The sequence below is a fragment of the Pseudomonas sp. GW821-FHT11D10 genome (genome assembly GCF_058808435.1).
In genome coordinates, this window is sequence record NZ_JBXARR010000003.1 from 491,620 (window position 1) to 546,859 (window position 55,240).

The window sequence follows — 55,240 nt, forward strand, 5'->3', positions numbered from 1 at the left end:
TCAAATCCGGCTCCCGCAACCAAACATCAAAAAAGGCTACTCGAAAGAGTGGCCTTTTTTGTATCTGTGGAAAAAGTCCTTTCGCAACAATGATCTGTCACTGTGCAGTGAACCGTTCAGGATCTTCAGACCCGCCAAGTTGCGACTATGCTTGAGTCGCGGGCAGGGCTTCTGCAATCCAGGAGCTGCCCTCGCCGATACCCGGTGAGAGGCGTAGTATTTTGTGATTATTTTTTTCTACAGGGATTGGTAACTTGGCTGGATACCTCCATCCTGTCGCGCACAATCCAAGAGGTGATTGATGCGCGCCAACTCGTCTGATTCACAAGACACCGTCACAGCGAACCCACCGATCAAGCCTGAGCGTCTGCGCCTGCTGGATCGGATCAGCAAATACCGGCAACCGATCGGTCTGGCGGTCACTTTGCTGCTGTTCGCCATCGCACTGATTGCCTGTCGCCATCTGCTTAGCGAACTCGATCTCGACGCCCTGCACGACTCGATTCTCGACGTGCCGAAACCGGCCCTGCTCGGCGCTCTCGGTGCGACGGTCGTCGGCTTCATCATTCTGCTCGGCTATGAATGGTCGGCCAGTCGTTATGCCCGTGTGACGCTGGCACCGAAAACTCTGGCGCTGGGTGGCTTCACCGCATTTGCCATCGGCAACGCCATCGGCCTGTCGATGCTGTCCGGCGGCTCGGTGCGTTACCGTTTATATGCACGACATGGCCTGGGCGCCTCCGAAGTCGCGCACATGACCCTTTTCGCCAGCCTGTCGCTGGGCTGCGCCCTGCCGCCACTGGCTGCGCTTGCGACCTTGAGCAACCTGCCTGCTGCGTCGCAGGCACTGGGGCTGTCCGAAACCTTGTTAGGGACGATTGCCGGCGTGGTGCTGCTGCTCGGCGCGATCCTGGCCATTGGCATCTATCACCGTCGCCTGCCGGAACAACCTTATCCGGACAACCTGCTGGTTCGGGCCGGTCGTCGCACCCTGCGCCTGCCGGGTCGCCGCCTGACGTTCCTGCAACTGGTCATCACCGCCCTCGACGTGGCTGCCGCTGCGACCGTCCTTTATCTGCTGCTGCCGGAAGCGCCGCCCTTCGGTGCATTCCTGCTGGTGTATCTGCTGGCGCTGGCTGCTGGCGTACTCAGTCATGTTCCGGGTGGTGTGGGTGTCTTCGAAGCGATTCTGCTCGCGGCGTTCGCCGACAAGCTCGGCGCCGCTCCATTGGCTGCCGCCCTGCTTCTTTATCGCCTGATCTATGTAGTGCTGCCGTTGCTGGTGGCCTGCGTGCTGTTGCTGCTCAACGAAGGCCAGCGCCTGTTTCAGTCGCAGACCATGCGTGCGGCTTCCGGTCTGGCGGCGCCGATTCTCGCGGTGCTGGTGTTCCTGTCCGGCGTGGTGCTGCTGTTTTCCGGCGCGACGCCAGAGATCGACACCCGGCTGGAACACATCGGTTTTCTGATTCCTCACCGTCTGGTCGACGCCTCGCACTTTGGCGCCAGCCTGATCGGTGTGCTGTGTCTGATGCTCGCTCAGGGCCTGCGTCGCCGGTTGTCGGCGGCGTGGATGCTGACCACCATTCTGCTGCTGGTGGGCGCCCTGCTCTCGCTGCTCAAGGGTTTCGACTGGGAAGAAGCGACCCTGATGACCCTCACCGCCGCGCTGCTGGGGGTGTTCCGTCGTTCGTTCTACCGCCCGAGCCGCCTGACCGAACTGCCGTTCTCGCCGCTGTATCTGGTGGCCAGCCTGTGCGTACTCGGTGCATCGACCTGGCTTTTGCTGTTCGCGTATCAGGACGTTCCGTACAGCCATCAACTGTGGTGGCAGTTCACCCTCGACGCCGACGCCCCGCGCGGTCTGCGCTCGCTGCTCGGCGCCGCCGTGTTGCTGCTGGTGATCGCCCTGACCTGGCTGCTGCGCACCGCTCGCCCGGTGATCCATCTGCCAACACCCGATGAGCTGGAACGCGCCTCGAAGATTCTGATGGCTTCGTCACAACCGGACGGCGGCCTGGCCCTGACCGGCGACAAGGCGCTGCTGTTTCATCCCAACGACGAAGCCTTCCTGATGTACGCCCGCCGTGGCCGCAGTCTGGTGGCCCTGTACGACCCGATCGGCCCCGGCCAGCAACGGGCCGAGATGATCTGGCAGTTCCGCGACCTGTGCGACATCCATCACGCCCGCCCCGTGTTCTATCAGGTGCGCGCCGAGAACCTGCCGTATTACATGGACATCGGCCTGACCGCGATCAAGCTGGGCGAGGAAGCCCGGGTCGATCTGCATCGCTTTGACCTGGAAGCCAAGGGCAAGGAGATGAAGGACCTGCGCTACACCTGGAACCGTGGCACCCGTGACGGCCTGTCGCTGGAGATCCATGAGCCGGGCCAGGCGCCGATGGATGAGCTCAAGGTGATTTCCGATGCCTGGCTGACCGGCAAGAACGTGCGCGAGAAAGGCTTCTCCCTCGGCCGTTTCAGCGACGATTACCTGAAGCATTTCCGCATCGCGGTGATTCGCTTCGAAGGTCGCCCGGTGGCGTTCGCCAACCTGCTCGAGACCTACAGCCATGACCTGGCCAGTCTCGACCTGATGCGCGCGCACCCGGACGCCCCCAAGCTGACCATGGAATTCATGATGGTCGGTCTGATTCAACACTATAAGAGTCACGGATACGCGCGCTTCAGCCTGGGCATGGTGCCGCTGTCGGGGTTGCAACCCCGGCGCGGGGCACCGCTGACCCAGCGTCTGGGCTCGATGGTTTTCCGCCGTGGTGAGCAGCTGTACAACTTCCAAGGCTTGCGCCGCTTCAAAGACAAGTTCCAGCCTGACTGGGAACCCCGTTATATGGCCGTGCCAGCCGGACTCGATCCGCTGGTGGCGCTGGCCGACACTGCTGCCCTGATCGCGGGCGGCTTGACTGGATTGGTGAAACGCTGATGATTCAACGCTCCCTGAAGTACATCCTGGTCGCACTGCTGGTGCTGGCCGCGATTGCCGGTGGCGGTTTCTGGTACCTCAAACGCCCGGCACCGGAACCGACCCTCGAACAGCTCACTCCGGCCGATGGCGCCGCCATGACCCGGGTCATCCCCGGCACCAAGCCCAAGGCTCAGGTGCTGGTGGCGGTCAACGACGACCAGAAACTCAGCGACAAGCAACTGAGCACCCTGAGCCGCAGCGCCTCGGCGCAGATCGTTCAGGTGATTCTGCCCAAGGACTGCCTGCTGCAAAGCCGCGCCCTGCAAGCCGGCCTGCGCGAACTGAACGGCCCCGCGACGCTGGTCAGCGGCATCGGCCCCGGCGCCGTGCTGGCATGGCGCTGGCTGTCCGAGCAGAAAGACGACAAGGCTCAAGCCGTATCGGTGGATCTGGCCCTGGAAAAACCCGGCTGCACCCACCTGCTGCCGAAATCCGCCGCCCACGGCCACTGGCTGGTGGCGTGGAACGACAACCCGGACGACACCAGCGCCGGTTTCGTGCGCGATCAACCGAACGCCGAAACCAGCATCAGCGACTACGACATCAACCTGCCGCAAGTGCTGAACAACGAACTGCGCAAGATCCTCGTCGGCGGCGACAAGGCCAACGGCGGCCTGCAGATTCCAGTGGTGGAAGTCCCGGCCGGCCAGGCCAAGGACACCGTTACCCTGTTCCTGTCCGGTGACGGCGGCTGGCGCGACCTCGACCGCGACGTGGCCGGTGAAATGGCCAAGATCGGCTACCCGGTCGTCGGCATCGACACCCTGCGCTACTACTGGCAGCACAAGAGCCCGGAACAGAGCGCCCTCGACCTGACCGAACTGATGCAGCACTACCGCCAGAAATGGGGCACCAAACGCTTCATCCTGACCGGCTACTCGTTCGGCGCCGACGTCCTCCCGGCCATCTACAACCGCCTGCCGGAAACCGAGCAGCAACGCGTCGACGCAATCATCCTGCTGGCCTTCGCCCGCACCGGCAGCTTCGAAATCGAAGTCGAAGGCTGGCTCGGCAACGCCGGCAAAGAAGCCGCCACCGGCCCGGAAATGGCCAAGCTGCCACCGGCCAAGGTCGTGTGCATCTACGGTGAAGAAGAGACGGATGAAAGCGGCTGCACCGACAAGACCGCGGTGGGCGAAGCGGTGAAACTGCCTGGCGGCCACCACTTCGACGAGAACTACCCGGCGCTGGCCAAGCGCTTGGTGGACTTGATCGAGAAACGTCAGAGCAAGGATCAGCAGACAGAGTGATCTGAAGCGCCATACAAAAAAGCCCCCGCGACTTCGCAGTTGCGGGGGCTTTTTTGTGGTGATTGTCTTGCTATACAGAGGAAGAACCTGCTGATCTTGAATGAGACATCGCGAAAAACGCCATTATCTCGCCATCATCAATTTCTCCAAGTAAACTCCCTTTATTTTTCAGGAAGGGATACCGCCGATGAGCCAGCCGCCACTAATCATCAACCTCTCAAGCAGTGGGACTGGAAAGTTCGACGAACGTAACGACATTCTGCAACGTGACGCTCTCAAGCGACTCGATTCATTGATCGTCGAACAGGTAAACGGCATTTCCGACTATAGCGAAGACAATTACGCGAAAGTTAAAGAAACCTCACTGAGCTACTCACGCACACACAATGCGATGCTCATTCAGGGTGGACGCGGTAGTGGCAAGACCACTTTTCTTCTGAATGCACTACACCGACTTAACACCCCCCAAAAACTGGACAAACCAGACGAAGCAGATATTGCAAAGGTAGCGAATCAGCTTCACGTTCTTCCGATGATTGACCCAACACTGGTAGAAACGAAAGAAAACATCATCATTGTCATTCTCTCGATGATTGAGGCCGCCATTGCGGATGTAAAAGACGAAAGAGGCAAGTTGGAGGAGGCACGCCAAGCTTTGGCAGAGGGTTTGGGTCTACTGGATGGAATCGGTCCCAATTCAGCGTACGGTAATGAATGGGAAGAAGCCACTTGGGTCATGAGCCGTGGCTTGCACAAAGCGAAGAAAGGTCGTTCGTTCGAGCTAAAATTTGGCGTTTACCTTGAAACTGCATTGAGTCTGCTCAACCACAAAAAAGCATTTGTGCTTGCCTTTGATGACGTCGACACCAACTTCAACCACGGTCACACGATTCTCGAGACCATCCGAAAATACCTCACATCCCCACGCCTTGTTCTGTTGCTTTCCGGTGACTTGGATCTCTATGGCAGACTACTGCGACGAAACATCTACAGCACATTCGGCGAGCAAGTCCTGAAATACGACCCCAATATTATTGGAAAAGATAAACACAATCTCAGTCATGCGGTGCTAGAGCTGGAAGAACAGTATCTTCTGAAAATAGTTCCACCGCAGAACCGAATTCCAATGTTGCCACTGGGCGGCATCATGCAACGTTCAGGAGTCTCGGTTAAGACCAGCGTGAAGGAGGAGAGCGGACAAGACCTGGCTCAGTGGGCTAACGAACAGATCCGAAAGCTATTGCTCGATAAAGAAGGGCAGTCACAGTCGTTCTTCGATTTCGTATCCATGGAACACCTGCGCCTAGTCATTGGCTATTTGCAAGCACTCAATCAGGATGACAAGAAATCCTGTCGTCAAATGATATTGAAAGTATTCGAGACCCGGTTAAGAACTAGCCAAGTTCCGACCGATCTCATTGAACGAGGCAACTTCGATTACGCTTTGAGATCTGCTTTTGATTGGCTCATTAATCAGGATGATGCTCCCGATTTGCTGGAGTTCGGTGTACCGGTTGATCCGGTCAGAGCTGTCGTACTGCACTGTCTGGCGCTGTCACTTGCCCAGGGGATTGAGTCGCACAATGGAGGTCCTCTCAGAGCACTCTTCGCTTTGGCACTGCCCATTACGATGATGCGACGTCCGGAAAACGTGGAAAGAGATATCCGATCATCCGTATTCCGCTTTCTCTGGACAAACTCATCTCCCTCACTGCCCGAAATAGCTGCACGCATTGGCACTATAGACAGATCTCGTCGTCAAGAAATCGGCAAAATACCCGGCAGCTCTTTTGGCTCAGTTGGCTTAACCCACAAGTTGACTCAAAAAGAAAGTCTACTTCGTGTGTATGGTCTAACCGATCCAGTAAAAAGTGGCGAGCGTCCGACTATGTCGGACCTCAATGAACTTAACGGCTCAGATCTAGACATTACTACCGCAAATTGGGTTTATCACCTGAACAATGCCGAATATGGTGATCTGCAAATCCGACAAAGTGTAAGCTGGTTTTCCATCGACGATCTAATTCAGGAGCGAAGTGGAAAATTTAGCGAAGTTCTCAGACTGATCGTCTACAAGCGGTTCAGCGCGCGTGGTGAAATGTTCAGGTCGTTGTCAGCACTATCACTTTTCGCCGTGATTGGTGATCTGTTGATGTCCAACGAAATTGGTGACCTGACTTCCCACGCAGTATCCGCCACCATTCCTCCATTCAAACGCGAAAAAACACAGGATGAACTCAGCCTCTCCACCGAAGCAGTCGACGAACAGGGCGATGAGGAACCAAAGGAAGAGGAGAGCGCTACAGCCATTCAAGACGATAAACATTTCGACAAATTCATGAAGAATCTTGAAGAGTGGCACGTCTTTGCATGTGACGAACGCCTGAACGCTGCAGTTTCTCCAGCGCTGCTGGGTAGCATTGCTTCACGTATCCATGATGACCTGATGGACCTGGATGAAAAGGTCACATCGTCCTGGAAAAGTGGACAGATTCTGCATCGGCAAATCACCAACATCCTGCACGGCATCCTCGTACTGACTTCGGGCTTGCCGGGACGTAAGGAAAGCCCGAAAGTTTCAGATCGACCGCTGCGCGAGGCACTCGGCCGTATCCAAGGAACTAGAACGGACGTCTCCCTTCATCCTTTGGCAATCATTGTCCTTTCTTGCCCGTTGGTATGGGCTTTCCTGAACCCTTACGATGATGACAATCATGAATTCTGGGCTACAAACCCACTGAGAACTACCGCACTCGAAGCATTGAAAAACTGGAGAGACGGTCAGACAGCGAAGAACATCAAAGCTTCTTCTAACTTCGATAACTGGCTGAAACCGCCAACCATCCGGATCAAAATAGGCCCCATTGTTCAGTCCGCCAATCAGCGTTCAGTTGAGCTGGACGGCTTCTACGATGTCCTCAACGTCGTGCCACGCAATGTCACTAAATAAATCCGAGCAGTCCTCGCCCCTCGCCAACGAGCTGTTTGAGGCTCGCGAGTTGGTGGACTACGCCAAATGCGTGCTGGGCAACCTCGATTTGTTGCGCGCCTTCGAGCGCATGGCGCAATCAGCGCCCGCCAAGGTCGAGGTAGCCAGGCATTTCACTCCGCAGCAACAGGCCATCCTCAACGATGCGCACAGCACCGGACGTTTCCTGGAAATGCGCCGACTGCATCCTGGGCTGACGGATGAAGGGGTAGAAAACCGGATTGCGCGGATCTTGAAGCGGATCAACGGCCGCGCCGTAGTGCCCGATCAGTATCCAGGCAGCTTGTGCCTGGGCCGCCCGCAAAAACCGCAGAAAGGCACGGACGATGATCTGAATGGCAATCTGCCGGAACTGTTGGGGTGCCTCGGCGACATGTTCCTGTGCGAGGGAAACGACGGCTCAATCCGGGTGCGTACCCGGCTTTTGGAGGCGTGGCAGGATCTCGTATTGGTGGTTCCGCCGCTGCTGATCACATCAGCCTGGATGGCGCAGCGCCTGGACTTGTCCGACGTCACGCCGTCAGCTGATGAGTTGCAGCGCGCGGTGGTCCGGATTAATGCGTGGCTGTGCGATTCCACTTTGCCGGTAGACGATGATCCGTTTCTCGATCACCTGTGCCGGACTGAGGGGCTGGACGAAACGCATATGCACCTCAACGGCACCACCGAGGCGGAAAAGGTCTGGTTCGATGCGCTGGAGCGGCCGGACCAGGTGGTCGGCGGCCTGACGGCCAAGACCATCAAACAAGACATCGGCATCAGGGTCGCGATCGGCAACGGTGTGAAACGCCTGCTGCAACAAGAAGACCCGGATCTTTCGCCGGAACGACTGATGCTGCGGACCCAAGCAGCCGCCGCGCTCAAGGCACGCCTGTTGAACCGCGCGACGTCCAGGGCCGAGCCGACGTTTGCCGAGCCGCCAGTCGCCGCCTATCGCCGCGCCCAGGAACACTGTATGCAACGGCTTTCTTCGCGCACGCCCAAAGTGGTCAAGGAAGCCTGGCAACTGATCGCGCTGTTCAAAGGTTTCGATCAGAACCGCATGGATCACACCAGCGGCCTGCTCTTCTGGCACTACGCCCTGCTACGCGCGCAGTTCTGTCGCTTGCTGATTCAGCAAGCAGATCAGAAAGGCTTCGATCAGTTTCAAAGCATCACCCTCAACGAGTTGCGCGAAGCGACAGAAAAGGACTACGCCGAGCGGTTCCGCCAGATCGAGCGCGGACAGCAAAAAGGCGTGGACTTCCTGGAAGGTCGGTTCACCCCGAAAATGACACCCGATGACAGTGCAAAATTGCTCGGTTTGATCTTGCGCGGTTATCTGGAGTTTCTTGGCGAAGGGGTGGCGCGACCAGCCGGGGTGATGCGCGAAGCACGCGAGTATCGCTCTCTGTCGGACTTGCTGAGCCGGGTCCGTCGGCTGGAAAAAGGCGATGATCAATGGCCTGGCATTTCGCCAGAGCAACCCGGTACCAGCCACATTCCCAGCTCGTCCCGACGCTTACGCCTGGGACTGGTGCCGCACTTCGTCAAGCAGAGTGACAAGAAAGAGCGCGAAAGCTTCTTCACCGGGGACAAACTGCGCGCGATTTGCCGGGACGCGAAAGTCCGTCGCGAATCCGATCAACGTGCACGAGCACTGGTCGCGCTGATCCAGCGCACCCCCGGACTCGAAACGCTGATTCGCGGCATCGATGCCGCCAGCAATGAACGGCACGCCGGCCCCGAAGTGTTCGCCCCGGTATTTCGGCGCATGCGTCACGCCGGGATCCGCCGTTTTACCTATCACGCTGGTGAAGACTTCGGGCACATTGTCTCCGGAATACGCGCAATCCATGAGGCGGTGGTCTTTCTCGACTTCGATGCGGGCTGCCGGATTGGCCATGGCACAGCTTCCGGACTGGATCCTAAAGCGTGGTGGCAGGCAGTCAGCGGCTACGTGGTCATGCCGGCCGAAGAGCGTCTGGACGACCTGGTATTCGCCAGAGAAATGCTGCTGTCGACCCGCACCCATATTGACAGCCTGCCGTTGATTGAAGCGGAAATCCAGCGCCTGTCGATGAAGATCTGGAACGATCCGCGCATCACCTCTGACCTCCTTGCCGAGTCGTGGAAACTGCGCTCCCTCGATCCGTTGGCGCAAAACGTGAGCGTGGACGATGTGGACCCAAATCGCCGCTTCGAAGCCCGCTGCTTTGCCAACGCCCGTCAAGGCAAGGCCAGAGCACTCACGCACTTCCTGCGCCGGCACGGCATCGACGCGAGCAGCGAAGAGTTGAAGGCCGCACGCGAGGACGTGGTCGTTTCACGGGAAAACGATGTATTGCGCCCCAAAGTCATCCGGGCCATTCAAAACGCGGTGTTGCGCTTGCTGCGTGAGCGTTCGATCGCTATTGAAACCCTGCCGAGCAGCAACCTGCGGATCAGCATTCACAAGCGCTACAACGATCACCACGCTCGCAATTGGCTGGGTTTGGGCAAACATCCAGCAGACGGCCCCGTGAGCGTGGTTATCGGCTCGGACGATCCGGGGATTTTTGCCACGGGTTTGCGTCTGGAGTACGCGCACCTTTCGCGCATGCTGCACGCACACGTGATGTCGCCCGAAAGCGCCAAGGAATTGCTGCGGCGGATGTGCGCGGAAGCCAAGCAATTCCGCTTCTGAAATTACAGGTCGAAACGCAAAAAACAAAGCCCCCGCCAGCCACAAGGCTGACGGGGGCTTATTGTTCAGAGGCGCCTTTCAGCAGCGCCATACACCTCTTCGTCACGTCGAGCACCCACCGCAACGATCAACACCTGGATGGCCCGGCCATCGACTCGATAAACGATTCGCGTGTCGCCCGTTCGTATTCGTCTGCAACCCGCAAGACTGGCTCTCAGTGGCTTGCCACTTTTGTCCGGCTCGCCATGGATGATCCGTTCCTCGATTACATCCAGAATCCGGTTGGCAGCTGCTGATCCCAATTGATCAAGATCTCCTTGGACTTCCGGATGATAAATCACTCCCCAAACCATCCAGCGCTCCCTTAATCCTTCCGGGTGTACCTTGCCCGCATATCCTCATGGCTGACAGCCTTGGTCTGATCAAAATTGCTCAGACGCTCACGCGCTGCCGCTTCGATGCGAAGGTTCTCAAGTTCATCCAGCATTTCCTGATAGGCCTGCACGTTGATGATGACCGCTGCCGGTTGATTGTCCTTGAAGATGACCAGACGCTCAGTGGCACGACTGGAAATCTCCTTGAGCTTCGCGCTGAAGCTCCTGACCATGGCAGTCACGGAAATAGCCTGGTCAGCACGCTCTAATAATGCCGTCATAATCACCTCTCACTCACATGCTGATGCGTACGTTAATGCACAGAGTATTGTGCTGAATTAAACATAGTGCAACTTGCTGTTTCCACTATCCGACCAAGCACTGACAAATCGGTCGCGCACAAAAAAGCCCCCGCCAGCCTTTAAGGCCGACGGGGGCTTTTCATTAGAAGCGGGGCTTACATCTCCACCTGCGTCCCCAACTCAATCACCCGGTTCAGCGGCAGATTGAAGAACCGCAGGTTCCCGTTGGCATTCTTCAACATGAACGCAAACAGCGCTTCACGCCAACGGGCCATGCCTTCGAGTTTCGAAGCGATGACCGTTTCGCGGCTGAGGAAGTAGGTGGTGCGCATCGGGCTGAAGTCGAGGTCATCCAGATGGCACAGCTTCAGTGCCTGCGGCACGTCCGGCTCGTCGGTGAAGCCGAAGTGCAGGATCACCCGGAAGAAGCCTTCGCCGTGGGCTTCGACTTCGAAGCGGCGCGATGGCGGGACGCGCGGGATGTCTTCGTAGACCACGGTCAGCAGCACCACTTGCTCATGCAAGACCTGGTTGTGCAGCAGGTTGTGCAACAGCGCGTGCGGCACCGCATCGGAACGGGCGGTGAGGAACACGGCGGTGCCCTGCACGCGGTGCGGTGGTTGTACGCGGATGCTGCTGATGAAGATCGGCAGCGGCAGCGCGCCTTCGTCGAGGCGCTCGACCAGCAGTTGCTTGCCGCGCTTCCAGGTGGTCATCAGCACGAACAGCGCGATACCGGCGATCACCGGGAAGGCACCGCCCTGGACGATCTTCGGCACGTTGGCGGCGAAGTACAGGCCGTCCACCAGCAGGAAGCCGAGCAGCACCGGCACCGCCAGAATCGGTGGCCATTTCCACAGCAGCAGCATCACTGCCGAGACCAGAATCGTGGTCATCAGCATGGTGCCGGTCACGGCCACGCCGTAGGCCGAAGCCAGGGCGCCGGAGGATTCGAAACCGATCACCAGCAACACCACGCCGACCATCAGCGACCAGTTCACGGCGCCGATGTAGATCTGGCCCTGCTCGTCGCTGGAGGTGTGCTGGATGTACATGCGCGGGATGTAACCGAGCTGGATCGCCTGACGGGTCAGGGAGAACGCACCGGAAATCACCGCCTGGGACGCGATCACCGTGGCCAGGGTCGACAGACCGACCAGCGGAATCAGCGCCCAGCTCGGCGCCAGCAGGTAGAACGGGTTGCGCGCCGCTTCCGGGTTGTCCAGCAGCAAGGCGCCCTGACCGAAGTAGTTGAGCACCAACGCCGGCAGCACCAGCAGGAACCACGCACGGGCAATCGGCTTGCGGCCGAAGTGGCCCATGTCGGCGTACAGCGCTTCGGCACCGGTCAGCGCCAGCACCACCGCGCCGAGGATCGCCACGCCCATGCCCGGATGAACGGTAAAGAACCGCACCGCCCACGCCGGGTTCATCGCGTGCAGCACTTCCGGGGTGTGGCTGATGCCGTACACGCCGAGGGCGCCGAGGACCAGGAACCAGGTGACCATGATCGGCCCGAACAGAATGCCGATCCGCGCCGTGCCGTGTTTCTGGATCAGAAACAGCGCCACCAGCACCACCAGCGACAGCGGCACGACCCAGTGGTCGATGCCGTCGAAGGCCAGGCCCAGACCTTCAATGGCCGAGAGCACGGAAATCGCCGGGGTGATCATGCTGTCGCCATAGAACAGCGCCGCGCCGATCAGTCCACAGACCACCAGCAGCGTGCGCAACCGCTTGCGCCCCGCCGCCGCCCGACGGGCCAGCGCGGTGAGTGCCATGATCCCGCCTTCGCCCTGGTTGTCGGCGCGCAGGACGAACATCATGTACTTGATTGAAACGACCCAGATCAGCGACCAGAAAATCAGCGACAGAATGCCGAGCACTCCGTCGTGATTGACGGGCACACCGTAAGCGCCGGAAAACACTTCTTTGAGGGTGTACAACGGGCTCGTGCCGATGTCGCCGTAAACTACCCCGACCGCCGCGACCAGCATGCTCAGCGGCTTGGTGGCCGAACCTTCGGCGCCCGCCGCGTGACTACTTGCCTGACCCATCCAACACTCCTGATTCCCAGACCGGCTTCTTATATGAAGCACTATGCTTTGTGTGCAGCATGCGCGTTTTTACGCCCTGTAACAGACGTTTTCTTGACTGTAAAAATTCAGTAAAGCGCAACGGCGCGAAGCATAGCGCAGCACTCGTCGTATTTCCCTGCATAAAGCTGGTCAAGTGCGCTGCTCGTCGCTAGAATTGCGCACTTTTTGATCAGAGGCGCAGTTCAAGCGCCCGTCCGTCGATTCCTGAATCAGGTAATCGATGTCACAAAACACCGAGGTTAGACATGTCCACCACTCCTGCGCCGGCCAATCCAAAGGTTGGCTTCGTTTCTCTGGGTTGCCCGAAAGCACTGGTCGACTCCGAGCGCATCCTGACCCAGCTGCGCATGGAAGGCTATGACGTGGTGTCCACCTATCAGGACGCCGACGTGGTCGTGGTCAACACCTGCGGCTTCATCGACTCGGCCAAGGCCGAATCGCTGGAAGTCATCGGCGAAGCGATCAAGGAAAACGGCAAGGTCATCGTGACCGGCTGCATGGGCGTGGAAGAAGGCAACATCCGTGACGTGCACCCGAGCGTGCTGGCCGTCACCGGTCCGCAGCAGTACGAGCAAGTGGTCAACGCGGTGCACGAAGTCGTGCCGCCGAAGCAGGATCACAACCCGCTGATCGACCTGGTGCCGCCGCAAGGCATCAAGCTGACCCCGCGTCACTACGCGTACCTGAAGATTTCCGAAGGCTGCAACCACAGCTGCAGCTTCTGCATCATCCCGTCGATGCGCGGCAAACTGGTCAGCCGTCCGGTGGGCGATGTGCTCGACGAAGCCCAGCGTCTGGTCAAATCCGGCGTGAAAGAACTGCTGGTGATTTCCCAGGACACCAGCGCCTACGGCGTTGACGTCAAGTACCGCACCGGTTTCTGGAACGGCGCGCCGGTGAAGACCCGCATGACCGAACTGTGCGAAGCGCTGAGCACCCTCGGCGTCTGGGTCCGTCTGCACTACGTTTACCCGTACCCGCACGTCGACGAACTTATCCCGCTGATGGCCGCCGGCAAGATCCTGCCGTACCTGGACATCCCGTTCCAGCACGCCAGCCCGAAAGTCCTGAAGTCGATGAAGCGCCCGGCGTTCGAAGACAAGACCCTGGCGCGGATCAAGAACTGGCGCGAAATCTGCCCGGACCTGATCATCCGTTCGACCTTCATCGTCGGCTTCCCTGGCGAAACTGAAGAAGACTTCCAGTACCTGCTGGACTGGCTGACCGAAGCCCAGCTCGACCGCGTCGGCTGCTTCCAGTACTCGCCGGTCGAAGGCGCACCGGCCAATGACCTGAACCTCGACATCGTTCCGGACGACGTCAAGCAGGATCGTTGGGAGCGCTTCATGGCGCACCAGCAGGCCATCAGCTCGGCGCGCCTGCAAATGCGCATCGGCCGTGAAATCGAAGTGCTGGTGGACGAAGTCGACGAGCAAGGCGCGGTCGGCCGCTGCTTCTTCGATGCCCCGGAAATCGACGGCAACGTGTTCATCGACAACGGCAGCAACCTCAAGCCGGGCGACAAGGTCTGGTGCAAGGTGACCGACGCCGACGAATACGACCTCTGGGCCGAACAGATCTAAGCGCGAAAAATACAGAAAGCCCCGCTCTCTTTTACGAGATGCGGGGCTTTTTTACGGCTAGAGTTTGGGGTGGGAAGGACTCCCTCATCCATGACAAAGAGGCTATCGGGCATGCGTCACCACTCGGTCATCCACACGCCGAAACTCAGCGATTATCAGGAACTGACCCGGGTCTGGGAGGCCTCGGTCCGCGCGACTCATGATTTCCTGCCGGAATCCTACATCGAGCTGCTGAAGAATCTGGTGCTGACCCGCTACCTCGATGCGGTGATGCTGATCTGCACCCGGGACAGCCACCAGCGCATCACCGGGTTTGCCGGGGTGGCGGCGGGCAAGATCGAAATGCTGTTCATCGACCCGGCCCATCGCGGCCAGGGCCTTGGCAAGAAACTGCTGAAGTACGCCATGGAACACCTGAACGCCGACGAACTGGACGTCAACGAACAGAACCCGCAGGCCCTGGGGTTTTACTTCAAGCAAGGGTTCGAGGTGATCGGCCGCTCGGAAGTCGATGGCATGGGCCAGCCGTATCCGCTGTTGCACATGCGTCTGAAACAACCGGAGCAGCGCGCGGTACGCGGCTAAAAGCCACACGGCGCAAATGCAATCGGGCTTAACCGGCCCCAGGCAGGTACAATGCCCACCCCTTTTTTGTTACGGCCCCTGTCATGACTGACCCGATTCGCCTCTCCAAACGCCTCATCGAGCTGGTCGGTTGCTCCCGCCGGGAGGCCGAGCTGTTCATCGAGGGCGGCTGGGTCACCGTGGACGGCGAAGTCATCGACGAGCCGCAGTTCAAGGTCGGCGACCAGAAAGTCGAGCTCGACAAGGACGCCAAGGCCACCGCGCCGGAGCCGGTGACCATCCTGCTCAACGTGCCGGCGGGCATGGATGTCGACAGCGCCATGCAGTCGCTCAACGCCGACACCCTCAGCGAAGAACACCGCTACGGCAAGCGTCCGCTGCGCGGGCATTTCCTGCGCCTGACCGCCAGCGCCGACCTGCAACCCAAGGCCAGCGGCCTGCTGGTGTTCACCCAGGACTGGAAGGTGTTGCGCAAGCTCACCGCCGACGCGGCCAAGATCGAGCAGGAATACGTGGTCGAAGTCGAAGGCGACATGGTTGCCCACGGCCTCAACCGCCTGCAGCACGGCCTCACCCACAAGGGCAAGGAGCTGCCGCCGGTCAAGGCCAGCTGGCAGAACGAAAACCGCCTGCGCTTCGCAATGAAGAACCCGCAGCCGGGGATCATCGCCCAGTTCTGCGAAGCGGTCGGCCTGAAGGTCATCGGCATCCGCCGCATCCGCATCGGCGGCGTGTCCATCGGCAAGGTGCCGGTCGGCCAATGGCGCTACCTGTCCGGCAAAGAGAAATTCTAAGGCTCGCAAGCCACCCTACATTTCCGGCATCGCGCCCGCGCGATGCCCACAGCGAACAATCAGGATTGCACACATGGTTCACAACGACGTTCTGCGCAGCGTGCGCTACATGCTCGACATCAGCGACAAGAAAGTGGTCGAGATCATCAAACTCGGCGGCCTGGACGTCACGCTTGCCGATGTCGTGACGTACCTCGACAAGAAAGAAGAAGACGAAGAAGGTTTCGTGCGCTGCCCGGACGAAGTCATCGCGCACTTCCTCGACGGTCTGGTGATCTTCAAGCGCGGCAAGGACGAAAGCCGTCCGCCGCTGCCGATCGAACTGCCGGTGACCAACAACATCATCCTGAAAAAGCTGCGCGTGGCTTTCGAACTGAAGGAAGACGACATGCACGCGATCCTCAAGGCCGCCGAGTTCCCGGTGTCCAAGCCTGAGCTGAGCGCGCTGTTCCGCAAGGTCGGCCACACCAACTACCGCCCGTGTGGCGACCAGTTGCTGCGCAACTTCCTCAAGGGCCTGACCCTGCGCGTTCGCGGCTGACCCATTCGATCACGGCGACTTCGGTCGCCGTTTTCATGCATGCCCCTCCATTCCTTCCAAAAATAGTGGCTCCGCTTTTCGCGGCCGGCGACTAGGGTGTACTGAACCCTAGCCCTCAGGATTCGCCATGCACCCGTATTTCTCCCTGCAAGGCCGCACCGCCCTGGTGACCGGCGGCACCCGTGGTATCGGCAAAATGATCGCCAAGGCCTTTGTCGAGGCCGGCGCCCGCGTGTACGTCTGTTCCCGCGACGCGGAAGCCTGTCATCAAACCGCTGAAGAACTCAGTGCCCTGGGCACGTGTCATGGCGTGGCGGCGAATCTGGCGACCGAAGAAGGCGTGAAAGAGCTGGCCGCGCGGCTGGGCGAGCAAATCACTCATCTGGACATTCTGGTGAACAACGCCGGCACCACCTGGGGCGCGCCGCTGGAGAGCTACCCGGTCAAAGGCTGGGAGAAAGTCATGCAGCTCAACGTGACCTCGGTGTTCAGTTGCATCCAGCAATTTCTGCCGTTGCTGCGCCAATCCGGGTCGGCGGCCAATCCGGCGCGGATCATCAACATCGGTTCAGTGGCGGGGATTTCCTCTTTCGGTGAACAGGCCTACGCCTACGGACCGAGCAAGGCTGCCCTGCATCAACTGTCGCGGATTCTGGCCCGGGAACTGGTGAGCCAGCACATCAACGTCAACGTCATCGCGCCGGGGCGTTTCCCGAGCAAGATGACCCAGCACATCGGCAGTGACCAGCAGGCGCTGGCCGAAGACACCGCGCTGATCCCGATGAAACGTTGGGGCCGCGAGGAAGAAATGGCAGCGCTGGCGATCAGCCTGGCGAGTACTGCCGGGGCGTACATGACCGGGAATATCATTCCGCTGGATGGCGGGTTCAGTCTTTAGGTCGGCGACGCGGCCGGACGGGTTATCATGCCCGCCCTGCTCCGCTTCGAATGCACACCATGACTTACAGCGTCTCCCCCATCGGCTTCGTCCGCTCCTGCTTCAAGGAGAAGTTCGCCATCCCGCGCCAGCCGCAACTGGCCCCCGCCGCCCGTGGCGTGCTGGAACTGGTGGCGCCGTTCGATCAGGGCGATGCGGTGCAGGGGCTGGAGCAGGTCAGCCATGTCTGGCTGCTGTTCCTGTTCCATCAGGCGCTGGAAGACAAGCCGCGCCTCAAAGTCCGCCCTCCGCGCCTCGGAGGCAACAAGTCGATGGGCGTGTTCGCCACCCGCGCCACGCACCGGCCGAACGGCATCGGCCAGTCGGTGGTGAAGCTGGACAAGGTCGAGGCCAATCGCCTGTTCATCTCCGGCATCGACCTGCTGGACGGCACGCCGATTCTCGACATCAAACCCTACGTGCCTTACGCCGACATCATTGCTGACGCCTCCAACAGCATCGCCAGTACCGCGCCGCAACTGATCGACGTGCAGTGGACGGACACGGCGCTGCAACAGGCGCACACGCACGCTCAGCGCCTGGCCGAGCCGCTGGTCGAGCTGATCGAGCAATGCCTGGCCCAGGATCCGCGCCCGGCGTATCAGACGCCTGCTCCAGAGCGCGAATACGGCGCGCAATTCTGGGATCTGGATGTGCGCTGGCATTACCCTGTGCCTGAGCAGATCCGCGTCCTGGAAGTCATCCCCGCCGAGGCGTGAACCCCGGAAACGAAAAAGCCCGCGCTGCCTTCTCAGGCAACGCGGGCTTTTCTGTTTGCATCGTCGGGATTATTTCTCGACGAACGCACGCTCGATCAGGTAGTCACCCGGCTCGCGCATACGCGCCGAGATCTTCAGGCCGAAGCTGTCGAGCACTTCGCTGGTCTCGTCGAGCATGCTCGGGCTGCCGCAGATCATTGCGCGGTCGTCCTGCGGGTTGATCGGCGGCAGGCCGATGTCGCTGAACAGCTTGCCGCTGCGCATCAGGTCGGTCAGACGGCCCTGATTCTCGAACGGTTCGCGAGTCACGGTCGGGTAGTAGATCAGCTTGTCACGCAGCGCTTCGCCGAAGAACTCGTTCTGCGGCAGGTGCTCGGTGATGAACTCGCGGTAGGCGACTTCGTTGACGTAACGGACACCGTGAACCAGGATCACTTTTTCGAAGCGCTCGTAGGTTTCCGGGTCCTGGATCACGCTCATGAACGGCGCCAGACCGGTGCCGGTGCTCAGCAGGTACAGGTGCTTGCCCGGGTTCAGGTCGTCCAGCACCAGGGTGCCGGTCGGTTTTTTCGAGATGATGATCTCGTCGCCTTCCTTCAGGTGCTGCAGCTGGGAGGTCAGCGGACCGTCCTGCACCTTGATGCTGAAGAACTCGAGATGCTCTTCCCAGTTCGGGCTGGCGATCGAGTAAGCGCGCATAAGCGGGCGGCCGTTTGGCTGTTGCAGGCCGATCATCACGAACTGACCGTTCTCGAAGCGCAGGCCCGGATCGCGGGTGCACTTGAAGCTGAACAGAGTGTCGTTCCAGTGATGAACACTGAGGACACGCTCGTGGTTCATGTTGCTCATGTACGTGGGACTCCTGGAGATTGATCTGCGCCTGCCCGGCTCGTGTTGAAGAATGCCGACGGTGCGCAATTGCATCGCATTCTAATAGCGCCGACAATATCTGTTAACTGGATTATTAAGATAAGGGTTATCGGTTATATCGATATGCGATTTACTCTTCGTCAACTGCAAGTCTTCGTCGCTGTCGCCCAGCAGGAGAGCGTGTCCCGTGCAGCGGGTCTGCTCAACCTGTCGCAATCGGCCGCCAGCACTTCCATCACCGAACTGGAGCGCCAGTCCAGCTGCCAGCTGTTCGATCGCGCCGGCAAACGCCTGAGCCTCAACGCCCTCGGCAAACAGTTGTTGCCGCAAGCGGTGGCCATGCTCGATCAGGCCAAGGAAATCGAAGACCTGCTCAACGGCAAATCCGGTTTCGGCTCGCTGTCGGTGGGCGCGACCCTGACCATCGGCAATTACCTGGCGACCCTGCTGATCGGCGGTTTCATGCAGCGCCACCCGGAAAGCCAGGTGAAGCTGCATGTGCAGAACACTGCCAATATCGTGCAACAAGTGGCTCACTACGAAATTGATCTGGGTCTAATCGAAGGCGATTGCAGCCACCCGGACATCGAAGTACAGAGCTGGGTCGAGGATGAACTGGTGGTGTTCTGCGCTCCGCAGCATCCGTTGGCCAAGCGCGGCAGCGCGACCATGGAGGAACTGACCCATGAAGCGTGGATTCTGCGGGAACAGGGTTCGGGGACGCGCCTGACCTTCGATCAGGCGATGCGGCATCACCGCAGCGCGCTGAACATCCGGCTGGAGCTGGAACACACCGAAGCGATCAAACGCGCGGTGGAATCAGGTTTGGGGATTGGCTGCATCTCGCGTCTGGCGCTGCGAGACGCCTTCCGTCGCGGCAGTCTGGTGCCGGTGGAGACGCCGGATCTGGATCTGGCGCGGCAGTTCTACTTCATCTGGCACAAACAGAAGTACCAGACCTCCGCCATGCGCGAATTCCTCGATCTGTGCCGCGCCTTCACCGCCGGGGTGCAGCGCAGCGACGAGATCGTCCTGCCGAGCATCGCTTAAAGCAGAATCACCGCCCACACCAGGGCGATCATGCTCAGTGCCACGAATTGCGCGGCACTGCCCATGTCCTTGGCGTTCTTGGACAGCGGGTGCAACTCCAGCGAGATGCGGTCAATGGCCGCCTCCACCGCCGAATTCAACAGCTCGACGATCAGCGCCAGCAGGCACACGGCGATCAGCAGCGCCTGCTCGACCCGGCTGACATTGAGGAAAAACGTCAGCGGAATCAGTACCACGTTAAGCAGCACCAATTGGCGGAATGCGGCTTCGCCAGTGAAGGCGGCGCGCAAGCCGTCCAGCGAGTAACCGGAAGCGTTGAGGATGCGTTTCAGGCCCGTCTGGCCCTTGAAAGGTGACATAAAGTAGATAACCGACCGAAAGGAAGTGGGGAAGCTAGATCAACGAAAGTCAAAAAAGCGTGAAGACGCCAGTGCTTACTGGCTCGGAATTGACTCAAGTTGTTGCAGCAGTAAAGCTGCCTGGGTCCGGGTCCGCACGTTCAACTTGCGAAAAATCGCCGTGACGTGGGCCTTGATGGTCGCTTCGGACACACTCAGCTCGTAGGCGATCTGCTTGTTCAACAAGCCTTCGCAGACCATGGTCAACACCCGGAACTGCTGCGGCGTCAGGCTCGCAAGGCCATCGCTGGCGGCTTTGGCTTCATCCGAAACGCTGACCGCTTCGAACGCCTGAGGCGGCCAGAACACGTCGCCATCCAGCACTTTGCGCACCGCTTCCTGAATCACGCTCAGGTCGCTGGACTTGGGAATGAAGCCACTGGCGCCGAATTCCCGGGACTTGACCATCACCGAGGCTTCTTCCTGGGCCGAAACCATCACCACCGGGATCTGCGGGTACTGACCGCGCAGCATCACCAGCCCGGAAAACCCGAAAGCGCCCGGCATGTTCAGGTCCAGCAGCACCAGATCCCAGTCAGCCTTTTCGGTCAGGCGGGCTTCCAGTTCGGCGATGCTCGCCACCTCCACCATGCGTACGTCCGGGCCAAGGCCCATCGTCACCGCGTGATGCAGTGCGCTACGAAAAAGAGGGTGATCATCGGCAATCAGGATGTCGTATGTGGCCATTTTTCAAATGATCCTGTTTTTGATGGCAGGCCCGCGCATTCGGGCCTTGCCAAAGCAAATCCAGATACCGCCCGGCAGCGGCATCCACAGGGGCACGTTCAACGCCAATCACGAACAAAAACGGCGTTTCAAACCTTGGCCGCACCCCAATCGGCGCCAAGCATGACCAGCGAAGCCTAGGTGGTCAAGCCGCACGGCCACTGCTTTAGCAGTATGGGCCAGGATCAGGCCGGTACTGGCGCCGCGTTTCGGATATAGGGCAGCAATTCGGCGTGGGCCGGCGTCGACACATTGACGTCCAGTTGCTGCTTGGCCCCCAGGTAATGCTGGCTGAACACATCAAAATAGGCATCCAGCGCCGACGCCGCGTCCGAATCGCCGGCCAGTTCCAGGCACAACGCCGCCACTTCGGCGGTGCACAGGTGCTCGCTGCGGGTCGAGCGGCGCAGGCGATAGCGCGACAGCTTGTCGGGCAACAGGCTGAGGATTGGCAAGCGGTCGAAATACGGGCTCTTGCGGAAAATCTTCCGGGCTTCGGTCCAGGTCGCGTCCAGCAGGATGAACAGCGGACGCTTGCGGCTATCGAGGTCCACGGTGTTGGTCACTCGCGAAGGTTCGACGTACTCGCCGGGGAACACCAGATACGGCTGCCATTGCGGGTCGTTCAGCAGCGCCAGCAGTTGCTCGTCGGGCTCGGTCCGCGACCAGATGAAGGCATGGTTGTCGCGTACGATGTCGGCGATCAGCCAGCCGGTATTGCTTGGCTTGAACACTTCCTTGCCGGTCATGATCAGGCAAACGCCCGAGCGCGTATCGACGGTTGGCCGCCAGGCGCACAGGCAATGGCTGATGATCACCCGGCAATCACGGCAGCGCGGGGAGCGAAAACCACGGGCCTGGATCGGCTTGATGCCTTCGTCCTCGCGCTGATCGCGCAGGCGGGCCACGGCGTTGGGGGCATGATTCATCGCAGGGGGCACCGGCAGACAGGGAAACTCGACACGAACGACACTCGGCAGGGCAATAAAGGCCGGCAGTTTACCAGAGCGACGGGCACAAGCCTGTACCCTCCCGACCGGCTCCCCTATAATTCGCCGCCACTGAACGCACAGTCACGTGGCTGGTCGAACCACCAGTCACTGAACCAGGAGAGTTTCATGCTGCGCCTTATCGTTCCCACCGCTGCCATTCTGCTGGCCTCGTCCTTCAGCGCTCAGGCTGCATCCCTGAGTGAGCAGAATCTGAACCGAGAGCTGCGCAATGTCGCCGCACAAAGCAGCGTCGGCACGCCACGGGCGATCAACGAAGACATTCTTGATCAGGGCTACACCGTCGAAGGCACCACGCTGGTCAACCACCTGAGCGTGCAAAAGAGCCACGCCGACAAAATGCGCGCCGATCCCAAAGCCGTGTATTTCCAGCTGGGCGCTTCGGTCTGCAACAACCCGTCGTACCGCAAGCTGATGGCCAAGGGCGCGATCATGCGTTACGACTTCACCGAAGTGAAAAGCAACAAGGCGATCGGCTCCGCCAGCTACCAGGAATCGGATTGCCCGAAAGCGGCTCCAGCGAAGAAGAAGTAATCATCGCGACGTAGCGCGCCGCTGTTCATCCTCGGCGCGCAGTTCGGCCAGCAAGGCCTGCAAGTAACGCGAGCGGCGATCCCCTCCCGCCAGGCGTCGGCAGCACTCCTCTTCGAGACTCACATGGTTGGTCTCGGCCGATGCTTTCAACAACCGATACAGCTGCGTATCGATCTCCAGAATGACTCTGGTCATGTGTCCCGCCTCCTTGCCACCCGCAAATCCTTGAATAGCGTGCACCTTGCGTACGGTCGTTGACGCAAAGTTGTCGTACGGCGCCTTTAACTTAGTAAATCAGAGCATTCAGCCCTCGACGCGCCATCGGACGAGCGGCGAAAACACTTCGCAAAACGGCAATAAGCAGTTGCCAGGAAAGACTTTGCGGCGCAATGCTCAATGAGCGAAAAATGCTTTGAGGGTCTAGATTCAACGTATTCCCGATCATTTCATTAACGGCAGGAAAGGAGCTGCCGGCTGTTTGTTTTTTGCAGCGCGGCACTGACGCCGCACGTCAGGGCCGAAAGCTCTGTGCAGAAGGAGAAGTTGCATGCCTTACCAACCGAATGACCTGCTCAGCCGTCATTTTCAGGAAAGCGGCCACGACCTCATCAGCAAGGTCGAAGAACAACTCAACCTGGTATCACCCAACAGCCCGAATTCCCCCATCTACCGCGACATGATCCTGACCGTGCTGCGCATGGCCCAGGAAGACCATAACCGCTGGAACGCCAAGATCACCCTGCAAGCCCTGCGCGAACTGGAGCAGGCGTTTCGCACCCTTGAACAGTTCAAGGGGCGACGCAAGGTCACGGTGTTCGGTTCGGCTCGCACCCCGGTCGAACATCCCCTTTACGCCATGGCTCGGGAACTCGGAGCCTCGCTGGCCCGCTCGAACATGATGGTCATCACCGGTGCCGGCGGCGGAATCATGGCCGCCGCCCATGAAGGTGCCGGCCGCGATCACAGCCTGGGGTTCAACATCACCCTGCCCTTCGAACAACATGCCAACCCCACCGTGGACGGCACCAACAACCTGCTGCCGTTCCATTTCTTCTTCACCCGCAAGCTGTTCTTCGTCAAGGAAGCCGATGCGCTGGTGTTGTGCCCCGGCGGGTTTGGCACCCTGGACGAAGCACTCGAGGTGCTCACGTTGATCCAGACCGGCAAAAGCCCGCTGGTGCCGGTGGTTCTGCTGGACGCACCGGGCGGGACGTTCTGGCAAGGTGCGCTGGACTTCATCCGCCAGCAACTGGAGGAAAACCGCTACATCCTGCCGACCGACCTGAAGCTGATCCGCCTGGTCTACAACGTTGAAGAGGCGGTGGAGCAGATCAACCAGTTCTACGGCAACTTCCACTCCAGCCGCTGGCTCAAGCGCCAGTTTGTCATTCGCATGAACCACAAACTGAGCGATCAGGCCCTCGACCATATGCAGGAAGCGTTTGCCGATCTGTGCCTCAGCGACCAGTTCCATCAACACGCCTACGCCGGCGAAGAGCACGACGAAGCTCAATTCAGCCACCTGACGCGCCTGGCATTCGCCTTCAACGCCCGGGATCATGGGCGTCTGCGGGAGCTGGTGGACTACATCAACCTGCCGGAAAACTGGGCCCATTCAAAACCCCAGACCGCGCAACGCACACGCGAACCGTCAAAGGTAACGTGAAGGCAAAAAAAAACGGCCCGCTATCGAAATAGCGGGCCGTTTTTTATTTTTTGATTGAAGCTGAAGCGACTTAATCGTCCATCCCTCTGCCGCTGAACAAGCGGTTGATCATCTCCATCGAGAATCCCCGGTACGCCAGGAATCGACCTTGTCTGGCGCGCTCCTTGGCATCGGCGGGAAGCTGTCCGGAGAACTTCCGTTGCCACGTGTCCGTCAGCTGCTCCTGCCAGTTGATGCCGCTCTCACGCAAGGCGAGTTCGATATCGGCGCGTTGCAAACCGCGCTGGCTCAGTTCTTCGCGAATCCGCAGTGGGCCGTAACCGGAGCGGGCGCGATAGGAAACAAAGCTTTCAAGATAACGGGCTTCGGAAAGCAGTCCTTCTTCCGTCAAACGGTCGAGGGCTGTTTCGATCATCTCGGGGGGAGCGCCACGCTGACGCAGTTTGCGCGTCAGCTCGACTCGACCATGCTCGCGACGTGCGAGCAGGTCCATGGCGGTTCGCCGCACCGCGACGAGGGTATCGAGTACGGCGGTTGTCATCGGTGCAATCAGATGTCAGCGTCAGCCAGGTCGTCTTCGGTCTCTTTGACCGCAGAAGCCTTGGAGTCGGCGATCACGGCTGGCGACAGCAGTTTGTCACGCAGTTGCTTCTCGAGCTTGGCCGCGACTTCCGGGTTGTCCGCCAGGAACTTGGCCGAGTTGGCCTTGCCCTGACCGATCTTGGTGCCTTCGTAGGCATACCAGGCGCCGGACTTCTCGACGAAACCGTGCAGCACGCCGAGGTCGATCATCTCGCCGTTCAGGTAGATACCCTTGCCGTAGAGAATCTGGAACTCGGCCTGACGGAACGGCGAAGCGACCTTGTTCTTCACAACCTTGACGCGGGTTTCGCTACCAACCACTTCGTCGCCTTCCTTCACCGCGCCAGTACGGCGGATGTCGAGACGAACCGAGGCGTAGAACTTCAGCGCGTTACCACCGGTGGTGGTTTCCGGGCTGCCGAACATCACGCCGATCTTCATGCGGATCTGGTTGATGAAGATCACCAGGCAGTTGGCGTTTTTGATGTTACCGGTGATTTTACGCAGCGCCTGGGACATCAGACGGGCTTGCAGGCCCACGTGCATGTCACCCATTTCGCCTTCGATTTCAGCCTTCGGTACCAGGGCGGCCACGGAGTCGACGATGATCACGTCAACGGCGTTCGAGCGCACCAGCATGTCGGTGATTTCCAGGGCCTGTTCGCCGGTGTCCGGCTGGGAAACCAGGAGGTCGTCGACATTGACGCCCAGCTTGCCGGCGTACTCAGGGTCGAGGGCGTGCTCGGCGTCGACGAAGGCGCAGGTCGCACCGGCTTTTTGAGCCTGGGCGATCACGGACAGCGTCAGTGTGGTTTTACCGGAAGATTCAGGACCGTAGATTTCAACGATTCGGCCTTTTGGCAGGCCGCCGATGCCGAGTGCGATGTCCAGACCCAGAGAGCCGGTGGAAATGGCCGGGATCGCCTGACGGTCCTGATCGCCCATACGCATTACGGCACCCTTGCCGAATTGACGTTCGATCTGACCCAGGGCCGCAGCCAAGGCTTTCTTCTTGTTGTCGTCCATTAAAGTCCTCACGTAATCAATAAGGCCTGACGGCCAACACCTGTATAAGTAGCCAGTATTATTCCACAGCGTTCACGGATCGCCTACCCCTGATTTTCGATTTCTCGTGCCGCTAGTCGCAGCAAGCCCTCTAGCGCGGCCTTCACCGTTTGTCGGCGGACTTCGTCGCGGTTGCCGGGGAAGTGCTGGACCTCGCTGGAAACCGTATCGCCCACGCCCCAGGCCAGCCAGACGGTGCCCACCGGTTTGTTCGGCGAACCACCGTCCGGCCCGGCCACACCGCTGACCGCCACGGCAAACCGCGCCAGGCTTTTGTCCTGGGCGCCGCGCACCATGGCCTCGACCACCTCGCGACTGACCGCACCCACGGTGCCGAACAGTTCTGCCGGTACGTTCAACTGCTGGGTTTTCTGGCGGTTGGAGTAGGTCACGTATCCCGCTTCGAACCACGCCGAACTTCCCGGAATGCGGGTAATGGCTTCAGCAATCCCGCCACCGGTACAGGACTCGGCCGTCGTGACGTGGGCATTGAGCAATTGCAGACGTCGGCCAAGCTCGGCCGCCAGTTGGGTGATTTCTTTCACGGCGCGCTCCGGATCGGATGGAATGGGTACCACCGTACACGAGCCGGTTGCGCTTTCAATACACAAGCTTATTCAAAATGTGCGGGCGCCAGCGCTCTGATATAGGCCTGACAGGCCTGCAAGGCGATCAGTCCGCGGTCGCCTTCGCCGGTGATGGCGACAATTCGTCGAGCATGCGCCGGGTCAAGTCGGGCGCGTACGGCTGCATGATCCACGCCGCCGGCGCCGGAGGCGGCTGGCACACCGCAGCCTTGGGCAGCGTCACCTGCGTCGATGAGGACTGACAGGCGCAGATCAGCAGTGGCAAGACGATCGCGCAGGCGATCCTGATCACGTTGGGCATCGTTCAGTGCTCGGTAGTGGGTTTGTTCACTGGCCGTGAGCCGTTGCTCCAGGGCCAGACGCTTGTCCTGCTCGGCCTGTAGCGCGGTGGCGGCGGCCGAAGTCAGTTGATTGAGGGCTTCGGCGTGCAACCGCGCCTGCTCGGCCAGTTGGCGGCCGTAGCGCCAGTCCTGAAACTGCCAGGCCAGCGCCGCCGAACCTGCGGCCAGCAGCACCACGCCGATCAGCCGCCAGACGCTCAGACCGAAGGCAGGCATAGCACCGCCCTCGCCCGCCCCCAGAGCTCCAGGCGATCCTGCAAGCCGTTCAACCCGCCGTTGATCCGCCGGGTGATGGTGTTGAACTGATCCTGATCCGCCAGCGCGTTCAAACCGTTCTTCTCCCAGAACCACGCCGCGGACTCGGCCGCCCATTGCGGTTGTTCCAGCAGTTCCGGCAGCGCCAGCAAGCGCTCGTCACCGAACAGCCCGAGGCTGCACTGGCGATAGTTGGCGCGGCCGGTGATCTGGATCAGCCCGCGCCCGCGATACTTCTGCCCGTCGCCATCGGCCTCGGGCGTGTTGCCCAGACGCAAGGCCAGCGTACCGGTGTCGTATTTGCTCAGGTATTGGTTGTTGCCCAGTTCACGCACGTACTGCAACTGCCCCGATTCGTGTCCGATCTGGGCGAGAAACGCGGCCACGCGTTTGGGTGTGTCGATGCGATGGCGCGCCATGGCATCGTTGAGTGCAGAAACAAAAACGCCCGCTTGGCGGCGGGCGTTGGGCATGATGTTGAGTAGGTTGTCTTCAGTGATTTGCATAATGCTCGGTCCTCCCTGGATGCTCCGATTGAACCACGGTTGGCGACCAAAGCTGATCAGCCATTGTTTACCTCAGTTTTCAGAGTGCTGTCCGGGGAAACCTGGATCATTCGCTTGAACAAACCCAGCATGCCTTGATTGGCCGTCGCACTCTCGAGCGGCGGATCCAGTGGCAGTACCTGTCCCCCGGACACCAGCCACTCCTGGTACTCCACCCAGTCACGGTTGGTCGGATCCTGTGGAATAAACGCTGAATCACTCAGGCGCAGAACGCCGGACGATGTGAGCTGATAACTCATGGATTTGCCTCCTAGATTTCCGCGTCCGCGGTCCATTCGATCTGCAACATTTGCCCGGGGACGCTGCCTACAGGAGTCACGGTGGCAATGGCAAAGCTTCGCTCGGTAACGCTTTGCACATTGGTTCCAGTACACGCCTTCATGAGGCCCTGGTTCCAGACCTGACTGCTCGTATCTCCCGGGCAATAAAGCACGACGGTAGGTTGCACGCGCTTGAGCACCTGCATATCGACACTCATGCCGTACTGACCTGCATTGGGTGCCGCTGCCTGGGTGAAGGTGCCGATACAGGTTGCGGCACCATTGTTCGAACGGATCGGCAGACGATTCGCAAAAGACTTCTCGAAGTAACGCTGACAAAGGCTCAGCTCTTCTGCCGCTGGACGGTATTCGAACGGTGTCACAACCGGCCCCTCTTCCAGCTGCATCTGTGCCAGATCGACGGTCTGCAATACGTTGAGCGGCAGATCGAACGACAAGGTCAGGCAGTCATTCACACCGAGCATTTTCCCGGCGATGTTTGGCACCTGAAACGTTGCGCTGTATTTCTTCCAGGAAGTACTCAGTTGAAAAGCGTCGATAACCTTCACCACACCTTCCGAGCCCCCCGTCCCGAACTGCTGGGCAATCGTGACGCGCAAAGGACGCGTCGCATCGGAGCGCGCCCAGAAGCTGACCGTCGCCGTTCGCCCGGCCAGGGTCCTGACCGATTCGACGCTCTGGGAGACCTTATGCACCGTTGCCCCGGTGCCTGCGGAGGCCTGCTGCCAACGCAGGAAATAAGCGGGTTCGCCAGTGACCTCGGTTTGACCGAGGGCAAAATCCTGACGCGAAATACTGACACTCGCATTGCCGTTCCAGTCGCACCGGAAGCGATCCGCCACATACCCACCGATGTTCGGCGCCTGATTGGTCGTGCCGCGTTGCCAGATATTGAATCCGCCATTGATCAACAGATTCTTGCGATACACCTGCACAGGAAACTGCTGCAGCGGATCCGGTTTCGCCAGTTGCCGAATGGCCTGTGCCAATTGATCGGTCTGCTCCTCATCCGGCGTCAGGCCGGCGGCCGTGATCGCGTTGAGAATTTCCTGGGTCACACTGTTGCCCCAACTGGCCGGGATCAACGATCCCGGTTTTCCGGCAATCGGGTCTTCATCGACGAACTTGCCATTCTCCAGGCCTGAGCCGGGAACGCTTCTCGGATAATCCACGTTAATTCCTCATTGATCGGGTCAACGGTTCAGCCGTTCGACCGCAGCAAGCCTTCAAGCCAGTCGGGCTCTACAGGGCGAGCCTGGGCATCCGGAAATTCCGGATCATTGGGCCAGTCGCGCAGTGCCTGCCGATAGGCAAGAAGCTGTTTGAATTCTTCGGTACGCAGCGTCGTGCCCTCGCCGACTTCCAGCTCTTCAGCGTCACGCCACACCAGCCATTGAGTGTCTTGCAGGACGTTGTCGCGCCACGCGCGCTCCCGGGAAGCCAGTGCCTGCGGGGAGATGACCGGGTCGATCAATACGGGCTGACCGCTGGCACTGGCGCTGATGACCTTGCCGCTTGCCTGCCCGGCAAACAGTTCGGCGTATTGGGCGCGGGTGATTTCCACGGCGCCTTCAGGCGGCTCCGGATAGGGGCTGTCGACCAGATCGAATCCGCGACTCTGTGCGTAAAAGTAAATAGTCGTCATGGTTATCGCCCCCAAACCAATATGCGTCCCGAGATTCCAGGTTCAGCCTTCACACTCGACGCCAGGACATTGCGAACCCTGGCAACAACCGTCGATGTCGTGGAGTTGGCCCCGTCGAATGCCCAGACAGTGACGTTGGAACTGCCCCAGCCTGCCGGATAACCCTCATTGGCGATCCCGCCGAGGACAGCATTGGGAAACATCATCGGCAATGACACCGTCATGATTCCATTCGCATCGGAGCCCCCGGTCACCCACTGCACGATCAAGCCGCTGGGAAGTTTCTGATATCCGGCCGTGGCGAACTGCGACGCATAGAGCGCCGAATACTTCAACGCAGCGGTGCCGTAAACGACCCAGACACCCGACTCCCGGACAAAGGTCGCACTCTCGCCACCGTTCATCGTGATCGACCCCAGATAGGCCCCCTGGGGGCTGATCTGCGTACCGGTTTTACTGGCAACCGTGACCGCTGCGCTGTTTCGGCAATGCAGGCTGATCGTCGCGCCGCTGGGCACTGCAGTGGCGTCCGGCAAGGTCACGGTGTACGCAGCGTTGCCGCCCATCCCGATCGAACAGCCGATATCGGCCAGGGTCAGTTGGACCGAGCCGGAGATGCCGCGCGCGCTGGCGTAGTTGCCAAGCGCTCGCTGGACAAACTCGGCCGTTGCAGCCGATCGGCTGACATCAAATTGCGCAGCCGTCGTGAACAACGCCGGACTGCGCAGTGCGTCGAGCAGTTGATGAGTGTTCGCCTCGTTGGGCGTCATGCCGGCGGCCTGTACGACGCTGAGAATTTCCTGCGTGACACCGTTGCCCCAAGCGGCAGGAATCAGCGAGCCGGGTTTTCCGGCGACGGGATCCTCATCGACAAATTGCCCGTTCACCAGCCCGACGCTGGGTACGCTTTTGGGATAGTCCAAGATTCATCTCCTTATCAATCGGTGGTGCGGGGGCCTGGCAGCGAAGGCCAGGTGATTTCCCGGGGGAAGTCTGTCTGCTTGTCGATGCGATTGAGCTCCACGCTGTAGAGCTTCCATTCGAGCAACTGCATCTGTTCTTCGTGAGTGGCATCGCCGATGTCTTCGGCGTATTGCAGGGGAGCGATGCGCAGAACGGCGTCGCGAAGCAGTGTGTCGCGTTGATTGAGGGCTTTGGAGGTGAGATCCGTCAGGTGTCGTTGCTCATTGAGCACCCACGCGTTGTCCTGCCAGACATGAAACTCGTCGGGGCAAGGTTGGTTGGTGAACTCATCCGTCAGCGCACCCAATTCGCTCCAGGTCTGCTGGGCGCCGTTGTCCTTGCGGTAGACGATGCCGCGCAGATCAATCAGTTCGCGAGGAACACCGTTGGCCATCGCCCACGTGCGTCCCTGCTCCGGGGCCGGCAACTCGTAAGCCAGTTGAACGGCGTTGGCAGGCAATTGAACACCGATGCCGGGCGTCACGAAAAACTCCACTGGCCCCACCAAAGCGCCAGCGTCATCGATCAGATAATTGAACATGGAAAAACCTCAGATGACTTTCATGCGGCCGGGATAGGCAACGTTGCGGGGACGGGACGAGAAGGAATAGAGAAGCGTGTTGGCCGTATCCATCTGATAAATGGTGCCGGCGGGGTAGATCGGTCCACCGTTGGAAGGCGTGGAATAGGTTTTCGTTTCGTGAGTCTGCGCGCCGACCGCAGCCAGGCTGTCAGACCAGCGCGAGCCGATGGCTCCCGCACCCTGCGCGCCCATGACATACGAATGCACTGTGCCCGCCTGATTGGTGCCCATGATCCGGCCCGAGTCGACGTTGCGACCTTCGTCCAGTACGCGCAGGAACTCGCCACGCAACTCAGGGCCTCGAAACGTCAGGGCACCGTCACCTGGCGTCCAGTTGCCCTCGTTGCCCGCGCGGGTGGCTTCGGTATTGAGCATTCCGGAGCGCTGCGCGTGATCCCACAGCCACGGCCATTCGGCACGATTCATCAGCGTGCCGTTCAGCGCGCCGTAACCTCCGGGGCTGAGCACCATGGTGGTTTCAAAAAACGGCCGTCCCAGTGGTGTGTTGTCGAAGCGACCGACTGGCCACCAACTGCCAGCGCCGTCGCTGCGCAAATGCCACCAGTCACCGCCGCCCATCAACACCAGAAACGGGTAACCGCTCGCAGACAAATGCGTGTGAAAACGGATCCGGTCGGTTCCGGAAGCCTGAACCACCATTCGATTGCCGCTGTTGTCGACACGACGAACAATCACGTCGCGCACACCCAGTCCGACATTGGCGCCGGGCAAGGTGATCGTCGTGGCACCGGGGCTGCCATCGATCAATACCAGACCCAGCTCCTGATCGCTCAGAGCCTTCGAAGCGGCAAGCCGCGTCACCACCGAACGCATCGGACTGGCTGCACCGATGATCGATTGAATGGCTTTGAACAACTGACCGGTATCCGCCTCGGCAGCCGTCATTCCGGCCCCCGTGATCACGTTCAGGATTTCCTGGGTCACGCTGTTGCCCCACACCGCCGGTATCAACGAACCCGGCGTTCCCGCCACCGGATTTTCATCGACGAACCGGCCATCGACCAGGCCGACGCTGGGGACGCTTTTTGGGTAGTCCATTGGTGCTCGTTCCTCTGTAATGACAAATCAAACGCAGCAGCGTGCAAGCTTTCGCGACAGTGCCGACGTTTCTGTTCCTGAAAATAAAAAGCCCACAATGAAGTGGGCCTGGATAACACTGACTGCGGCTACGAGGCCGGATTGGCTATCAGTTCACGAATGGCCTGCAACGCCTCATCGGTGGCAGCGCGGGCCTGATCCATCTGACGGTTGGTGGCGAAGGTGCGGATCCGGGTCTTGGCTTTCAGGCGCAAGGTTCGCAGGGTCAGCAGGCTGTCGCCGAGCCGGGTCGCCTTGTCCAGAATCTGATCGGCGGCCTGCCTGGCACTGCGCCCTCTGGCGACCCAGGCTGCGACGGAAAGAGGCACATCGTTTCTCGGGTAGCCCGCGTCCTGAAAGGACTGCGCGTCGACGGCAGCCTGAGCGTACTCCAGCGCCTTGAGCGGATCGCCGGCCAGCACGGCACGGGCGCTGTCGGCGGCTGCATCGATCCGGACGCAAAGCTCTTCGGCTTCCTGCTGATCCAGCTGACTGCCTCGTGCGTTGTCCAGCACCCAGGTTTTTCCATCCCAGTCATGGGCGGCGGACGGCTGGAGTGGACGCAACCCCTCTTCGAATTGATGCAGTTCCTGAATGATGTTCATCGGATCAACTCCCATGAAAAATTGACGTTGACCGCAGCGCTGAAATTGATGGCGATCCCGTTGGAGTAGTCGCCGGGAGACAGGTTTTTCAGGCCCATGCTGAACAGCAGTTCATCGCTGGCAGCATTGCTGGCTCCCAACGTGTGCTCGGCCTGATAGACCTGCCAGAGCGAGCGCAATTCGTTGTGGTCGAAGCTGGCGGTCAGGGTTGACACCGTTGTGTCGTTGAGCACGTTGCTGGTGAAGATGCACGCCGTCGCACCGGCAGTAGACCAACCGTCCCAGTTGCCCGAAGTCCCCACCGTCGGATTCAGGAAGCAATAGTTGCCGCCCAGCCAACCGCCCGGTGCAAAGGACACGCCGGTGATACCAGTCGGATGCGGTGTCGGGTTGCCCACCACCAGCCGCGCCGCCCGGGCGTGGGGATCGAGCGGCAGATAGACCACGCCATTGCCGTTGACCGTCTGGCTCCATGTCAGGTGTTTGCGGTTGTACATCGGTCTCACGATCGGAACCGATCCAGGTCCTGCGGTCACCACCCAGGCCAGGCACATATCCAGCGGCGTGGATTGAAAACCACCGCCCGCTGCGCTGTTGACGGTGCCCTTCAATCCTTCAGGTGCCGGGTCATAGATCGTTCCGCGCTGCATGTAGAACGTCAGTGCACCGCCAATGACCTGTGCCCTCAGGAAGTAGCCGGTGGTCGGCAACAGATCCGCACTGCTCCAGGCCTGAGTGGTGAACGTGCGAGACCTGCCCAGCTGACCTGCAACCACCTCCTGGCCAATGCTCACAAACACGCCCGCAGGAATCGACAAACGTCCGCCGCTGGTCAACACCGCCGTTGGCGTAATCGGCAGGCGCCCGTCAGGTGTCGCGACGGTCGGCATCGGCAAAGACCCGACAGGCAATGCCGAATCCAGGCTCCAGCCCTTGGCCGCCACACTCTGAATCGCTTGCAGCAGTTGATCGTATTTCTTCTCGTCCGGGGTCAGATCCCCGGCCTTGATCACGTTGAGAATTTCCTGCGTGACGCTGTTACCCCAATCCGCCGGGATCAACGATCCCGGCGTTCCGGTCAGCGGGTTTTCATCGACAAATTTCCCATTCACCAGTCCGGCGCTGGGGACACTCTTTGGATAGTCCACTGTTCAATTCCTGTAGGTATTCGCTGTGGCTCCAGCGATCGGCGGTCAGTTGGCGCACCGATGAAAAACGCCCGCACAGGGCGGGCGTCGGGCCAGAGGTGCAAGCGCTTGTTCACTGTGTCCGAAGGGGCAACCGCGCCAGCCACTTGGGCGGTTCGGGGCGCGACGGGTTATCCGGCGTGTCGCTGGAGGCCGGCCAGTTGCGCAGCGCCTGACGCCAGGCCTGCAATTTCGAGAACTGTTTGTTGCTCAGGGTCGGTTGCGCCCCGACGTCCAGTTCGTCGCGATGACGGGTCACCAGCCAGTCAGTGGCCGTGAGCTCAGCCATGCGCCATTGACGCTCTGCCTCGATTTGCGCATCCGGCGAAACATCGACCTGCGGCGGCGCACTGAAGCGCTCGTTGTCGAACAGCCAACCGGTGGAAACCGGGAGGCCGACCGGCACCGGAATGCCGCAATCGACGTCCCCCGTCATCAACGCCGTCACCACTCCATTTTCGATAATGGCTTTCATCCTCATACCTCCCATCTGACGCGAGCGTTGATCCGACCTGAAGTGCTGAGGTTCTGTGACCACGCCGTTATCGCCACACGCGCCGTGTAACGGTCGGTGAAGCCCCCTTCAGGCGTGATCTGGACACCGCCGAAGTTGACCCCGATTTCCTCACTGATCACGCCATAGTCGGTTTTGACGTTGTCATCAAAATCGCTGATCCCGGCCATGTACGCACGAGGTTTGCGTGCCCAGTTCAACGGGACCGAGTAGTTGCCATTGGCACCGGACCAAACGCCGATCGCCTCCAGTCGGGCCTTGTTCGCCAGCAGCGTGACCTTGGGCAAAGTCCCGGCGCCTGCGGTCACCACTCTGGCCACTAGCATGTCGATGCAGGTGGAGTCGAAACCACCGCCACTGCTCCCGGTTCCCGCCTTCATCCCTGCCGGGACCACATCGGTATCGAGACCTTTTTGCGTGTAGCAGACCAGTGCCCCGTTGCGCACCTGCATCCGCAGAAAATAGGTGCTGTTGATATCCAGTCCGGACGAGGTCCAGGCGGAGGTCAGCAACGTGCGCGGACGGGCCGTCATGCCGGCGGCAACTTCTTCGCCGAGGCAGACCAGCACACCGCCCGGCACCGACACGGCGCCGCCAGCGGAAGCGCTCGCAGCGCTGACCGAAATGCGCCCGTCAGGGGTGGCCACTGTTGGAAATGCCAATGCTGCGAATGGCATCGCGTCCTGGGACAACACACTCTTCAGCGCCTTGAGCAACTGGTCCGACTCGCTTTCGGAGGGCACCATCCCCGCCGCACGGATCACGTTCAGCAGCTCTTCCGTTACACCGTTACCCCAGGTCGCGGGAATCAACGAGCCCGGTGTTCCGGTCAGCGGGTTTTCATCGGCAAACCGTCCATCCACCAGCCCGGAGCTGGGCACACTTCTCGGGTAATCCATCCCGTCACTCCTTCCTAGTCATAGTTGATGTGCACCTTGGTATGCGCCGGTGCCGCCCGGTGGATCAGGCATTCCAGCGCCGAGCCCGGATTGACGCCGAAGCGCTCGCCCCAGTAGCTCGCGCCATAACGCCGCCCGAGCAGCAGCCGGCCGCCGGTGTTGAGCGTCCACATGAACTGCGCTTCCCAAGTGCCCCAGTGCGCCGCGCCGAAACGCGAACGGCCCATGCGCGGGGCTTCGAGTTCGGTGATGGTGGCGTTGGGGTAACCCTGGCTTTTGGCGATTTCCAGGTAGTAGCCGACAGCCTGGCTGCCGACCGCCAGCAAGCGGCGGCGCACAGCGAGGCGACGGTCGTCGAACAGCGGCGTGGCGCCGAGGCACGGGTCGGGCAGGTTCATCACCTGCTCCCAGTCCGGCACCAGTTCGCTGACGCCGGCCGGGTCCATCTCGTTGAGCAGGTCGGCGGCGCGAGCATCAAGGCGCGCCAGTTCGACGGCGACGCCTTGCAGCACTTCCTCAAGCTCCGGCACGCGCTCCGGATCCCATGCCGGACCGCTCGGCAGCAAGGCGCGCAGTTGCGCCTGGTATTGCGCGGCGGTTCTTATGGCAGCCATACGCAACCCCCGAAGGTGAGCAGTTCGCTGTCACCGGCGGCCACGTTCGCCACCGGGGCCGACAGCACGTGATCGGTTTCACCCGCCGCGCTGCTGATCGCTTCGCGGATATGGCTGATCAACAGATCCTCGCCCAGGTCGGCTTCTCGGTTATGCAGATCGCGCAGCTGGGTTTCGACGGCGGCGCGCACGGCGGTGGTGTCGGGGGTCAGCTTCAGTTGATAGGTCACCGGTTTTTGCACCGGCGGGCGTACATGCACTTCGGCGGTCACCGGACGCAACGGCTCGATGTAGGCCTGCACTTCGGCCAGTTGATCGGCATTCGGCACCGGTTGCGGATCGTCGTCGCGCATGATGTACACACCGACGGTGCCCGGCCCGAGGAAGCCGCCACGGCACCACGCGCGGGTCACGCCAGGCACTTCCAGCGCCCAGGTCTCGTAGTCGCTGGCCGAACCGCCGTGGGGGATCACGCGATAGGAGCGGATCACCCGCGAGCGCAACGACTCCAGGCTTTCACGTGCCACGCCACCGTTCAGTCCGGGCGCCAGCACCACAAAACTGTTGCCGACCACGCCGGCGATCGGCTGCACCGGCGTCAACGCCAGCCCGGCGTCGGCATTGCCCAGACTGCCGGCATCCAGCGCGGCGATGCTGGTGCTGTTGACGCCATTCACTGTGGTGCGAGTAGCGGTGACTTTGAAGGTGCGGCCATCACTCGCCTGCAGCAGCGTATCGGCGTCCAGCACCGCACCCGCCGTCGCGTTGAAGCTGACGTTGCCGGTGGCGACCTGCGCCGGTTTGCGCGGCTGGTTCAGGCGCAGCGCGGCGATGCGTTCCAGGGTCGACTCGTCGGCGGTGTCGGGCAGGATCTGCTCGGCAATCCAGTCGAGGTAGCCGTACAGACCATAAGCGGCGCCGCCGAGTGTGCGGGCCAGGACTTGCGCATCGGACTGGCGCAGCGAATCGCCGGCCAGGTCGCTTTGGGTGCGCTTGATCAGCACCGGCAGCGAAGGGGTTTCAAACGGCATAGATCACCTGCCAACTGTTATCGGGGTTGATGTCCAGGCGTTCGCCGTCGGCCAGGGTCAGGACCGTGCGCAGGTTCAGGCGCTGGGCGTCGAGGCGTTCGCTGATGATGTCGATGGCGCTGCAATGGCCGTCGTCGATCAGCCATTGCAAGGCTTCGCGGGCATAGAACTCGGCGTCCATCTGGGTCTGTCGGGTCAGCTTGACCCGGCGCAACAGCCACAGTCGCGAGCCGATACGATCGTCGGCCACGGTGGGAAAGGTGTCGCCCCACCAGCCGAAACGCTCCTCGTCGTCGAGAGCATCGTCGTCGGCCGCGCGGCGCCAGGTGAACAGGCTGATCAGCACCGCACGGGTCAGCGCGGCGTGAAGGTTCTGACTGAAAAGCATCACTGACCTCCCGCCGGCGCGCCGGTCTGGCCACTGCCCGCCTGCACGCCAACGTGCACGTGCTTGATCTGGCTGATGCCGCCGGCCACCTGATCGCCTTTGGAAACGATCTTGCCGGTCTGGTTGATCACCGGCGTCTCGAAGTTCACGGCGGTGCTGGCGCGGATGTTGAGCGTGGCGGTTTCGATGTCGATGATCCGCCCGCGCTTGAAGTGAATTTTGTCGCCCTCGTCGGTGTAGATCGCCACCTCGCCGGCCGCCAGCGATTGCAGGCGGTAACGGCGGTCGGCGACCACCAGAGCGATGGCGTGAGAACGGTCGCCGCCGAGAAACGTGACGACGCCTTCGGCACCGGCCAGCGGGTGGCTGGTGAAACCGTAGGGTTCGAAGTGCTCCATGTCGTCGTTCACTTCACCGGCGGTGAGGCGCATTTGCAGCGATTGCAGTTTGGAGGCCGAATTGGCGAGCACGACAGTGCCGCGCGCCAGCAGGCGTGTCAGTAGGCTCATAGGGTTTCCTTGGAGGGAGGTGCCGGCTCAGGCTTTTTTCGGTGGGGTCGGATTGGCGTCGAAGGTATGCGGCGGCGCCACTTGCAACGTGGTGACCGAGCCTTGCGCCGACAGCGAATACGTCACCTTGGAGATCAGCATGTCGCCATCGAAACCGAGTACCGGATCCTTGACCTTCACCAGCGTGTTGTGGCGCCACAGATCGCCGTTGGACTGGCGCCAGCCCTGCACCTGATAAGTGGTGGTCAGCGCCCGGCCCATGCGCGTGGCGCTTTCCCACTGGGCCCGTTGCTGGGCCAGTTCGAACGTCAGTTGCGAACCTTCATTGATGATCGTGGTGCGCCGACGCTTGAAGCTCAGGTCGGTCGCGCTGGATTCAACCTCGCTGACCGCCGCCCCGCTCTTCTTGTCGTTGCCCTTTTGCTGGCCGATCACCCGGTATTCGGAGAACACCTGGCTGTAATCCATCGGCGCATTTGCCGAGAGAATGTTCTTGCCCAGCTCCAGCGCATCACTGGCGCGGCCGCCGCTGCCCGGTTTGGCCAGCACCAGCCGACCTTCGGCGTCATCGGTGGAAAACACCCGGTACAGCGAGAGCAGACGGTCGATCGACTGAAACACCGTTTCACCCGGAACGATCGTGTGTTTGCTCAGGCGTGCGGTCTCGGGAATTTCGTTGACCACAAACTGCGTGTATTCCCCGGCCAGGGCCTGGACGATGTTCAACAGCGGCTGCTCCTGCCATTGGCCGGGGATGTTTCGCGCCGCACAATCGACCAGATCCTGGGTCTTGGAACTGCCTTCGATGCTCAGGCTGATCTGCCGCCCGTCATAGCTGATCGGGGCCTTGAACACATAACCGGTGAGCACCAGATCCTTGCCGATCCGTACTTCGCACGGGTCGCCGGCCTTGATCCGCTGATCCACGGTCTGCCCCGGCCATTGCCAGGTGATATCGAGTTTGAAGGTGCGGAACTGACGCTCCAGGTCCGCGGTGATCTGCACGCTTTTCCAGCCGCCGTACTCCATGTTGTTGACGGTCAGCGTGACGCGGTTGTCAGTCTCGTTCATGGCTCACTCCCGGGAAACTTTGACTTCGTTGGGTGAGTACCCCGGATGAGACAGACCGTTGCGCTGAATGACTTCGGTCACTCGGGTGGCATCGCCAAACTGCTTGTAGGCCACGACCACCGCCGGAAAGGTTTCCTGGAAGGTTTTGCTGACCAGTCGTACACCGGACGAAGCCACGGCCTTGAGGTGCGCAATCAGCGCTTCCTTCACATCGGCGATGGCTTGATAGTGCGCGGGGTCGGCCTTGTCCTGGGCCTTTTGCAGCGCTTCGTTCAACTCTTTTTGCAGCGTTTGCAGATCATCCGTGACCGGCACTTCCTGACGGCTGACCGGCTGCTTCGACTGCTGGTCCAGCGAGGGCGTCGAGCTGAGCTTCACCGGCGTCGACGCCACCGGCATCGAGGCCACCCATTGCGCCACTTTGACGATCAGGGTGTCCTGCACAAGGTTGGCCATCGCTTGCGCGGCGGCGTTGGTGTCCTTGCCGGTGGTGATTTTCGGCGCATCGGCCTTGCGGATGGCTTCGATCTGTTGGGACACGTCGGCAATCACGCCACGGTAGCCCTCCTTCGCGAATGCCTTCAGCTCTTTGATATCGCCGAGCAACCCCTTGAACTCCGCCGCCACTTCCTTGGGCAGTTCCTTGACGGCCCTGACCAGCTCGGTGATCTGCTTGTACTGCGCGATCAGCGGTTTGAGCTGTTCCTTGATCACGTCGTACACACCGGTAAGGCTGTTGCGCAGATTGGCGATGCCGATCCGCGCCGCCTTGATCAGGGTCATCGCCTGTTCGAAGCGCGCCACCGCCGAGCCGAGCAAACCGTCGGCCTTGGCCAGCAGCACTTTCTGGGTGCTGACCGTCGCCGTCGGAAACGGCAGTGGTCGGTCCGGGTAGAACTTCAGGCTGAACGTCACCATCCCGCCGTCCTGGCGGGTGTGGGTCATGTCGCACTCGCCGACCTTGACCTGCAGGCGCCCCGCCCACGGATGCACCAGTTCACCGCTGCCCTGCTCCAGGGCCTGGAGCAGCTTGTCGCGCTGCTCCAGGCAATCGGCACCGATGATGAACGCCGTCAGGTCGTGGGTCTTGGCTTGCTGGCCGAGGTCCTCGAAAAACGGCAGGTCGCGTTGCGGGTATTCGTGCAACTGCCCCTTGCGACCGACCGGGGTTTTCGCCTGGTCAATCCAGAAGCCGACACCGCGAAAGGATGCCGGCAACAAACGGTCACGCCAGTTCATTGGAACCTCCCATGGAAAGCGAGCGATAGCCGATGCGCGAACTGAGCGCCAGCCCCGGTTGATTGGTTTGCGGTTGATCGGTGCGCAGCCCCGCCGGCGCGTTTTCGAAGCGCACCGTCAGGCCGCCTTCGAGTTGCGTGCGGTTGTTGGCAGCGCTTTGCTGGATCAGGGCGCCAGAGGATTGCGGCAAAGAACCGCCCTGCAACGCACTGCCACCCTCGGATTTCGGGCTGGCACCGAAGAAGGCCGGCGCCAGTTCACCCTTGCCTTCGGCATTGGTCTGGCGTTGCGCTTCGGTCAGGGTTTCGACCTTGCCGGTGACCTTGGCGATCAGCCCGGCGAAGCCACCGTCGAACAGTTCCTTGATCGGTGCGATGACGGTCTGCAGCTTTTGCCACAGCTCGCCAAACCACTCGGTGATCGGTCCCCAGTTCTTGATGATCTGCCCCAACGGTGTCCATTCGAACATGTTGTGCAGGAACTCCAGCACCGGTGCGGCCAGCGCTTGCACCACGCCCCACAGCGCCGAAAACACTTCGCTGATCGGCTGCCAGTACTGCGCGATCTGCTCCAGCGGCGACCATTCGAACAGACTCTGGAAGAAGCTTTTGATCGTTTGTGCCGACGTTTGCAGCGCGGCCCAGACCGGTTCGAAAAAGGTCACGACGCTGCCCCAGTTGTTGACCAGCATCCCCAGCGGGGAAGAGTCGAACAGGGTGCCGAAGAAGTCCTTGATGGCTTGCGCCGCCGGTTGCAACGCCGCCCAGATCGAGGCGAAGAAACCAGTGATAGCGCCCCAGTTGTTGATGATCATGCCCAGCGGCGTCCAGTCGAACAGCCCCTTTAGAAACGACATCACCGGCACACTCAAGGCCTTGAGCAATTCCCAGATCGCCGAAAACAGACCGGTCAACGGCCCCCAGTTTTCCAGGATCAGGCCTGCGGGCGACCACGAGAAAACCGACTTGAAGAAGTCGATCACCGGTGCGGTCACGGCCTTGACCTTGTCCCAGATTCCGGAGAAGAACCCCGTGACCGGTTCCCACAGCGCCGCCATTGCCTGCAGCGGCCGCCAGTCGAGCACCGAGCGCAACGTCGCCATTGCACTCGCCCCGGCGTTTTTCACGCCCTCCCACAATCCGGTGAAGAAGGCGGAAATCGGCGTCCAGTTGGCCACGATCAATCCGGCCGCCACGGCAATGCCCATGGCGATCAGCATGATCGGGTTGGTCTTGAGCACCATGCTCATCACGTCGAACACCTGGGTCGCCCCGGTGACCGCGGTTTGCATGGCGGAAAACGCAATCGCCCCCGCTGCCAGGCCTTCGACCAGTTTCGGGTTGTCGGCCAGGAGGCTGCCGACCTGGGTCAGCACCGGCTCCAGCCCGACCACCAATGCGCCCACCGCCGGCACCAATGCGGCGTCCACCGCAGCGGACACCCTCTCCATGGAGGCGCTGAACACGTTCATGTTCTGCGCGGCGGCTTTCGGCGTGTCCGGCAGGTCGACGGTTTTCGCCGTCTCGCTGACCTCGGCAAGCTTGCCCTGAAACGCCGCAGCCGATTTGATGCCGTCCACGAACGGCGTAATCACGCTGCCGCCCTTGAACAGACCGCTGATGTCCAGCTTGCCGAGACCGGTCTGTTCGAGGTTTTTCTTGAAGTCATCAACCTTCACTCGCAGGGCGCCGAGTTTGGGTGACAGTTCGTCGATGCCGGTAAGCAGCACCGACGCTTTAGCTTTGGTTTCTTCTGCCATCACTGCACCTGCTGCATCGCATTGATCCGTTGCGCGTGCTCCAGCGATTCGCGAAGCACATCCAGTGGCCTGGCCATCATCTGTTCGGGGTCAACCTTCCAGAACCAGGCCAGGTCATAGGCGACCGAAATCAGGTCGGTGATGGCTCCGACGCCGCACTCATGAAAAAACTCGCAACGGCCCAGCTCAGCGCGTTGAGGTCAGCCAGATCCAGCTGGTTGACCGACGACGGCGGAATGCCGGCGCACACGGCGATGTATTTGGCCGCCACGTCCATGTCGAGGCTGACCTCTTCGCTCTTGTCGATCTTGTACGGCAGCGCCTTGATCGCTCGCACCTCCTGCACCGTCGGACGGCGCAGGACGAGTTCGGTCAGGGGCTCGCCGTGAGCTTCGATCGCAACCTGAAGCTTCACGGCGCCGCTCATTGCCAAGTCCCCTTGATGCCTTCGAATTTCAGTTCGATGGTGGCGTCATCGCCTTTGGAAACTGGTTCTTCGACCAGGTAGGCACCGGCCAGTACGTAGACTTTGCCGTTGCTGAATTCGCAGGTGACGGTGATGTCGGTGCCTTCGATCAGCTTCTTCAGCGGGAAGTCGGCGGTGTGCAGCGCGGTCACCTTGAACGATGGCGCGATGTCGGTTTCCTTGTAGAAACCCGGCACGACGGTTTCGCGTTTGACGGCCATCAGCGGGGCTTCGCAGCCGCCGTTGATAGTCAGTTGTGCACCGTCGACCTTGACGTAGCAGGTGCCTGCAATCAGTTGACCCATGGTGTTACTCCCTTCAAATAAAAAGCCCACGCAAGGTGGGCTGAAATCACAGTGTCAAACGGGCCGATCAGGCGACGTCGTCGTACTGCAGACGGAACTGGTTGAGCAGTGCGAACACACGCAGACCGTTGATGTAATCCGGCGGGAACAGCACGTTCACGCGGCTCGGGTCCTGCACGTCGCGCTCGACGATCAGGTGCTCGGCGAACAGCTCGGCGTTTTCCACATGGCCTTCGAGTTCGAGCTTGGCGTACTGGGCGATCAGCTCGCCGCGAATGGTCGCCGGGGTGACGATCGGCTGGCCGGCGCCGAAACGGGTGCCGTCGGAAGCCAGTTTGTGGCGACCGTATTTGCTGGTGATCACGCTTTGCAGGCGACGCACGATGAACGCCGACTGGTGCATGGTTTCGCTGTCCAGGTACGAGTTGTCAGCCTGGCCGTAAGCATTCTTCTGGTAGGTGGTGATCGAGCGCTGGATGCGCACGTAGCCGCCTTCGTAGTACGCGGTGGCGATGCCGTAGTTGAGCAGCGACTGACGCTCGGTCAGGGTGAAGCGCTCGCTGGCCGGGGCCGGATCGACGCCTGGCAGGCTGCCGCTCTGGGTCGGACGGCTGGCGTCGGCCGAGATGAACACCGAAGTGCGCGCAGCCAGTGCAGCGGCCTGTACCCATACTGGTTGCGGAACGCCCGGCTCCAGCGCCTGAATGGTCATGTGCTGGTCGTTGCGTGCCTGACCGGCTGCCACCAGAGTGCCGACGGTGCCGCGCTTGGCGCTGTAGACGTGACCGAACAGTTGCTTGGCCCACGACCAGCGACCGGTGCTGTCGTCCATCACCGCTTGCCAGGTGTTGAGGGTGGCCAGGTCGGACCATGGCAGCGCGATGAATTCGAACGGCTCGTCGCCCAGTGCAGCAACCGCTTCAACCTGGTCAGGCACACCGACGCCGCCAGTCATGGCGGTGATGGCGGTGGTCAGGCCGGCCGGGGTTTCTTCGCCGTTGCTCTTGCCCAGGCGATTGAATTGCAGGCTGATGTCGTTGCCGCTCTCGCCGGTCCATTTGGCGTTCAAAGTGACGACGCCTTCAGCGGCCGCAGCGCTCACCGGCAGATCGGCGGTGGCATTGATTTTCTGTGCCAGGGCGGTGGCCGCCTGGGCAGCGGTGGCACCGTTGACCACGGTGGCCTGGACGCGGACGCCGCCGACATACAGGTTGAGCACGCCCGCCTGAGTCGCAGTGCCGGTCAGGGTCAGCACGCCTTTGGCGATAGCGCCGGTGGCGTTGTGCAGCGGCAGGCACCAGATCTCACCGATCGGGTCGGCCTTGCGGAAGGTCTCGTACATCGAGGCCAGCATCGAGCCCTGGCCGCCAATGCTTTTGGCCAGCGCCACGCTGGAAACCAGCACCAGTTTGCCGACTTCGCTCGGGGCGATGTTGTCGTTGACCTGCGCCACGATCAGGCGGCGCATGGACGAGGACGCGCTATTGGCGGCCGAGTTGTCCATTTCGGCATAGAACAGCGGTACACGAATGTCCGCAGGGATGTTGCTGAATCCGATCGCCATTATTTGGCTCCCTTTTGTTTAGCTGTTGCGGTTTTGAGGGTGATATCGCCGTCGGCCAGACGCCGGCGCCACCAGGCGCTGTCCAGCACTTCACGGCCTTCCAGCGGCAGCAGGTCGCCGGCTTCCGGGTCCGGCACGGCACGGCCAGCGGCCGGCACTACGGTGATGCGGTTGCTCATGGGGTTACGTCTCCAGAGAAAGTCATTTCCACGCGCCCGTCAGGGCCCGGGCGTTTCAGGTTGGGGTCGGCCGGGTCGATCGCATCGACCCGCACGGTGACCCCGGTAAAGGACGACAAACCGTCCAGTTCGCGTTCGTGCCAGCTCTCCGCAGGCTGACTTGGCAGATTGCGGCCCAGCTGGAACTCGGCAAAAAAGCGCAGCCGGTAGAACGCGCGGCTGCTGTTGATCGAGACCGTTTCGCCGCCGTCATAAACGATGGCGCTGTAGTTGGAGTCGGGTTTGAAACCCACCAGCGCACGCCACAGTTCGGCGCGCAGGTCATGCAACAGATCCAGCGCTTTTGTGGCGTCCGTGGCATCCAGTGCCAGGATGATTTCGAAGCGGTCGCGGATCGGTTGGCTGAGGGAGTTCTGTGCGGTGCTGGCGCTGGCCAGATCGGCCAGCGGCAAAACATGGGCCGAGGGCATCGGCAGATTCGGGTCGCCTTGCAGCAGCGCCAGGTCGACACCTGTCGCGATATGGCCGGCAAGGCTTGGGCATTGCGCACGCAGCTGCGTGAGGATCGGGGAGATCTTCATGGGGAGCGTTCCAGGATGTGTGAGTGGCCACAGTGATGCGTGTGGCGGTGAGACCGGGGGGATCAGTCCTTGGCTTTTGCCTCGGGATCCCGGCCGGTCGCTTCGATCAGGCAGCGATAGCTTTCTTCGCGCTTGCCACTGGCGGTGACTTTTTCAATCGACCAGCGACCGCGCATGAAGTCCGGCCAGGTGTCATCGAGCACCAGCAGACCTTCGGCCACCAACAGCGGGTCGCCCGGACAGGTGACCTTCAGCTTGTATTTTTCGCGCAGCATCTTGCGCACTTCGGCTTCGCCGATGGCTTTGGCTTCTTCCACACTGGCCTGTTTCTGACGAATGATCTTGTAGGGCGCCGAGCCGGTTTTCACTTCCACTTGCTTGCCGGCATTGGCGTCCCAACAACAGACTTTGCAACCCTGATTCTGGGTACGGGCGGTCTCTTCCAGCGTGGCGCTGATGAAGGCGTGATCGCCCGGCCGGTTGTTGTGGGTCACCGATAGCCTGACGTCCGGTATCACCTGGCCCGACAGGTTTTTCAGTTGCGCCGGTTTCGCCAGTACGTAGAGGTCGTTGAACGGTTTGGCCACCGCGTCGTACTTTTTCGCCAGGCGTGTGATAAAGCTCATGTCGGTTTCGTTCGACTGGTCGACATGAGCGATCCTGATCAGCGCCAGCTCGGGATCGACGCGCGGCGAGAAACCGTGCGACTCAACCAGTTTGCGAAACAGCCCGCCAAGCGTCGTGGGGCCATGACTGGCCGTGCGCCGTTCCTTGAATCCGGTGTCGTCCTTGCCGCTGAAAGGGGCTGCGGTTGCGACCAGTGTCAGACGTAACGGGAACAGCGTGGGTGTCAGTCGAGTGATTTTGAACTGGCCCTTGTCGACCAGCCTGGATTCCAGATAGCCGACCCGCAAACCAATTTTTCCGCCCAGGGTCGGCAAGCCTTCAAGGCCTTCCAGGTCGATCACCAGCGTCAGTTGATCGGACTCCATCCCGGCGGCATCGATGTGTTCCCAACTGATCAGGCGCTGGTTCAGCAGGTCCTTGTGGGCGCCGTAGATTTCGATCGTCGGCGTAAATCCCTGTGCCATGCAGCCTCCTTAATCCCAAGCCAGAACCGGTTTGATCGCGGCCGGTTTCGAGTCGAGTTCGGGCAACGTCACCCAGACACCTGCCGGCAGGATCGGGCCGTGCTCGGCCAGAGTCGGGTTGAGTGTCCACAGTGCTTCTTCGGCACTGTCATCGCTGCGACCGGTTTCGCGGTAGAGCAACAGATTCACCGAATCACCGGCCACGCTTCGTACCTTACGCATTGTTGAACTCCGCCAATTCGAGGGTCCAGTCGACCACCATCGCCGTACCATCATCGATGATGCAGGTCTGGGTTTCCTGAACCGTGGTGATTCGCCACAGGCCCCAGTTTCGGCCGATGCCATCAATCAGCGGCAGCGGCACACGAAGGGCTTGCAGCGCCCGCAGCTCATCCAGCCGATCCATGGCCACCGCGTACATTGATTTGCCGGTGATGGTCAGGGTTTCGGGCTTCTGTCCGATTTGATGGGACTTGGGTTTGCTGGTGAGAATCTGCAGTTCCGTCCAGCCACCGTCGGACTTGCGCAGAAAACTGCTGTAGGCAAAGCCGCGTGAAAGGCCAAAGATGAAACTGCCCAGTGCCATTTGTTGTTTCATGTACCGGCTCCGTCAGTCAGGGCTGCATCACGACGCGTCCCGAGTGGGTTGCCGCCCATCAGCAGCGGCATGAATTGGCCATGGAATTGACCGGAAATCTGCTGCTCGATAATCGAATGAATCTGTTGGGCAGTGTCGGGGGCAGGACAGGTGACCTGGATCGTCGGAGAGAAGGAAACCTGCTGACTGTGAGTCTGCGTGCCAGCCAGGTCTTTGGCGACTTCGGCCGGAGGGGCGAGTTTGTCCGGCGCGGTGGCCATCAGTTTCTCCCCCAAAAAACCTCCTCCTTCAAAGCCTAGCCATCCACCGATCAGCCCACCGATGAGGCTGCCAAGTGCAATGCCCGGCGCCAGCCCCGGACTTCCAATGGTGGCGCCGATCGAGCTACCGGCGACTGCGCCGGCCCACGCACCACCAGCTGCACCGAGACCTTGGCCGATCTGTTGTTTGTCACCGCTGGCAACACCTTCGGCGACAAGGGAAACGCCAATCATCGCTTTCATCGGCCCTGGCATTGCACGCGATACCGGCTGCATCGAGGCAATCACAGACTCCAGCCGCGGAGCAGCAACCCTTGCAGTCTGTTCCAGTATTTTCAGATCGTTGCTGGCGCTGGCACTGCGACCGGCTAGAGCCAGGCTCTGAGTTTCAGCCACGGCAGTCGCAGACGTTGCTGCGGACAAACCGAGCCTTGAACGACCGGGAAGTTTACTGGCGGCTTTATCCACGATCCCTTTGCCTACCCGGTCTTTCAGCTCCCCGACAACCGCATCGAGCACGCCGTCGAATACCGGTTTGATCCAGGCTGTCGCCGTCAGAACCGCCCCTGTGGTTTTCGGGTAGGTTTCTGCCAGATCGCTCAGCGTGTCTATCGAGTGGCTCTCACCAGGCGTTTCGAGATCCGGTGCCAATGCATTGCCTTTGGCGACCGACAAACGCTCCTCGCGGGCATTCTTGATGTTCCACTGCCCCTGCTGAGTGTTGGCAAGTGCCAGTGCAGACTCTTTCACCGAGCTTTTACCACCCAGCTTCGATGTCGCGTATCGGCTTTTGTCGCTCACCAGGTGAAAGGCTTCGTTCACCTTGCCCAGGTCTTGGGACAGCGACAACGCGGCGTCTCCACTGTCCGCGAACAATGTGCGGGCCAATGTCGAACGCTGTTCCACCGGTTTGGCATTCAGCGCTGCAAGCACCGATAGAACGGCGCCTTGGGCCTTCTGTTTGTCAGGGTCCCGCATGGCTTCAGCTACTGCCTTGGGATCCACGCCCAATTGCTTCCAGGCACCTTTTTCGGCAATGGATGCTTGATCGCCCTTGCCCAGTGCATCGGAAATGTTCTTCAACGCATTGCCGGCATCGTCTTTTTTCGCGCCGCTGTTCAACAGCGCTGCCGTCAATGCCGCGGCCTGCTCAGGCTGCAAGCCTGCGCTGATTGCCGCCTCGCCCGATTGCTGCAGAACAGAACCAATATCAGCCGCCTGGACATCTCCGGGCATTTTGCCGAGATGATTGGCCGCATCCGCCAGATCAAGGGCTTGATCGCGCGAGAGCTTCATCGAAGTACGCCAGACCTTCAACATTTCACCGGCTTCCAGCCCGGTAACTTTGAATGCCGACGCAGTAATGGCCGCATCGCTGGCAAAAGTGAGCAATTCGCGTTTCTTGCCCTCGGCGTTTACCGCTTCGCTGCCGATTCCAGCCTTGGCTGCCAGGGTTTCAATCCTGACCAGCTCGACCCCGGTAGTGCCTCCGGCGGCCACCAGCGTGGCACTGGCCATTTTCAGGCTAGTGAGGGCCATGTCTTTCCCGTCATCGCGGGAAAGCTGCGCCACACTAGCAAGAGTGGCCGCCGCCGAATCCATGGCCATCGCGGCCTTGCGCGTCTCGGGAGGCTCAGCGCCTCCGGAGGATTTTTCCGGTGTTTTCTGCCCGCCGGATGACTCACTCTTCGCTCCGGCACTCGCAGCCTGTGGCAACGCACGCAAAGCGGACAGGATCACGCTCAATGCATCGATTGCCGAAGTCAGCAGCACGATTTTTCCGCTAGCCGTCAGCAGTGCCTGGCGCAGGTCGCTGGTCTGATCCAAGGCAGTTTGCCCGGCACCTGCGAGCGCGGCCGTGCTCAGAGTGATACTGCCAAACCCGGCGCCGGCGCTGTCGCCGGCATTCATGAGCGAAATCTTGCTCTCTGCCATGCCGCTCTACTCCTGTTTCACGCCAAGGCGGGTGATCGCTATGTCGTAGCGGCGCAACGCCTTTTCGGCGTCCCACTCCAGAATCTCCGCCTCACTTACCGGGTAAATGAGCGGCACGATATCGAGGATTACTTCGATGTCGCGTTCTGAAAGAAGGCCGCCGGCTGGTTTAAAAAATCGTCGATGCGCACCTGCAATTGCGTCCAGTCCGGGACGCTCATCAGCGCCAGATCGGGGATCATCAGGCCGGTGCAATGGGCGGTGATGAATTCGGCGCGTTCCTTGGCCGTTTTCAGTTTCTTCATCACTTTGGTGGCACGCAGCGCCGGCATTTCCAGGCTCAGCGAAGTCACGGTGCGGCCGGTGACGGCGAGCGGTTGCAGCAGCTGCACCTGATCGGGATCGTCGGACTTCTCCGCGTCTTCGAGCTGGTCGAGAAAGAACGACGCCGGGCGGGTCGAGACTTCGTGCACGTACTGCGCGATGGTCACGTAGTCCGGGCGCTTGAGCTGGTCGAGCTCCTTGACCGACAAGCCGGTGGCCAGCAGCGCCAGTTCGAAGAACTGGTCGTCTTCATCGTCGCCGGCGCGTTCCAGCGCTTCTTTCTGGGCGGCATAGAACAGCGGCTTGAGCTGGATCGATTCGATCTGCGAACCGTCGTCACCGGTGATCGGCGACAACAGGTCATGCTTGGGTGGCATCCACGACATGAAAGGAATTCCTTGGGTGTTCTTGAAGATTCCTGTGGGCATGAACGCCCACAGGTTTTGTGCCTGATCTGCCGAAAGGCTTACGGCATCAGCACCGCACGACGGGCATCACCGAGGATGTCGACGCCGTTGAGCACAAACTTCTGGGTGCGCACGTCGATGTCGATCACCGGAATGCCGTTTTCCAGACGGTTGTAGGTGCGGCAGGAGAAATCCAGCGTCGTCAGGGCTTTGCCGCCCATCTTGATTGCGTCCTCACCCATGGTTTTGAGCTTGCCGCCGATGGTGTGGTAGGTGAACCAGGTATTGCCGTCCTGGTCCTGACCGGCTTCACGCACGTTCAGCAGAATGTCGTCGCCCAGCTTCACACCCATGGCGAGCAACACTTCGGCGCCAGTGCCCTGCAATTTGATCTGAGCATTGAGTGCCTTGGCGCTCTTGGCCATCTCTTCGATGATGAAGCGGCCGCCCGTCATGTTTTCCATCTCGAAATCGATCTTCGGCGGAGTGAACTCCTCCACGGTCGCCGACAGCGGCAGGCCTTGCAGGGTGGCCGCGATGGCCTGTCTTACGCGGTTGGTAAACATTAGAGAACGTCCTCCAGGAACTGCTCGATGATTTCATCGCGGGCGTTGAGTTGATAAACCATGTGTTCGTTCGGCGCGTAGCGGCCGTAGTCGATGACCACGTACCAGGTGCCGTTCTTGTACTTCTCGACGCTGTTGAGTTCCGGGTGCAGATACACGCTGCCGCCGGGAATGGTTTCGTCGGCGACCAGGGTTTGCAGCCAGTCGTTGATGCGTTTGACTTCCTGATCCATGAACGACTTGGTCAGGTTCTTGGCCATGGCTTTCTGGCCGGCCTTCACCAGCTTGCGGCTGATGGCGTCTTCCAGACCGACGTAGCTGATGAACTTGCCGGTGATAGAACGGTTGCCCAGCAGCGAGAAGCCGCCAAGGATGGTGCGGGCGTAGTAGCTGACGCCGTAGCGGTTGAGCAGATCGCCTTCGGTGGAGGTGTCGAGGATGTTGTACTCAACGACCCGGGACACGTCTTCGGCGTAGGTCACCTGGTTGCCCGGGCTTTCCCATTGCTTGACCTTGGCCAGCGCGGCAATCGCCAGACTGGATGGCGCAAGGAACACGTTTTTCTTCGCGGCTTTCGAGTACACGGCGGGCATGTTGTGCACCACCAGGCAACGGTCGAAACCCAGATCCGCACCGCCCAGTTCCTGGCTGTACAGCACCTGATCGGCGACCGAGACGTCCTTGCCGTCCAGCACCACACGGGCCTTGATGCGCTTGCCGAACGAGGCGAACTCGCTGGCCACCGCCTTGGTGCCAGTGAAGCCCGGCGCGCCGATGATGGTCAGGTCTTCCGGGACGCTGCCCAGTGCCGCCAGACCGAGCTTGCGGCCGGTCACAGGCTCGACGCCGCCGATCACTGCGTTGACGGTGTCGGTCGGGGTTGCGCCCGCTTCGACTATCACCACGTACACCGGCACCTTGACCACTTTGAGGATCTGGTAAACCGCGTGGTACAGGGTGCCCTCTTCCGAGCCGGTCGGATCGAGCAGCGCGTGGGTGGTGAAACTGTTGATGCGAAACGGTGCGTTGCGCGGAATCAGCGGATCGGCTTTCGGCGCGGTGCCGACCAGACCGATGACGTTGTCACCCAGGCCACCCATGGCCTCGGGGGATTCGGTGGCATTGACGGTAATGCCGTTGTGCTCGAAGTTCAGAACCTCAGCCATAGTCAGTCAGCCTTCTTGGCAGCGGCCTTCACGGCCTTGGTGGTAGGTGTTTTCAGCTCCAGTCGACCGGCGCTGTGCAGGGCACTGGCCTCGACATCGAGCAGTTCGAGTTCCTGGCCGACGCTCGACCAGTGACCACCCCCGGTGGGGAATGGAACGAGCACGGTGTAGGTTTGGCGGGTTGCCATTTTTCGTTTCTCCATAAACGGGAAAGCCCCTTCAGGAAGGGGCTCTAATACTGCTCAGCGGACAAGAAAACGCCCCGACGGTGCGGGGCGCTTTTATTGAGGCAGGCTGGCGAGCCACGCCGGCGCTGCCGGCCGGTGTTCGCTCAGGGGCAACTCACCACCCACTGGCCAGATACGAAGCGTGCGGCGATAGGTTTGCAGTTCGAGGTATTGCGCCGGGGTCAGCAGAGTAGGCCAGCGCTCGACCTCATCGCGGTACTGGGTAACGACGCTGTCAGTGGCCTTGAGTTGCTGATTGCGCCAGGTGCGCTCATAGCCCTCCAGTTCGGCAGGCGTCGGCCCCGGCCGATCGATCAGGATCGGATAGCCTTCATCATTCGCGACAATCAACTTGCCGCTGGACTGTCCGTTCAACAACTCAAGCCAATACTCACGCGTGATTTCAACCGCATCGCTTGGGATCTCTCCCCCCAAAGCGGGATCGTAAAAACCGCCCGTGGATTTTGAATAAAACATAGGTTCTTCCTTGTTTGATAAGCCAACGAATATCAGCCCCCCACTTGGGTGGCCGGACATGAAAACGCCCCGTTGTGCGGGGCGTTTATTGAAGGGTTGAGTCTGAGGTGCCTGGCGAGGAATCCGGCCAGCCATCCTTGAGCATTTCATCGCTGTAGGTGCCGGCCTCAAGTGCTTCCAGCAGGATCAGTTCACGGTCGAAGCAAGCCTGAACATGAGCCCGGACAGCCTTGGCAATGGCAAGAATCTGCTCGGCGCCAATTTCGACAAAACCATTGAGGGTCTTGAAGTTGCAGCGGTACTCGGGGTCGAGAATGGCAGAGAGCCCCGTGCTGGCGATCAGCGCCTGGCTGTCGCGTGTCGTTTCGATACGCAATCCTTCTACGGCAATACCTGATGCTTCCCGGGTGAAACGCTCTGCCGCAAACAGGGCTGCATAATCGGGTTCGATGTGAGGAAAAGGTAACTTGACCACGTCACCGTCAACCAACTTCCAGACGCCGTCCCTCTCTGTTCTGGTCGCCAGAAATACCGCGTCACTGAGTTCAATTGCCTGCTCAGGAATCACGCTATGAATATCGGAGTCATACCGACCGGTCAGGTCTCCGTGCTCATCAAATGTTGCGAATTTCATATATAGCCCTCGTCACTCCGTTGTATTAGCGACCCACTGCAAAGTAGTAAAACTGTGCAGATGCCTGACCCAGGTTACGAATGGTCACGTTCGCTTTACTGATCCCTTTGATTTGCCCGATGTAGGTCGATCCGACGGGAGCGTCTACGGCCGTATTGGGATAAGTGATGAAAACCGATGGGTTGACCAGCGGGTAAGCGACCGGAAAGGCTTGCAAGTAGTTGGCTCCGGATGCGATGGCGGTCGTCATCCCCCACTGGAGGGTCAAGCCTCCGAGCCAGGTCGGGAAAATGACATAGCTGCCACTCATGTCGCCGGAAACACTGATGGAAAAACCCCAGCGCATTTTTTTCGGGGTCACGAAGGTTTTATCGTCGGCACCTGCATCCGCCTGTGCCTGGGTCGCCACCTTCGCGGTACCTTGATTGAGTTCGGTAGCCTGCTGCGCCAGACCGGACAACGCAGCTAAATCAATACTTCCCTGATTGACCGGGGCGTTCCAGGCCTTGATGCACCACATGACCGCCAGGTTGCGCGGACGGGTGCCAACCAGGTGCCCATCAGTAAACAGCGCCGCCTGATTCAGCGAAACCGGGGAGGTGATTTCGCCAAAAGAGAAAAATGCGGAAGGATAGTCGGCCGCAAAGGCAACGTCGCCTCCGAGTACCGGGTGAGACTTCCCGCTATTGTCTGGATTGAGTTTCCACGATGAGGCCGCAGCCTGGATAGCCTGCGCTGTCGAGGTCACTGCATCGTGCGCAACCAACGTCGCTTTTTGCCAGCTACCGACTGTCCGACCAGCGTCAACACCGCGCCCATGATCCCAACCTCGCAGGAACTCGCCGCGAGATTCCGGCAACCGGAAATTCCCGGCCCCCTCATCGCCCTTGTTGAATGTAGTGCCGAGATACGCTGCCAGATCCGGATAGGTCGCAATGCTTTGCACGCTACCATCCAGCTCAAGATAACCGGCAGGAGCGACACCCGATGGAAATGCCATGACAGCGCCAACCGGAACAGAGGATTTGAGCTGCGCGACTTCATCGGCCAGTGCGGCGACGTCGATGTTTCCCTGATTGATCGGCGCGTTCCAGGCTTTGATGCACCACATGACCGCAATGCTGCGCGGGCGGGTTTCCGATCCGCCAGTGGCACTCGTCTGTGGTGTTCCGTTGCTGTCGGAGCGGTTGCCACGAGCGACCTTGTCCTGGCCAAATCCGCTCGGATTGGCTGGCGCGTCAACTTGGTGAACGTGAGACTTCAGCTCATCAGGCGCCCAACTGCCAATCGCCCGACCTGGGTCTACACCACGACCATGATCCCAACCCCGCAGGAACTCACCGCGCGATTCCGGCAACCGGAAGTTGCCAGCGCCCTCATCACCCTTGTTGTAAGTGGTGCCGAGATACGCCGCCAGATCCGGATAAGTCGAAGTGCTCTGCACACTGCCATTGAGCTCAAGAAAGCCGGGCGGCACGATCCCCGTCGGGAACGCCATGACGGCACCCACCGGAACGGCAGATCCGAGCCGGGAGACTTCCTTGACCAGTGCCGCTACGTCGATGTTTCCCTGATTGATCGGGGCATTCCAGGCCTTGATGCACCACATGACGGCGATGTTGCGCGGACGGGTTTCCGCAGAGGTACGAGCCACCTTTGAAGCATCAAAGATCACACTGTGATAAGCGTCTTTCTGGGTGGTCTGCGTTAAGGACTTGCTCATGTTGCCCATGCCGAACACACCATTTGCGGTGGTGATATCGAGATAGCCATCAAAGATGCCGTAGAGGTTCTGCAGCGTGTCAGTCTGAGAACTGCCGACTGCCCGACCGCCATCGATGCCACGCCCATGATCCCAACCGCGCAAGAACTCCCCACGCGCTTCCGGCAAGCGGAAATTCCCGACGCCCTCATCCCCCTTGTTGAACTTGCCACCCAGATAGGCGCTCAAGTCCGGGTAGGTCGCGCTGCTCTTGACGCTGTTGTCCAGCTCCAGAAAACCCGGCGGCGGCGAATCAACCGGGAACGCGACAATCGATCCCACAGGCAATGCAGACGCCTTGGCAATCAGCGCTTCGACTTCAGCCTTGGTGTAGGAGTCCTTGATACCGAAACCGGCCAGCGTGTCGGGGTTCGAGCCGGCCGTCGCGCGGCCGTATTCGTCGACGCTCAGACTTTTGTAGGTGCCGGCAGCAATACCGGTGCGCCCCGCGAGCATCTTGAATGTCAGCGCAGTGGTGCCGAGGGTGATCGGCGCATTGGTGGTCAGGTGCCACAGCGAATCGCCGTTGAGCGTGCCCTCTTCCACCATCACCGTCAGGCCTGGCGTGACCTTGGCGCTGACGTTGGCATCATTCGCCCGAGTCCAGTTACCGTTGGCGACGATCCACAGGCCGTTGTCCTTGGCCAGGGTCTGGTTCGGCAGCAGCACGCGGTCGCCGGCAATCACCGCCACGCCGTCGATCTGCTGTGCACCGTTCAACACCACGTTGGCGGTGGCGGCGACACGTACCGATTGCTTGCCGTCGAGTTTGCCGAGTTCTTCGGCGAGGTAGCTCATGACCCAGGCGCGAGTGGCCTTGACCACCGTGTCGTCGATCAGC

Annotated in this window: 60 protein-coding genes and 1 tRNA gene (2 of these 61 running past the window's edge); 15 read left to right on the forward strand and 46 right to left on the reverse strand. The window is 60.5% G+C overall.

Annotated features, from left to right (window positions below; translation table 11 throughout):
- The 5 genes from AC1RT4_RS12510 to AC1RT4_RS12530 form a co-directional block, all read left to right on the forward strand.
- Positions 1-22 (forward strand) — tRNA-Met (locus tag AC1RT4_RS12510); it begins 155 nt to the left of the window's first position.
- Positions 23-301: 279 nt separating this feature from the next.
- Positions 302-2,941, forward strand: coding sequence for a bifunctional lysylphosphatidylglycerol flippase/synthetase MprF (gene mprF / locus AC1RT4_RS12515; RefSeq protein WP_493085511.1), 2,640 nt, complete (start codon positions 302-304; stop codon positions 2,939-2,941).
- Positions 2,941-4,233, forward strand: a complete 1,293-nt coding sequence (locus tag AC1RT4_RS12520) for a virulence factor family protein (RefSeq protein ID WP_493085512.1) — start codon at positions 2,941-2,943, stop codon at positions 4,231-4,233. Before mprF ends, AC1RT4_RS12520 begins: the two co-directional genes overlap by 1 nt.
- Before the next feature lie 187 nt (positions 4,234-4,420).
- Complete coding sequence (locus AC1RT4_RS12525; RefSeq protein WP_493085513.1) at positions 4,421-7,183, forward strand: hypothetical protein; 2,763 nt, start codon at positions 4,421-4,423, stop codon at positions 7,181-7,183.
- A complete protein-coding gene (locus AC1RT4_RS12530) occupies positions 7,125-9,887 on the forward strand; it encodes an adenosine deaminase (protein WP_493085514.1) in 2,763 nt (920 codons plus the stop codon). Before AC1RT4_RS12525 ends, AC1RT4_RS12530 begins: the two co-directional genes overlap by 59 nt.
- A gap of 65 nt (positions 9,888-9,952) precedes the next feature.
- Here the strand turns inward: AC1RT4_RS12530 and AC1RT4_RS12535 are convergent, their stop codons facing one another.
- The 3 genes from AC1RT4_RS12535 to AC1RT4_RS12545 all read right to left on the reverse strand — a co-directional run bounded on the left by AC1RT4_RS12535 (position 9,953) and on the right by AC1RT4_RS12545 (position 12,560).
- On the reverse strand, positions 9,953-10,240 hold the full coding sequence (locus AC1RT4_RS12535) for a type II toxin-antitoxin system RelE family toxin (RefSeq protein WP_007954964.1): 288 nt from the start codon (positions 10,238-10,240) through the stop codon (positions 9,953-9,955).
- Positions 10,241-10,251: 11 nt separating this feature from the next.
- Entirely contained in the window at positions 10,252-10,542 is a 291-nt protein-coding gene (locus AC1RT4_RS12540) for a type II toxin-antitoxin system Phd/YefM family antitoxin (protein ID WP_493085515.1), read from the reverse strand.
- 176 nt (positions 10,543-10,718) lie between these two features.
- Positions 10,719-12,560, reverse strand: coding sequence for a potassium transporter Kup (locus AC1RT4_RS12545; protein WP_407681997.1), 1,842 nt, complete (start codon positions 12,558-12,560; stop codon positions 10,719-10,721).
- Positions 12,561-12,907: 347 nt separating this feature from the next.
- Between AC1RT4_RS12545 and rimO the strand changes: the two genes are divergently transcribed.
- From rimO to tsaA, 6 genes are all read left to right on the forward strand, one after another.
- Positions 12,908-14,245: a 30S ribosomal protein S12 methylthiotransferase RimO gene (gene rimO, locus AC1RT4_RS12550; RefSeq protein ID WP_007954955.1), complete on the forward strand. Its 1,338-nt coding sequence runs from the start codon at positions 12,908-12,910 to the stop codon at positions 14,243-14,245.
- 111 nt (positions 14,246-14,356) lie between these two features.
- Entirely contained in the window at positions 14,357-14,830 is a 474-nt protein-coding gene (locus tag AC1RT4_RS12555) for a GNAT family N-acetyltransferase (RefSeq protein ID WP_041475157.1), read from the forward strand.
- A gap of 83 nt (positions 14,831-14,913) precedes the next feature.
- On the forward strand, positions 14,914-15,624 hold the full coding sequence (locus AC1RT4_RS12560) for an rRNA pseudouridine synthase (RefSeq protein ID WP_085605313.1): 711 nt from the start codon (positions 14,914-14,916) through the stop codon (positions 15,622-15,624).
- Between the two features lie 73 nt (positions 15,625-15,697).
- Positions 15,698-16,165 (forward strand): YehS family protein, encoded by a 468-nt coding sequence (locus tag AC1RT4_RS12565; RefSeq protein ID WP_007954948.1) that lies wholly within the window; start codon positions 15,698-15,700, stop codon positions 16,163-16,165.
- A 127-nt stretch (positions 16,166-16,292) separates the two neighbouring features.
- Complete coding sequence (locus AC1RT4_RS12570) at positions 16,293-17,063, forward strand: SDR family oxidoreductase (RefSeq protein ID WP_007954945.1); 771 nt, start codon at positions 16,293-16,295, stop codon at positions 17,061-17,063.
- 59 nt (positions 17,064-17,122) lie between these two features.
- Positions 17,123-17,821, forward strand: a complete 699-nt coding sequence (gene tsaA, locus AC1RT4_RS12575) for a tRNA (N6-threonylcarbamoyladenosine(37)-N6)-methyltransferase TrmO (RefSeq protein WP_493085516.1) — start codon at positions 17,123-17,125, stop codon at positions 17,819-17,821.
- 69 nt (positions 17,822-17,890) lie between these two features.
- Here the strand turns inward: tsaA and fpr are convergent, their stop codons facing one another.
- Positions 17,891-18,670, reverse strand: coding sequence for a ferredoxin-NADP reductase (gene fpr, locus AC1RT4_RS12580; RefSeq protein ID WP_007908723.1), 780 nt, complete (start codon positions 18,668-18,670; stop codon positions 17,891-17,893).
- A 144-nt stretch (positions 18,671-18,814) separates the two neighbouring features.
- On the opposite strand from fpr, the gene AC1RT4_RS12585 reads away from it, so the two are divergent.
- The gene (locus AC1RT4_RS12585; protein WP_007954941.1) at positions 18,815-19,741 is read left to right on the forward strand and encodes a LysR family transcriptional regulator; all 927 of its coding nucleotides are present in this window, start codon (positions 18,815-18,817) and stop codon (positions 19,739-19,741) included.
- Here AC1RT4_RS12585 and AC1RT4_RS12590 read toward each other — a convergent pair.
- Positions 19,738-20,100, reverse strand: coding sequence for a diacylglycerol kinase (locus AC1RT4_RS12590; protein WP_003222276.1), 363 nt, complete (start codon positions 20,098-20,100; stop codon positions 19,738-19,740). The genes AC1RT4_RS12585 and AC1RT4_RS12590 overlap by 4 nt on opposite strands.
- A 75-nt stretch (positions 20,101-20,175) precedes the next feature.
- Positions 20,176-20,826 carry a response regulator transcription factor ErdR gene (gene erdR / locus AC1RT4_RS12595; protein ID WP_127797106.1) on the reverse strand — a complete coding sequence of 217 codons (651 nt, stop codon included), beginning with the start codon at positions 20,824-20,826 and terminating at the stop codon, positions 20,176-20,178.
- On the opposite strand from erdR, the gene AC1RT4_RS12600 reads away from it, so the two are divergent.
- Positions 20,819-20,992, forward strand: a complete 174-nt coding sequence (locus AC1RT4_RS12600) for a hypothetical protein (protein ID WP_210711096.1) — start codon at positions 20,819-20,821, stop codon at positions 20,990-20,992. The two genes, erdR and AC1RT4_RS12600, sit on opposite strands and share 8 nt — an antisense overlap.
- Positions 20,993-21,050: 58 nt before the next feature.
- Here AC1RT4_RS12600 and AC1RT4_RS12605 read toward each other — a convergent pair whose 3' ends face one another.
- Complete coding sequence (locus AC1RT4_RS12605; protein WP_474733867.1) at positions 21,051-21,794, reverse strand: tRNA-uridine aminocarboxypropyltransferase; 744 nt, start codon at positions 21,792-21,794, stop codon at positions 21,051-21,053.
- Positions 21,795-21,983: 189 nt separating this feature from the next.
- Here AC1RT4_RS12605 and AC1RT4_RS12610 point away from each other — a divergent pair, with 189 nt between their 5' ends.
- A complete protein-coding gene (locus AC1RT4_RS12610; protein ID WP_064593873.1) occupies positions 21,984-22,409 on the forward strand; it encodes a PA3611 family quorum-sensing-regulated virulence factor in 426 nt (141 codons plus the stop codon).
- Here the strand turns inward: AC1RT4_RS12610 and AC1RT4_RS12615 are convergent, their stop codons facing one another.
- On the reverse strand, positions 22,410-22,604 hold the full coding sequence (locus AC1RT4_RS12615) for a hypothetical protein (protein ID WP_007954932.1): 195 nt from the start codon (positions 22,602-22,604) through the stop codon (positions 22,410-22,412).
- Between the two features lie 352 nt (positions 22,605-22,956).
- Between AC1RT4_RS12615 and AC1RT4_RS12620 the strand changes: the two genes are divergently transcribed.
- Positions 22,957-24,075, forward strand: coding sequence for an LOG family protein (locus AC1RT4_RS12620; RefSeq protein ID WP_493085517.1), 1,119 nt, complete (start codon positions 22,957-22,959; stop codon positions 24,073-24,075).
- A gap of 70 nt (positions 24,076-24,145) precedes the next feature.
- On the opposite strand, the gene recX is transcribed toward AC1RT4_RS12620, so the two are convergent.
- The 38 genes from recX to AC1RT4_RS12810 form a co-directional block, all read right to left on the reverse strand.
- Entirely contained in the window at positions 24,146-24,616 is a 471-nt protein-coding gene (recX, locus tag AC1RT4_RS12625; protein ID WP_085712899.1) for a recombination regulator RecX, read from the reverse strand.
- Between the two features lie 8 nt (positions 24,617-24,624).
- Positions 24,625-25,683, reverse strand: coding sequence for a recombinase RecA (recA, locus tag AC1RT4_RS12630; RefSeq protein WP_003222269.1), 1,059 nt, complete (start codon positions 25,681-25,683; stop codon positions 24,625-24,627).
- Between the two features lie 83 nt (positions 25,684-25,766).
- The gene (locus tag AC1RT4_RS12635) at positions 25,767-26,267 is read right to left on the reverse strand and encodes a CinA family protein (protein ID WP_493085518.1); all 501 of its coding nucleotides are present in this window, start codon (positions 26,265-26,267) and stop codon (positions 25,767-25,769) included.
- 68 nt (positions 26,268-26,335) lie between these two features.
- Complete coding sequence (locus AC1RT4_RS12640) at positions 26,336-26,866, reverse strand: lysis system i-spanin subunit Rz (protein ID WP_493085519.1); 531 nt, start codon at positions 26,864-26,866, stop codon at positions 26,336-26,338.
- Positions 26,848-27,411: a glycoside hydrolase family 19 protein gene (locus AC1RT4_RS12645; RefSeq protein ID WP_493085520.1), complete on the reverse strand. Its 564-nt coding sequence runs from the start codon at positions 27,409-27,411 to the stop codon at positions 26,848-26,850. Before AC1RT4_RS12645 ends, AC1RT4_RS12640 begins: the two co-directional genes overlap by 19 nt.
- 56 nt (positions 27,412-27,467) lie before the next feature.
- A complete protein-coding gene (locus AC1RT4_RS12650; protein ID WP_493085521.1) occupies positions 27,468-27,710 on the reverse strand; it encodes a hypothetical protein in 243 nt (80 codons plus the stop codon).
- An 11-nt stretch (positions 27,711-27,721) separates the two neighbouring features.
- Positions 27,722-28,924 carry a carbohydrate binding domain-containing protein gene (locus tag AC1RT4_RS12655; RefSeq protein ID WP_493085522.1) on the reverse strand — a complete coding sequence of 401 codons (1,203 nt, stop codon included), beginning with the start codon at positions 28,922-28,924 and terminating at the stop codon, positions 27,722-27,724.
- Between the two features lie 29 nt (positions 28,925-28,953).
- A complete protein-coding gene (locus AC1RT4_RS12660) occupies positions 28,954-29,397 on the reverse strand; it encodes a phage tail assembly chaperone (protein WP_493085523.1) in 444 nt (147 codons plus the stop codon).
- A gap of 2 nt (positions 29,398-29,399) precedes the next feature.
- Complete coding sequence (locus AC1RT4_RS12665; protein WP_493085524.1) at positions 29,400-30,320, reverse strand: gp53-like domain-containing protein; 921 nt, start codon at positions 30,318-30,320, stop codon at positions 29,400-29,402.
- 14 nt (positions 30,321-30,334) lie between these two features.
- Positions 30,335-30,901, reverse strand: coding sequence for a tail fiber assembly protein (locus AC1RT4_RS12670; RefSeq protein ID WP_493085525.1), 567 nt, complete (start codon positions 30,899-30,901; stop codon positions 30,335-30,337).
- 9 nt (positions 30,902-30,910) lie between these two features.
- Positions 30,911-32,002 carry a phage tail protein gene (locus tag AC1RT4_RS12675; RefSeq protein WP_493085526.1) on the reverse strand — a complete coding sequence of 364 codons (1,092 nt, stop codon included), beginning with the start codon at positions 32,000-32,002 and terminating at the stop codon, positions 30,911-30,913.
- A gap of 128 nt (positions 32,003-32,130) precedes the next feature.
- Positions 32,131-32,646, reverse strand: coding sequence for a phage tail protein (locus AC1RT4_RS12680; protein WP_493085527.1), 516 nt, complete (start codon positions 32,644-32,646; stop codon positions 32,131-32,133).
- Positions 32,643-33,794, reverse strand: a complete 1,152-nt coding sequence (locus AC1RT4_RS12685; RefSeq protein ID WP_493085528.1) for a phage tail protein — start codon at positions 33,792-33,794, stop codon at positions 32,643-32,645. Before AC1RT4_RS12685 ends, AC1RT4_RS12680 begins: the two co-directional genes overlap by 4 nt.
- Positions 33,795-33,906: 112 nt before the next feature.
- Positions 33,907-34,308 (reverse strand): phage tail assembly chaperone, encoded by a 402-nt coding sequence (locus tag AC1RT4_RS12690; RefSeq protein ID WP_493085529.1) that lies wholly within the window; start codon positions 34,306-34,308, stop codon positions 33,907-33,909.
- Positions 34,309-34,310: 2 nt separating this feature from the next.
- Entirely contained in the window at positions 34,311-35,246 is a 936-nt protein-coding gene (locus AC1RT4_RS12695) for a hypothetical protein (protein ID WP_493085530.1), read from the reverse strand.
- A gap of 14 nt (positions 35,247-35,260) precedes the next feature.
- The gene (locus AC1RT4_RS12700) at positions 35,261-35,860 is read right to left on the reverse strand and encodes a YmfQ family protein (protein WP_011332730.1); all 600 of its coding nucleotides are present in this window, start codon (positions 35,858-35,860) and stop codon (positions 35,261-35,263) included.
- Positions 35,848-36,891: a baseplate J/gp47 family protein gene (locus AC1RT4_RS12705; protein ID WP_493085531.1), complete on the reverse strand. Its 1,044-nt coding sequence runs from the start codon at positions 36,889-36,891 to the stop codon at positions 35,848-35,850. Before AC1RT4_RS12705 ends, AC1RT4_RS12700 begins: the two co-directional genes overlap by 13 nt.
- On the reverse strand, positions 36,881-37,279 hold the full coding sequence (locus AC1RT4_RS12710; protein ID WP_007954906.1) for a phage GP46 family protein: 399 nt from the start codon (positions 37,277-37,279) through the stop codon (positions 36,881-36,883). The genes AC1RT4_RS12705 and AC1RT4_RS12710 overlap by 11 nt, the downstream gene beginning before the upstream one ends.
- Positions 37,279-37,788, reverse strand: coding sequence for a phage baseplate assembly protein V (locus AC1RT4_RS12715; protein ID WP_011332728.1), 510 nt, complete (start codon positions 37,786-37,788; stop codon positions 37,279-37,281). Before AC1RT4_RS12715 ends, AC1RT4_RS12710 begins: the two co-directional genes overlap by 1 nt.
- Before the next feature lie 27 nt (positions 37,789-37,815).
- Entirely contained in the window at positions 37,816-38,859 is a 1,044-nt protein-coding gene (locus AC1RT4_RS12720; protein ID WP_493085532.1) for a phage baseplate assembly protein, read from the reverse strand.
- Between the two features lie 3 nt (positions 38,860-38,862).
- On the reverse strand, positions 38,863-40,098 hold the full coding sequence (locus tag AC1RT4_RS12725; protein ID WP_493085533.1) for a DNA circularization protein: 1,236 nt from the start codon (positions 40,096-40,098) through the stop codon (positions 38,863-38,865).
- Positions 40,085-41,857 carry a phage tail tape measure protein gene (locus AC1RT4_RS12730; protein ID WP_493085534.1) on the reverse strand — a complete coding sequence of 591 codons (1,773 nt, stop codon included), beginning with the start codon at positions 41,855-41,857 and terminating at the stop codon, positions 40,085-40,087. Before AC1RT4_RS12730 ends, AC1RT4_RS12725 begins: the two co-directional genes overlap by 14 nt.
- Before the next feature lie 130 nt (positions 41,858-41,987).
- Entirely contained in the window at positions 41,988-42,284 is a 297-nt protein-coding gene (locus tag AC1RT4_RS12735) for a phage tail assembly protein (RefSeq protein ID WP_003222226.1), read from the reverse strand.
- Positions 42,281-42,628: a phage tail tube protein gene (locus AC1RT4_RS12740; protein ID WP_007908779.1), complete on the reverse strand. Its 348-nt coding sequence runs from the start codon at positions 42,626-42,628 to the stop codon at positions 42,281-42,283. Before AC1RT4_RS12740 ends, AC1RT4_RS12735 begins: the two co-directional genes overlap by 4 nt.
- Positions 42,629-42,695: 67 nt before the next feature.
- A complete protein-coding gene (locus tag AC1RT4_RS12745) occupies positions 42,696-44,192 on the reverse strand; it encodes a phage tail sheath subtilisin-like domain-containing protein (RefSeq protein ID WP_085683329.1) in 1,497 nt (498 codons plus the stop codon).
- Positions 44,192-44,371 carry a DUF2635 domain-containing protein gene (locus AC1RT4_RS12750; protein ID WP_007954893.1) on the reverse strand — a complete coding sequence of 60 codons (180 nt, stop codon included), beginning with the start codon at positions 44,369-44,371 and terminating at the stop codon, positions 44,192-44,194. Before AC1RT4_RS12750 ends, AC1RT4_RS12745 begins: the two co-directional genes overlap by 1 nt.
- Complete coding sequence (locus AC1RT4_RS12755; protein ID WP_493085535.1) at positions 44,368-44,952, reverse strand: phage tail terminator protein; 585 nt, start codon at positions 44,950-44,952, stop codon at positions 44,368-44,370. Before AC1RT4_RS12755 ends, AC1RT4_RS12750 begins: the two co-directional genes overlap by 4 nt.
- A 62-nt stretch (positions 44,953-45,014) precedes the next feature.
- Positions 45,015-46,043, reverse strand: a complete 1,029-nt coding sequence (locus AC1RT4_RS12760; protein WP_493085536.1) for a phage late control D family protein — start codon at positions 46,041-46,043, stop codon at positions 45,015-45,017.
- 9 nt (positions 46,044-46,052) lie between these two features.
- On the reverse strand, positions 46,053-46,265 hold the full coding sequence (locus AC1RT4_RS12765; protein ID WP_007954888.1) for a tail protein X: 213 nt from the start codon (positions 46,263-46,265) through the stop codon (positions 46,053-46,055).
- The gene (locus AC1RT4_RS12770) at positions 46,258-46,641 is read right to left on the reverse strand and encodes a phage tail protein (protein WP_192559919.1); all 384 of its coding nucleotides are present in this window, start codon (positions 46,639-46,641) and stop codon (positions 46,258-46,260) included. The genes AC1RT4_RS12765 and AC1RT4_RS12770 overlap by 8 nt, the downstream gene beginning before the upstream one ends.
- Positions 46,638-48,836, reverse strand: coding sequence for a phage tail tape measure protein (locus tag AC1RT4_RS12775; RefSeq protein WP_493085537.1), 2,199 nt, complete (start codon positions 48,834-48,836; stop codon positions 46,638-46,640). Before AC1RT4_RS12775 ends, AC1RT4_RS12770 begins: the two co-directional genes overlap by 4 nt.
- Before the next feature lie 128 nt (positions 48,837-48,964).
- Positions 48,965-49,546, reverse strand: a complete 582-nt coding sequence (locus AC1RT4_RS12780; RefSeq protein ID WP_493085538.1) for a phage tail assembly protein — start codon at positions 49,544-49,546, stop codon at positions 48,965-48,967.
- Between the two features lie 80 nt (positions 49,547-49,626).
- Positions 49,627-50,133: a phage major tail tube protein gene (locus AC1RT4_RS12785; RefSeq protein WP_008077119.1), complete on the reverse strand. Its 507-nt coding sequence runs from the start codon at positions 50,131-50,133 to the stop codon at positions 49,627-49,629.
- Positions 50,133-51,299 (reverse strand): phage tail sheath protein, encoded by a 1,167-nt coding sequence (locus tag AC1RT4_RS12790; RefSeq protein WP_115076745.1) that lies wholly within the window; start codon positions 51,297-51,299, stop codon positions 50,133-50,135. Before AC1RT4_RS12790 ends, AC1RT4_RS12785 begins: the two co-directional genes overlap by 1 nt.
- A 2-nt stretch (positions 51,300-51,301) precedes the next feature.
- A complete protein-coding gene (locus tag AC1RT4_RS12795) occupies positions 51,302-51,487 on the reverse strand; it encodes a hypothetical protein (protein WP_493085539.1) in 186 nt (61 codons plus the stop codon).
- A 93-nt stretch (positions 51,488-51,580) separates the two neighbouring features.
- Positions 51,581-52,003 (reverse strand): phage tail protein, encoded by a 423-nt coding sequence (locus AC1RT4_RS12800; protein ID WP_493085540.1) that lies wholly within the window; start codon positions 52,001-52,003, stop codon positions 51,581-51,583.
- An 85-nt stretch (positions 52,004-52,088) separates the two neighbouring features.
- Positions 52,089-52,637: a DUF4376 domain-containing protein gene (locus AC1RT4_RS12805; protein WP_493085541.1), complete on the reverse strand. Its 549-nt coding sequence runs from the start codon at positions 52,635-52,637 to the stop codon at positions 52,089-52,091.
- A gap of 25 nt (positions 52,638-52,662) precedes the next feature.
- On the reverse strand, positions 52,663-55,240 hold the 3' portion of the coding sequence (locus AC1RT4_RS12810) for a tail fiber protein (protein WP_493085542.1). It continues 416 nt past the right edge of the window; 2,578 of the gene's 2,994 nt are visible here — the last part of the coding sequence; its start codon lies off the right edge, out of view; the stop codon is at positions 52,663-52,665.

Coding starts and splice junctions, on each gene's coding strand:
- AC1RT4_RS12565 (WP_007954948.1), top strand. CDS start 15,698: ATGGTTCACAACGACGTTCTGCGCAGCGTGCGCTACATGCTCGACATC.
- AC1RT4_RS12645 (WP_493085520.1), bottom strand. CDS start 27,411: ATGCAAATCACTGAAGACAACCTACTCAACATCATGCCCAACGCCCGC.
- AC1RT4_RS12640 (WP_493085519.1), bottom strand. CDS start 26,866: ATGCCTGCCTTCGGTCTGAGCGTCTGGCGGCTGATCGGCGTGGTGCTG.
- AC1RT4_RS12525 (WP_493085513.1), top strand. CDS start 4,421: ATGAGCCAGCCGCCACTAATCATCAACCTCTCAAGCAGTGGGACTGGA.
- AC1RT4_RS12610 (WP_064593873.1), top strand. CDS start 21,984: ATGCTGCGCCTTATCGTTCCCACCGCTGCCATTCTGCTGGCCTCGTCC.
- AC1RT4_RS12675 (WP_493085526.1), bottom strand. CDS start 32,002: ATGGACTACCCAAAAAGCGTCCCCAGCGTCGGCCTGGTCGATGGCCGG.
- recA (WP_003222269.1), bottom strand. CDS start 25,683: ATGGACGACAACAAGAAGAAAGCCTTGGCTGCGGCCCTGGGTCAGATC.
- AC1RT4_RS12605 (WP_474733867.1), bottom strand. CDS start 21,794: ATGAATCATGCCCCCAACGCCGTGGCCCGCCTGCGCGATCAGCGCGAG.
- AC1RT4_RS12795 (WP_493085539.1), bottom strand. CDS start 51,487: ATGGCAACCCGCCAAACCTACACCGTGCTCGTTCCATTCCCCACCGGG.
- AC1RT4_RS12785 (WP_008077119.1), bottom strand. CDS start 50,133: ATGTTTACCAACCGCGTAAGACAGGCCATCGCGGCCACCCTGCAAGGC.
- AC1RT4_RS12730 (WP_493085534.1), bottom strand. CDS start 41,857: ATGGCAGAAGAAACCAAAGCTAAAGCGTCGGTGCTGCTTACCGGCATC.
- rimO (WP_007954955.1), top strand. CDS start 12,908: ATGTCCACCACTCCTGCGCCGGCCAATCCAAAGGTTGGCTTCGTTTCT.
- AC1RT4_RS12540 (WP_493085515.1), bottom strand. CDS start 10,542: ATGACGGCATTATTAGAGCGTGCTGACCAGGCTATTTCCGTGACTGCC.
- AC1RT4_RS12800 (WP_493085540.1), bottom strand. CDS start 52,003: ATGTTTTATTCAAAATCCACGGGCGGTTTTTACGATCCCGCTTTGGGG.
- AC1RT4_RS12560 (WP_085605313.1), top strand. CDS start 14,914: ATGACTGACCCGATTCGCCTCTCCAAACGCCTCATCGAGCTGGTCGGT.
- AC1RT4_RS12535 (WP_007954964.1), bottom strand. CDS start 10,240: ATGGTTTGGGGAGTGATTTATCATCCGGAAGTCCAAGGAGATCTTGAT.
- AC1RT4_RS12670 (WP_493085525.1), bottom strand. CDS start 30,901: ATGTTCAATTATCTGATCGATGACGCTGGCGCTTTGGTGGGGCCAGTG.
- AC1RT4_RS12585 (WP_007954941.1), top strand. CDS start 18,815: ATGCGATTTACTCTTCGTCAACTGCAAGTCTTCGTCGCTGTCGCCCAG.
- tsaA (WP_493085516.1), top strand. CDS start 17,123: ATGACTTACAGCGTCTCCCCCATCGGCTTCGTCCGCTCCTGCTTCAAG.
- AC1RT4_RS12705 (WP_493085531.1), bottom strand. CDS start 36,891: ATGCCGTTTGAAACCCCTTCGCTGCCGGTGCTGATCAAGCGCACCCAA.
- AC1RT4_RS12775 (WP_493085537.1), bottom strand. CDS start 48,836: ATGGCAGAGAGCAAGATTTCGCTCATGAATGCCGGCGACAGCGCCGGC.
- AC1RT4_RS12725 (WP_493085533.1), bottom strand. CDS start 40,098: ATGAACTGGCGTGACCGTTTGTTGCCGGCATCCTTTCGCGGTGTCGGC.
- AC1RT4_RS12680 (WP_493085527.1), bottom strand. CDS start 32,646: ATGAACATCATTCAGGAACTGCATCAATTCGAAGAGGGGTTGCGTCCA.
- AC1RT4_RS12690 (WP_493085529.1), bottom strand. CDS start 34,308: ATGAAAGCCATTATCGAAAATGGAGTGGTGACGGCGTTGATGACGGGG.
- AC1RT4_RS12770 (WP_192559919.1), bottom strand. CDS start 46,641: ATGAAACAACAAATGGCACTGGGCAGTTTCATCTTTGGCCTTTCACGC.
- AC1RT4_RS12660 (WP_493085523.1), bottom strand. CDS start 29,397: ATGACGACTATTTACTTTTACGCACAGAGTCGCGGATTCGATCTGGTC.
- AC1RT4_RS12805 (WP_493085541.1), bottom strand. CDS start 52,637: ATGAAATTCGCAACATTTGATGAGCACGGAGACCTGACCGGTCGGTAT.
- AC1RT4_RS12780 (WP_493085538.1), bottom strand. CDS start 49,546: ATGTCGTGGATGCCACCCAAGCATGACCTGTTGTCGCCGATCACCGGT.
- AC1RT4_RS12715 (WP_011332728.1), bottom strand. CDS start 37,788: ATGAGCCTACTGACACGCCTGCTGGCGCGCGGCACTGTCGTGCTCGCC.
- AC1RT4_RS12695 (WP_493085530.1), bottom strand. CDS start 35,246: ATGGATTACCCGAGAAGTGTGCCCAGCTCCGGGCTGGTGGATGGACGG.
- AC1RT4_RS12620 (WP_493085517.1), top strand. CDS start 22,957: ATGCCTTACCAACCGAATGACCTGCTCAGCCGTCATTTTCAGGAAAGC.
- AC1RT4_RS12590 (WP_003222276.1), bottom strand. CDS start 20,100: ATGTCACCTTTCAAGGGCCAGACGGGCCTGAAACGCATCCTCAACGCT.
- AC1RT4_RS12720 (WP_493085532.1), bottom strand. CDS start 38,859: ATGAACGAGACTGACAACCGCGTCACGCTGACCGTCAACAACATGGAG.
- AC1RT4_RS12615 (WP_007954932.1), bottom strand. CDS start 22,604: ATGACCAGAGTCATTCTGGAGATCGATACGCAGCTGTATCGGTTGTTG.
- AC1RT4_RS12750 (WP_007954893.1), bottom strand. CDS start 44,371: ATGAGCAACCGCATCACCGTAGTGCCGGCCGCTGGCCGTGCCGTGCCG.
- AC1RT4_RS12520 (WP_493085512.1), top strand. CDS start 2,941: ATGATTCAACGCTCCCTGAAGTACATCCTGGTCGCACTGCTGGTGCTG.
- AC1RT4_RS12710 (WP_007954906.1), bottom strand. CDS start 37,279: ATGCTTTTCAGTCAGAACCTTCACGCCGCGCTGACCCGTGCGGTGCTG.
- fpr (WP_007908723.1), bottom strand. CDS start 18,670: ATGAGCAACATGAACCACGAGCGTGTCCTCAGTGTTCATCACTGGAAC.
- AC1RT4_RS12755 (WP_493085535.1), bottom strand. CDS start 44,952: ATGAAGATCTCCCCGATCCTCACGCAGCTGCGTGCGCAATGCCCAAGC.
- AC1RT4_RS12570 (WP_007954945.1), top strand. CDS start 16,293: ATGCACCCGTATTTCTCCCTGCAAGGCCGCACCGCCCTGGTGACCGGC.
- AC1RT4_RS12650 (WP_493085521.1), bottom strand. CDS start 27,710: ATGAGTTATCAGCTCACATCGTCCGGCGTTCTGCGCCTGAGTGATTCA.
- AC1RT4_RS12760 (WP_493085536.1), bottom strand. CDS start 46,043: ATGGCACAGGGATTTACGCCGACGATCGAAATCTACGGCGCCCACAAG.
- AC1RT4_RS12555 (WP_041475157.1), top strand. CDS start 14,357: ATGCGTCACCACTCGGTCATCCACACGCCGAAACTCAGCGATTATCAG.
- AC1RT4_RS12735 (WP_003222226.1), bottom strand. CDS start 42,284: ATGAGCGGCGCCGTGAAGCTTCAGGTTGCGATCGAAGCTCACGGCGAG.
- recX (WP_085712899.1), bottom strand. CDS start 24,616: ATGACAACCGCCGTACTCGATACCCTCGTCGCGGTGCGGCGAACCGCC.
- mprF (WP_493085511.1), top strand. CDS start 302: ATGCGCGCCAACTCGTCTGATTCACAAGACACCGTCACAGCGAACCCA.
- AC1RT4_RS12740 (WP_007908779.1), bottom strand. CDS start 42,628: ATGGGTCAACTGATTGCAGGCACCTGCTACGTCAAGGTCGACGGTGCA.
- erdR (WP_127797106.1), bottom strand. CDS start 20,826: ATGGCCACATACGACATCCTGATTGCCGATGATCACCCTCTTTTTCGT.
- AC1RT4_RS12790 (WP_115076745.1), bottom strand. CDS start 51,299: ATGGCTGAGGTTCTGAACTTCGAGCACAACGGCATTACCGTCAATGCC.
- AC1RT4_RS12745 (WP_085683329.1), bottom strand. CDS start 44,192: ATGGCGATCGGATTCAGCAACATCCCTGCGGACATTCGTGTACCGCTG.
- AC1RT4_RS12765 (WP_007954888.1), bottom strand. CDS start 46,265: ATGCGTAAGGTACGAAGCGTGGCCGGTGATTCGGTGAATCTGTTGCTC.
- AC1RT4_RS12545 (WP_407681997.1), bottom strand. CDS start 12,560: ATGCTGGTCGCGGCGGTCGGGGTAGTTTACGGCGACATCGGCACGAGC.
- AC1RT4_RS12700 (WP_011332730.1), bottom strand. CDS start 35,860: ATGGCTGCCATAAGAACCGCCGCGCAATACCAGGCGCAACTGCGCGCC.